The 57,671-nt window shown below is 45.4% G+C and carries 46 protein-coding genes, 1 pseudogene and 1 riboswitch; of the genes and pseudogenes, 21 read left to right on the top strand and 26 right to left on the bottom strand.

The window, feature by feature from the left end:
- Positions 1–45: 45 nt before the first annotated feature.
- Positions 46–1,908 carry a methyl-accepting chemotaxis protein gene (locus L876_RS0113130; protein WP_028764230.1) on the bottom strand — a complete coding sequence of 621 codons (1,863 nt, stop codon included), beginning with the start codon at positions 1,906–1,908 and terminating at the stop codon, positions 46–48.
- A gap of 251 nt (positions 1,909–2,159) precedes the next feature.
- Here L876_RS0113130 and lhpI point away from each other — a divergent pair, with 251 nt between their 5' ends.
- From lhpI to L876_RS0113100, 4 genes are all read left to right on the top strand, one after another.
- Positions 2,160–3,110: a bifunctional Delta(1)-pyrroline-2-carboxylate/Delta(1)-piperideine-2-carboxylate reductase gene (gene lhpI / locus L876_RS0113120; RefSeq protein WP_028764229.1), complete on the top strand. Its 951-nt coding sequence runs from the start codon at positions 2,160–2,162 to the stop codon at positions 3,108–3,110.
- Between the two features lie 319 nt (positions 3,111–3,429).
- Positions 3,430–3,966 (top strand): RNA polymerase sigma factor, encoded by a 537-nt coding sequence (locus L876_RS0113110; RefSeq protein ID WP_028764228.1) that lies wholly within the window; start codon positions 3,430–3,432, stop codon positions 3,964–3,966.
- The gene (locus tag L876_RS0113105; RefSeq protein ID WP_028764227.1) at positions 3,966–4,484 is read left to right on the top strand and encodes a hypothetical protein; all 519 of its coding nucleotides are present in this window, start codon (positions 3,966–3,968) and stop codon (positions 4,482–4,484) included. The genes L876_RS0113110 and L876_RS0113105 overlap by 1 nt, the downstream gene beginning before the upstream one ends.
- Positions 4,481–5,428, top strand: a complete 948-nt coding sequence (locus L876_RS0113100; RefSeq protein WP_028764226.1) for a DUF4097 family beta strand repeat-containing protein — start codon at positions 4,481–4,483, stop codon at positions 5,426–5,428. Before L876_RS0113105 ends, L876_RS0113100 begins: the two co-directional genes overlap by 4 nt.
- Before the next feature lie 3 nt (positions 5,429–5,431).
- Here L876_RS0113100 and L876_RS21750 read toward each other — a convergent pair whose 3' ends face one another.
- Complete coding sequence (locus tag L876_RS21750; protein WP_051413118.1) at positions 5,432–6,385, bottom strand: LysR family transcriptional regulator; 954 nt, start codon at positions 6,383–6,385, stop codon at positions 5,432–5,434.
- A 481-nt stretch (positions 6,386–6,866) separates the two neighbouring features.
- Here L876_RS21750 and L876_RS0113090 point away from each other — a divergent pair, with 481 nt between their 5' ends.
- A complete protein-coding gene (locus L876_RS0113090) occupies positions 6,867–11,873 on the top strand; it encodes a S8 family serine peptidase (RefSeq protein ID WP_248674602.1) in 5,007 nt (1,668 codons plus the stop codon).
- An 80-nt stretch (positions 11,874–11,953) separates the two neighbouring features.
- Here L876_RS0113090 and L876_RS0113085 read toward each other — a convergent pair whose 3' ends face one another.
- Together L876_RS0113085 and L876_RS22520 are read right to left on the bottom strand one after the other, a co-directional pair.
- Positions 11,954–12,694 carry a substrate-binding domain-containing protein gene (locus L876_RS0113085; protein WP_028764224.1) on the bottom strand — a complete coding sequence of 247 codons (741 nt, stop codon included), beginning with the start codon at positions 12,692–12,694 and terminating at the stop codon, positions 11,954–11,956.
- 43 nt (positions 12,695–12,737) lie between these two features.
- A complete protein-coding gene (locus L876_RS22520; protein WP_081730704.1) occupies positions 12,738–12,884 on the bottom strand; it encodes a LysR family transcriptional regulator in 147 nt (48 codons plus the stop codon).
- 414 nt (positions 12,885–13,298) lie between these two features.
- Between L876_RS22520 and L876_RS23190 the strand changes: the two genes are divergently transcribed.
- Positions 13,299–18,329, top strand: coding sequence for a S8 family peptidase (locus L876_RS23190; protein WP_028764223.1), 5,031 nt, complete (start codon positions 13,299–13,301; stop codon positions 18,327–18,329).
- A 241-nt stretch (positions 18,330–18,570) separates the two neighbouring features.
- Here the strand turns inward: L876_RS23190 and L876_RS0113070 are convergent, their stop codons facing one another.
- The 6 genes from L876_RS0113070 to L876_RS0113045 form a co-directional block, all read right to left on the bottom strand.
- Positions 18,571–18,807 carry a cytochrome c3 family protein gene (locus tag L876_RS0113070; protein WP_028764222.1) on the bottom strand — a complete coding sequence of 79 codons (237 nt, stop codon included), beginning with the start codon at positions 18,805–18,807 and terminating at the stop codon, positions 18,571–18,573.
- 339 nt (positions 18,808–19,146) lie between these two features.
- Entirely contained in the window at positions 19,147–20,835 is a 1,689-nt protein-coding gene (locus L876_RS0113065) for an NAD-dependent malic enzyme (protein WP_028764221.1), read from the bottom strand.
- 197 nt (positions 20,836–21,032) lie between these two features.
- On the bottom strand, positions 21,033–21,497 hold the full coding sequence (locus tag L876_RS0113060; RefSeq protein ID WP_028764220.1) for a YehS family protein: 465 nt from the start codon (positions 21,495–21,497) through the stop codon (positions 21,033–21,035).
- 78 nt (positions 21,498–21,575) lie between these two features.
- Positions 21,576–22,682, bottom strand: a complete 1,107-nt coding sequence (locus L876_RS21745) for a serine hydrolase domain-containing protein (protein ID WP_081730703.1) — start codon at positions 22,680–22,682, stop codon at positions 21,576–21,578.
- A gap of 34 nt (positions 22,683–22,716) precedes the next feature.
- Positions 22,717–23,943 (bottom strand): Nramp family divalent metal transporter, encoded by a 1,227-nt coding sequence (locus L876_RS0113050; RefSeq protein ID WP_051413120.1) that lies wholly within the window; start codon positions 23,941–23,943, stop codon positions 22,717–22,719.
- 63 nt (positions 23,944–24,006) lie between these two features.
- Complete coding sequence (locus L876_RS0113045) at positions 24,007–24,534, bottom strand: PH domain-containing protein (RefSeq protein WP_028764218.1); 528 nt, start codon at positions 24,532–24,534, stop codon at positions 24,007–24,009.
- A gap of 221 nt (positions 24,535–24,755) precedes the next feature.
- Here L876_RS0113045 and L876_RS0113040 point away from each other — a divergent pair, with 221 nt between their 5' ends.
- Positions 24,756–27,341: a TonB-dependent receptor gene (locus tag L876_RS0113040; RefSeq protein ID WP_028764217.1), complete on the top strand. Its 2,586-nt coding sequence runs from the start codon at positions 24,756–24,758 to the stop codon at positions 27,339–27,341.
- A gap of 116 nt (positions 27,342–27,457) precedes the next feature.
- Complete coding sequence (locus L876_RS0113035; RefSeq protein ID WP_028764216.1) at positions 27,458–28,093, top strand: glutathione S-transferase family protein; 636 nt, start codon at positions 27,458–27,460, stop codon at positions 28,091–28,093.
- Here L876_RS0113035 and L876_RS0113030 read toward each other — a convergent pair whose 3' ends face one another.
- The 6 genes from L876_RS0113030 to L876_RS0113005 all read right to left on the bottom strand — a co-directional run bounded on the left by L876_RS0113030 (position 28,094) and on the right by L876_RS0113005 (position 33,720).
- Positions 28,094–28,687 carry a hypothetical protein gene (locus L876_RS0113030; RefSeq protein ID WP_028764215.1) on the bottom strand — a complete coding sequence of 198 codons (594 nt, stop codon included), beginning with the start codon at positions 28,685–28,687 and terminating at the stop codon, positions 28,094–28,096. It lies immediately after the preceding gene.
- 205 nt (positions 28,688–28,892) lie between these two features.
- Positions 28,893–29,393, bottom strand: coding sequence for a DUF4447 family protein (locus tag L876_RS0113025; RefSeq protein ID WP_028764214.1), 501 nt, complete (start codon positions 29,391–29,393; stop codon positions 28,893–28,895).
- Positions 29,394–29,427: 34 nt separating this feature from the next.
- Positions 29,428–29,829 carry an SMI1/KNR4 family protein gene (locus tag L876_RS0113020; protein ID WP_028764213.1) on the bottom strand — a complete coding sequence of 134 codons (402 nt, stop codon included), beginning with the start codon at positions 29,827–29,829 and terminating at the stop codon, positions 29,428–29,430.
- A 68-nt stretch (positions 29,830–29,897) separates the two neighbouring features.
- The gene (locus tag L876_RS0113015) at positions 29,898–30,680 is read right to left on the bottom strand and encodes a RelA/SpoT domain-containing protein (RefSeq protein WP_028764212.1); all 783 of its coding nucleotides are present in this window, start codon (positions 30,678–30,680) and stop codon (positions 29,898–29,900) included.
- Positions 30,681–30,861: 181 nt separating this feature from the next.
- On the bottom strand, positions 30,862–32,946 hold the full coding sequence (locus L876_RS0113010; RefSeq protein WP_028764211.1) for a M13 family metallopeptidase: 2,085 nt from the start codon (positions 32,944–32,946) through the stop codon (positions 30,862–30,864).
- A gap of 219 nt (positions 32,947–33,165) precedes the next feature.
- A complete protein-coding gene (locus L876_RS0113005; protein WP_051413116.1) occupies positions 33,166–33,720 on the bottom strand; it encodes a sugar O-acetyltransferase in 555 nt (184 codons plus the stop codon).
- Between the two features lie 122 nt (positions 33,721–33,842).
- Here L876_RS0113005 and rsuA point away from each other — a divergent pair, with 122 nt between their 5' ends.
- The gene (gene rsuA / locus L876_RS0113000) at positions 33,843–34,532 is read left to right on the top strand and encodes a 16S rRNA pseudouridine(516) synthase RsuA (RefSeq protein ID WP_028764209.1); all 690 of its coding nucleotides are present in this window, start codon (positions 33,843–33,845) and stop codon (positions 34,530–34,532) included.
- Between the two features lie 48 nt (positions 34,533–34,580).
- On the opposite strand, the pseudogene L876_RS21740 reads toward rsuA, so the two are convergent.
- Positions 34,581–35,007 (bottom strand): annotated as a pseudogene (locus L876_RS21740) (DUF3069 domain-containing protein).
- Between the two features lie 323 nt (positions 35,008–35,330).
- Here L876_RS21740 and L876_RS0112990 point away from each other — a divergent pair.
- Positions 35,331–37,250: a tetratricopeptide repeat-containing diguanylate cyclase gene (locus tag L876_RS0112990; protein WP_028764208.1), complete on the top strand. Its 1,920-nt coding sequence runs from the start codon at positions 35,331–35,333 to the stop codon at positions 37,248–37,250.
- On the opposite strand, the gene L876_RS21735 is transcribed toward L876_RS0112990, so the two are convergent.
- A complete protein-coding gene (locus tag L876_RS21735; protein WP_248674600.1) occupies positions 37,247–38,020 on the bottom strand; it encodes a substrate-binding periplasmic protein in 774 nt (257 codons plus the stop codon). The genes L876_RS0112990 and L876_RS21735 overlap by 4 nt on opposite strands.
- Positions 38,021–38,222: 202 nt before the next feature.
- On the opposite strand from L876_RS21735, the gene queG reads away from it, so the two are divergent.
- Complete coding sequence (gene queG / locus L876_RS0112980; protein ID WP_051413115.1) at positions 38,223–39,398, top strand: tRNA epoxyqueuosine(34) reductase QueG; 1,176 nt, start codon at positions 38,223–38,225, stop codon at positions 39,396–39,398.
- Positions 39,399–39,442: 44 nt separating this feature from the next.
- Here the strand turns inward: queG and L876_RS0112975 are convergent, their stop codons facing one another.
- The 3 genes from L876_RS0112975 to L876_RS21730 all read right to left on the bottom strand — a co-directional run bounded on the left by L876_RS0112975 (position 39,443) and on the right by L876_RS21730 (position 42,777).
- Positions 39,443–39,655: a dodecin gene (locus L876_RS0112975; RefSeq protein WP_028764206.1), complete on the bottom strand. Its 213-nt coding sequence runs from the start codon at positions 39,653–39,655 to the stop codon at positions 39,443–39,445.
- Positions 39,656–39,797: 142 nt separating this feature from the next.
- A complete protein-coding gene (locus L876_RS0112970) occupies positions 39,798–41,735 on the bottom strand; it encodes a TonB-dependent receptor (protein WP_028764205.1) in 1,938 nt (645 codons plus the stop codon).
- Positions 41,736–41,834: 99 nt separating this feature from the next.
- Positions 41,835–42,051, bottom strand: a riboswitch (cobalamin riboswitch).
- Between the two features lie 165 nt (positions 42,052–42,216).
- Entirely contained in the window at positions 42,217–42,777 is a 561-nt protein-coding gene (locus tag L876_RS21730; protein WP_156029425.1) for a hypothetical protein, read from the bottom strand.
- A 298-nt stretch (positions 42,778–43,075) separates the two neighbouring features.
- Between L876_RS21730 and L876_RS0112960 the strand changes: the two genes are divergently transcribed.
- The 3 genes from L876_RS0112960 to L876_RS0112950 all read left to right on the top strand — a co-directional run bounded on the left by L876_RS0112960 (position 43,076) and on the right by L876_RS0112950 (position 47,091).
- Positions 43,076–43,447 carry a BlaI/MecI/CopY family transcriptional regulator gene (locus L876_RS0112960; protein ID WP_028764204.1) on the top strand — a complete coding sequence of 124 codons (372 nt, stop codon included), beginning with the start codon at positions 43,076–43,078 and terminating at the stop codon, positions 43,445–43,447.
- Between the two features lie 2 nt (positions 43,448–43,449).
- Positions 43,450–44,667 carry a M56 family metallopeptidase gene (locus L876_RS0112955; protein WP_028764203.1) on the top strand — a complete coding sequence of 406 codons (1,218 nt, stop codon included), beginning with the start codon at positions 43,450–43,452 and terminating at the stop codon, positions 44,665–44,667.
- A 255-nt stretch (positions 44,668–44,922) separates the two neighbouring features.
- Positions 44,923–47,091 carry a cation:dicarboxylate symporter family transporter gene (locus L876_RS0112950; RefSeq protein WP_028764202.1) on the top strand — a complete coding sequence of 723 codons (2,169 nt, stop codon included), beginning with the start codon at positions 44,923–44,925 and terminating at the stop codon, positions 47,089–47,091.
- 48 nt (positions 47,092–47,139) lie between these two features.
- Here L876_RS0112950 and L876_RS0112945 read toward each other — a convergent pair whose 3' ends face one another.
- Positions 47,140–47,916, bottom strand: a complete 777-nt coding sequence (locus L876_RS0112945; protein WP_028764201.1) for a CLCA_X family protein — start codon at positions 47,914–47,916, stop codon at positions 47,140–47,142.
- Between the two features lie 195 nt (positions 47,917–48,111).
- Here L876_RS0112945 and L876_RS0112940 point away from each other — a divergent pair, with 195 nt between their 5' ends.
- Positions 48,112–48,297, top strand: a complete 186-nt coding sequence (locus L876_RS0112940) for a hypothetical protein (RefSeq protein ID WP_028764200.1) — start codon at positions 48,112–48,114, stop codon at positions 48,295–48,297.
- A gap of 95 nt (positions 48,298–48,392) precedes the next feature.
- Here L876_RS0112940 and L876_RS0112935 read toward each other — a convergent pair whose 3' ends face one another.
- The gene (locus L876_RS0112935; protein ID WP_028764199.1) at positions 48,393–50,630 is read right to left on the bottom strand and encodes an acyl-CoA dehydrogenase; all 2,238 of its coding nucleotides are present in this window, start codon (positions 50,628–50,630) and stop codon (positions 48,393–48,395) included.
- Positions 50,631–51,087: 457 nt separating this feature from the next.
- Here L876_RS0112935 and L876_RS0112930 point away from each other — a divergent pair, with 457 nt between their 5' ends.
- From L876_RS0112930 to L876_RS0112920, 3 genes are read left to right on the top strand one after another with little or no spacing between them, the layout of a single operon-like run.
- Positions 51,088–51,831: a (Fe-S)-binding protein gene (locus L876_RS0112930; protein ID WP_028764198.1), complete on the top strand. Its 744-nt coding sequence runs from the start codon at positions 51,088–51,090 to the stop codon at positions 51,829–51,831.
- A 9-nt stretch (positions 51,832–51,840) separates the two neighbouring features.
- Positions 51,841–53,232, top strand: coding sequence for a lactate utilization protein B (locus L876_RS0112925; protein WP_028764197.1), 1,392 nt, complete (start codon positions 51,841–51,843; stop codon positions 53,230–53,232).
- A 1-nt stretch (position 53,233) separates the two neighbouring features.
- Positions 53,234–53,803, top strand: a complete 570-nt coding sequence (locus L876_RS0112920) for a LutC/YkgG family protein (protein WP_028764196.1) — start codon at positions 53,234–53,236, stop codon at positions 53,801–53,803.
- Between the two features lie 72 nt (positions 53,804–53,875).
- On the opposite strand, the gene L876_RS0112915 is transcribed toward L876_RS0112920, so the two are convergent.
- Complete coding sequence (locus tag L876_RS0112915) at positions 53,876–54,772, bottom strand: LysR family transcriptional regulator (protein WP_028764195.1); 897 nt, start codon at positions 54,770–54,772, stop codon at positions 53,876–53,878.
- Between the two features lie 112 nt (positions 54,773–54,884).
- Entirely contained in the window at positions 54,885–55,010 is a 126-nt protein-coding gene (locus L876_RS23185) for a hypothetical protein (protein ID WP_259655950.1), read from the bottom strand.
- Positions 55,011–55,140: 130 nt separating this feature from the next.
- On the opposite strand from L876_RS23185, the gene L876_RS0112905 reads away from it, so the two are divergent.
- Complete coding sequence (locus L876_RS0112905; protein ID WP_028764194.1) at positions 55,141–55,446, top strand: hypothetical protein; 306 nt, start codon at positions 55,141–55,143, stop codon at positions 55,444–55,446.
- A gap of 57 nt (positions 55,447–55,503) precedes the next feature.
- Here the strand turns inward: L876_RS0112905 and L876_RS0112900 are convergent, their stop codons facing one another.
- Positions 55,504–56,421: a permease gene (locus tag L876_RS0112900; RefSeq protein ID WP_028764193.1), complete on the bottom strand. Its 918-nt coding sequence runs from the start codon at positions 56,419–56,421 to the stop codon at positions 55,504–55,506.
- A 121-nt stretch (positions 56,422–56,542) separates the two neighbouring features.
- Here L876_RS0112900 and L876_RS0112895 point away from each other — a divergent pair, with 121 nt between their 5' ends.
- Both L876_RS0112895 and ppiC read left to right on the top strand, forming a co-directional pair.
- Positions 56,543–56,827: an ArsR/SmtB family transcription factor gene (locus L876_RS0112895; protein WP_028764192.1), complete on the top strand. Its 285-nt coding sequence runs from the start codon at positions 56,543–56,545 to the stop codon at positions 56,825–56,827.
- A 111-nt stretch (positions 56,828–56,938) separates the two neighbouring features.
- Positions 56,939–57,217: a peptidylprolyl isomerase PpiC gene (gene ppiC / locus L876_RS0112890; protein WP_028764191.1), complete on the top strand. Its 279-nt coding sequence runs from the start codon at positions 56,939–56,941 to the stop codon at positions 57,215–57,217.
- The last annotated feature ends 454 nt before the right edge of the window (positions 57,218–57,671 follow it).

Raw genomic sequence — 57,671 nt, 5'->3', positions numbered from 1 at the left:
TTTTCTGTCACTTAAAAGCTTAGACGACTGGGCTAATTTTATGGACTAGATCTTAAAAACACTCACTGATTGATAAAGTGATTCTGTTCTGGCGCGCACTTCATCTGACGCCGATGCATTCTCATCCGCCGCCGTCGCAGATTCGGCTGCAATGTCACGAATGATCACCACATTTTTGTTAACCTCTGACGCCACCATACTTTGCTCTTCAATCGCCGCCGCAATTTGAGTACTCATATCCATAATATTGGTCACATCAGCATTAATCTGCTCTAGCAATGCACCAGCACTAGCGGCTTGCTCTGCACTTTCACTGCCTTGTTTTTGTGTGGACTCCATCAACTGCACAATAGAGCGGGTGCGCGATTGTAACGTCTGAATTATGCCAGCAATCTCTTCTGTCGACTCTTGTGTGCGCATAGCGAGGCTGCGCACTTCATCTGCGACCACGGCGAACCCTCGCCCTTGTTCACCCGCTCGCGCCGCCTCAATTGCAGCATTCAAAGCAAGCAAGTTGGTCTGTTCGGCAATACCTCGAATAACATCAAGTACACTGCCAATAGTTTCACTGTCTTTTTCAAGATCTGACACCACTTGCGCAGAACTGTTAAGTTGCTCCGCCAGTGCCTGAATTTTCTCAATGGTATGCTCCACACCAACTTGCCCTTGCTGGGCATTATCATGAGTGTTGCTGGCGCGCTCTGCCGCCAATTCGGTATTATTGGCAATCTCATCAATGGTTGCGCCCATTTCTGTTATCGCAGTGGCTACCATGTCAGTCTCATTTAATTGACGGCCAACCCCCTCTGATGCACGTATCGAATTTTCAGACAACTCCTGGCAAGAACGATTAACCACCTCGACAGACTCAAGCACCTCTTTTATCAAGTGCTGGAACGAGTCAACCATACTATTAAAGTGATTTGCAATTTGGCCTATCTCATCATCAACTTTGGTATCACAGCGTAGAGTGAGATCTTTGGTCGCTTCAATGTTAGCAATCGCATCACTAATCTTTTTAACCGGCTCCATAATGCTGCGAATGATCGCAATGGTAAAACCGATCAAGACTATTGTAATTAACACAAATATCGAGATACTAATGGTTACCGCGCTATTTTCTGCATCGTTAATGGCATTAAACGATTGCTCCTTCAATGTTGCCAACCCCTGCTCAGCCCTAGCAATACTGTCGCGTAAATTAGCCATCTTACCGTCATCTTTTGTCAGCCCTAGCGCCTGCTCTTTGCTAATAAGCACCTTAAAATCTTTCTCATAAGCAGCAAGTGAACGGTTTAGTTCACTCTTAACGCTGCTACTTAAAAAAGATTCATCAAACTGCTGCCTTAAAACAGCCAAATTGCCATTAAATTTATCGAGATAACTCAAGCTGCGCCTTAACATAAAATCTTTTTCATTACGCCTTAGCTGCAACATAGTCACCATCATCTCTGGCTGATCATTCTCTTTAACTAAAGTTTCAACATTGTGCACCACCCCTCTCAAGGTACCATAAAGTCCATCTTTGGCATGTAGGCCAATCTCTCTTTGTAGGTTAACTATCTCAACAAAAATGTTTTGATATTCATGCAGACTGCTGTCAAAACTATCCAACGCATTGGTAGGAATGTTGTAATCGTTAAACGTCGACTTAAGCCCATCCATTAGGTTGTATACGTCCTCGGCATTAGTCTTGTGAGTGTCGAGGTAACTCAAATCAAGACGTGAAAAAAAGTCTTTCTCTTCTTTACGTAAGCTTAAAACTTCCTTTTCAAGCTCTATGACGCTCTGCGCTGCGTGAGACAGATCATCCAAGGTACTGGCCGAATACTGCTGCAGCGCAAACATCGCAATCACAGAAGAGATGGAGATGGCTGCACTTGCGAGTAATTTATGACGGATGAGCATAAAAAGATCCTTAGATTTGTTCAGGTGCATTTACCCGCTTTAAGGCAAATAGCAAAATATTTTTGAGGTGCCAATAATCATTATAGTAACTATCGGCCAAACCATTAGTTGTATTAACTATTTTTATTGTAATAACTGAGATGATCCAGACGATATCAACCACTAAGCCAGCCTTGTACGAGAGAATATAAATTCAATTTTCAATTGCACTTACCATTGTATACAATATCCCGCAAAAACAAGGAGCATACATGCACACGATTCACGCCAAAGATGTCAATACAGCGTTAGATTTCCCAAGCTTGATAGACGCCCTACAAGAGGCGTTTGCTAAACCAGCCGGAACGCCACAACGGCAGGTATTTCCACTAGACCAGAATGGCATGCACAGTGACGCCTTTGCCGTGTTGCCAGCATGGAATGACAAAACCATTGCCGTAAAAGCCTTTACGTATTTTCCTGACAACCCCAAAAAATCACCACAATTGGCAAGTTTATACTCAAAAATTCTTATTTTTAATCGCCTAACAGGTGAACCACAAGCCTTAGTTGACGGTACCAGTGTGACCTATTGGCGTACTGCTGCGGTTTCGGCGCTCGGTGCAAAATACCTTGCCCGCGAAAACGCTCAACATCTACTGGTTTTCGGCACGGGTAACTTGGCCACCTATATGGCACTTGCTCATGCCACGGTACGTCCTATCACTACTATCACCGTCTGGGGACGTGACCCCTATAAGGCCCAGAACACGGTCAATGCGATTAAAAAGGTTCGCCCTGAGTTGGAAATAAATGTGTGTGACAACATTGAGCAGTGCGTACGCAGTGCAGATATCATAAGTTGCGCAACTGGCTCACCGACACCGCTATTTCCTGCTGAATGGGTCAAAAGTGGCACCCATGTCGACCTAATCGGTAACCATAATCACGACCGACGTGAATGCGATACAGCACTCATTACTGATAATGAGGTTTACGTTGACTCAAAGCTCAATGTCTTTGCCGAAGCAGGCGAACTGCTGATACCAGTAGATGAAGGGGTGTACAGCCTAGATCGTGTAAAAGGTGAGCTCTCGCAACTGTGTAGTAGCACGGTTCATGGCAGACAAACGGATAGCCAAATCACCGTTTTTAAGACAGTAGGCACAGCCCTTGCCGATCTTGTCGGTGCACAGCTAGTATTTGAAAAACATAATAGTTAATCGACTAACCAAACGATGAGAGAAGGAAGTATCAACCACGGCTCCTTCTCTGCTTCTCTGCTTCTCTGCTTCTCTGCTTCTCTGCTTCTCTGCTTCTCCGCTTCTCCGCTTCTCCGCTTCTCTGCTTCTCTGCTTCTCCGCTTCTCCGCTTCTCCGCTTCTCCGCTTCTCCGCTTCTCCGCTTCCCGCCTCAAGCTAACGAAAATTGCCTAGTTAGCACCAACTGTTATACCTTTGAGAAACTTTTTTAATACCGCTTTAAACCAATTCGATACTTGCCTATGTCTAATAGGTATCTCATCGCTGACAGGGAATATGAGTTGAGCGCATCAATACCATTATCATCAACGCAGAAAAAACTTGATGCGACCTTGGTTGAGCTAGCGAAACAGGGCGACAAAATCGCCTTTCGCGAACTCTATCAACAACATCATCAACGTGTATATGCCCTCTGTTTCCGGCTTGCTGGTCAAAAAGAGTTAGCCGAAGAGGCCACCCAAGATACGTTTGTACGTGTATGGCAAAAGTTACCCCAGTTTAAAGGAGAGAGTCAGTTCACTACTTGGCTTCATAGCTTAACGGTCAACCAAGCCCTGAACTGCATCAACAAACATAAGCGTTTTTGGGATCGCTTTTTACCAGAGCAGCTTGATGCAGACAGTGCAGCTAGCGTTATAGACTATGACGGGTTAGATAAGTTGATCATTAGGCTCCCTGAGCGGGCACGCATAATCTTTGTGCTTTATGCGCTAGAGGGGTACCAACACGATGAGATAGCTAAACGTCTTAATATTGCACCGGGTACCAGCAAGGCGCAGTACCACAGAGCAAAAAAATTGCTACAGGAGATGATCTAATGGCCAACAACAGCAATCAACTGGCGCAGTTAATAGACGATGCGCCCAAAGAGATGACGCCAGCAGAAGACTTGTGGCCCGAGATCGCACGACGACTCGATGCCCCCACAACCGCTCAACCTAACCAACTATGGCGACCTTTTGCATTAGTGAGTCTTTTGCTACTTGCCTTACTCATAGGTAAACCCTTTTTAACACCAGAAATAGCAGCCCAAAATCACGACGCGCTATTAGCAACTTTAGCGGTAATTAACACACAACATCAGCAGCAAGTCACCGAGCTTGCACAGCAAGCAACTCATGTCGACTGGCAAATAAGCCCTTATGGGCAACCGGTAGAAAATGGCATCAAACAACTGAAAGATGCAGCTAAGCAGATCTACCAAAACTTACAACTAAATCCGACAGATAAGCAACTATGGCAGCTATGGCTATGGACACAGCAAAGAGAAATAGAACTAATTAAACAGGGGCAAAACCTCCCTGTCATTCAACAAAAAGCAGGAGAGATAATATGAACCTAACCCTTAAGAAATCCCTATTGGTTACCACATTTGTGGCGCTCAGTCCTATTGCCATGGCCGCACAATCGGTTGACAAGCGCATCGACGTTGACGATACGCTCAAATTGAATCTTCAAGTGCATCGCGGTGAAGTCACCATTAAACCTTGGGATAATGCTGAAATTCAGATCACTGGCACTTTAGACGAACTCAGCGAAGGCTTACTGCTGGAAAAGCAGGGAAACTCGGTCACCATCGAGGACAAAATGCCTCGTCAATACTCGGGAAACAACAAAGATGGATCTAAATTGACCATCATGGTGCCAAAAAGCCTTAAGCTTAACGCCGACAGTATATCGGCAAGTTATACGGTGAATGGACTCAATGGAGATATCAGCATTCAATCCGTTAGCGGTGATATTAAAGCGACTCAGCTTCAGCAAGATATCGCTTTAATCACCGTATCGGGTGACATTGTGACCGCCCTACTAGATGGAAAAACACGTCTTGAAACTGTCTCAGGCAATATCAATGATAAACAGAGTCTGGGAAAGGTAAGCTACAAATTGGTTAGCGGCGATCTTACGGCCAATAGCCAAGCGAGTGAAGCCTCTATAGAGACAGTGTCAGGCTCAGCCAGCGTGCAGTTTGTCGATGTAAACCGTTTCAATGGTCAAAGTGTGAGTGGTGACTTAGTCTTGTCTTTTAACCGCTTATCATCAAAAGCCAACATTGATAGTGTCAGTGGAGATATTAGCCTCACCTTGCCAAGTAATATGGACGCTAGATTCACAGTCAATGGCGGCCCAGGTGGAGATATCGACAACTCGTTAACCCTAGATAAACCACAAAAATCAAAATATACCGCAAGTCGTTCACTCGACTTCCAAATGGGTAATGGTAGTGCCGATATAGCCCTAGGTACCATCAGCGGTAACATCAGCTTAAAGCAGAATTAGCATTTAAGTTAACGCCAAATTAGCCCTATCAGACTGAGAGCTCTGTGCCTCTCTCTGATGGGCACTATCGACTAAAAACTCCACAAACCCTGCGGCAACTGGGGTCAAACTAATGCCTTTTAAATAAACCACGCTAAAATTGGCTGTCAGTTTTGCCATATCATCGACCAATAAACTCACCAAGCTACCATCATCTAACTGCTGGCGAACCGCAAGTTCTGGTGTAATGGCCACCATGTCGCAACTCAGCATCGACGTCTTAATTGGTTGAAACTGATCAAACTTGACCAAGCCAGCAAAGTCATGGCGGTCCTTGTCAAACAGGTCTCCAAACTGTCGCTGAATGCTTGGCGGCATGGATCGCGGCATCGCCAACGGATACTGGCGTAATGACTGCAAGGTAATACCTGCCATCTCGGTCAACGGATGATTGGCTCTCACAAAAAACTGCACTTCAAATTCAGGCAGTGGTATTACCGATAGTTCATCACGCTTATCGAAATCAGTGGCTCGGGTCTCAGCGACAAACATTGATAGAGCACCATTGACCAAACGGTCATACAACATACTTGGAGACTTGACGATGAGGTCAATATTAATGTGAGGATAGAGGCGGATAAAATTGCCCACCGCAGGGCCTAATAATGCATTAGATGGAATTGGGCTGGCACCAATGATGATATCTCCCGCATCTAGGCCATTGAGCGAGCGAATATCTTTATTGAGCAAGTCGACATCATCGATTATTTTTTGCCCATGACGCACCACCAGCTCACCAAAAGGCGTCAGTGATACAGACTTAGAGTTTCGCTCTAGCAATTTAACCCCCAGGCGTTCCTCCATCTTTTGAATACTACGAGAGAGCGATGGCTGCGCCAAATTTAACTGGCTCGCGGCGCGATGAAAATGCTTCAGTTTGGCCAACACTAGAAAATGCCTTAAATGCCTTAACTCCACAGAATCCCCCTCTACAAATTGTTTGCTAATTAATGGTTAGCTTATAAGAACCAACTCAATGAACACCAATGACCTTTCTGTATTTAAGAAATGTAAAAATCGAATATCACTCAGGTGATAGCTGGCCCTTAAGTAATATCACCCGCCCAAAAGTTAACAATTTGTATCCATGCAACATGCATCAACAACTAATAAACGAAGAACATAATTTCCTAAACTGAATCGTTGCCCAACAGTGCCACCTTTAAGGCAAGTAAATAATACAATTCCTTATCAGAGACTTATAAATAAACCCTTGTGTTCATCGCTTTAAAAAACGGATGGTAATCGGTCAGGGGTCACTTTACTAATGCAAAAAACGCATCAAACAATGACCAATTTCGCATTGGCTTAATGTTGCACAAATGTTTAAAAATCATACCCGACAGGAATACAAGCTGAGTTCGCCTGCACAAGAACAATAATTATCAGGAGATTGACTGTGAAATTTAATACGATTTCGATAGCCATCACGAGTGCCCTCTACGGTGCGTTAGCGATGTCGAGCGCACATGCCATCGACGAAGCACGCATAAAAAGCATTAACATCATGGAGCTTTATCAAGCTCAACAAGAAGCGAAAGCTAAGGTTGGCCCCCTTACATCCACCCCACTTAGACGCGGAGAGATGCGCAACATTCATTTCTCCCCAAAGCAGGCGAAAGATAAGTTTGAAGTAGAAAAAGATCTTGTCGGCACACATACCTACATTATCAGATTACACGGTAACTCAGTGGCGACCTACGAGGGCGATATCCCAGGGTTACAAGCGACTAAAGCAACCAGTAATAACAAAAACAGTAAACTCTTCACTGCCGGAAAACCCACAGGAGCAAGTCGTAGTGCGATTAATGCCTACACCAACCACCTGTTATCGACGCAGCAAAATCTGATTCAAAAAGCAGGCTTACAACCTAAGCAACAATTTACCCTAGCGGCTAATGCCATCACAGTGGAGATGACCCAAGCAGAGGCGATACAGGTTGCGGCAATGTCTGAAGTTGCCTACGTACAACGCTCAAAAATGTATCAATTGCATACCGATGTTGGACCAGAGCACGTGGGTGCCATGGGCGTATGGGCTGGTACTAAAACCGCTGACGGCAATGCTTACTTAGGTGAAGGTATGGTCGTGGGGATCATAGATACTGGGGTAAACACAGATCACCCCTCATTCGCCGCCTTAGGTGGCGACGGGTTTGCACATACTAACCCATTAGGCAAAGGCAACTACTTAGGTGATTGCGCTTTAGAGGAGTTTGCCAATCGTTGTAATGACAAACTAATCGGTGTCTACACTCACAAGGATATTACCGCTGAGTATGTGGATGAGTGGGGCAATCCTCTGGCACCGGAGTTTGGCGAAGACTTCCAGGGCCATGGCAGCCATGTAGCCAGTACCGTTGCGGGGAACATTGTGCATGATGTTGATGTAGTAGGGTCACAACTGGGCGGTGGGGCTGGTAACCCAATTGGCGTCAAAATGCCTACCATCTCAGGCGTTGCACCACACGCTAACATCATCTCCTATCAGGTCTGCATGGTCAGTGGGGGCTGCTCTGGGGCTGCCATGCTATTTGCTATCGAACAAGCCATTAAAGATGGTGTCGATGTCATCAACATGTCAATCGGCGGCAGCGAAAGCTTCCCTTGGGACGATGCCTTTGAAATGGCCTTTTTGTCTGCACGTGAAGCAGGGGTTGCGGTTGCATTATCAGCGGGTAACTCTGGTGAGGCATATGGCACTGACTCGCTCTATACGGTTGATCACACCTCTCCTTGGGTACTAAACGTCGCTGCGACGACCCATGCCCGCACAATCGTTATCGAAGATAAAGCGCTTGATGAGTTTATTGGTGGCGACGATGCTCTACGTCCAGACAGACTTGATGCTGCGGGCATCTCAGAAGCCTTTAGTGGCGTATTTGTTCTTGCAGCGGATCACGGTGATGCGCGCTGTAATAGCCCATTCCCAGACGGAGCATTTGATGCGACCCATATTGTCGTTTGTGAACGTGGTGATATTGCGCGAGTTGAAAAAGCAGCCAATGTCGCAGCAGGGGGGGCAGGCGGTTTCGTACTTTATAATACGTGGAGTGAAGGTGATCAAGTCTCAAACGATACCTACGCGATTCCTGGTGTACACATCACTGCTACTCAGTGGTACGGTAATTGGCAGACTAAGGGCTTACAACCATGGCTAGCTTCAGGCAGCGCTCTTGAAGGCACTATCACCGCCTCCAATGCTAAGCGCGTCATTAATCCTGACGATGCTGACTGGCTAGCCAACTTCTCATCTCGCGGGCCATCTAGCACTGTCGAGGAGATTTTCTCTCCGGGTATCGCAGCACCTGGTGTCGACATTTTTGCGGCATGGAATGATGAGAACCCACTTAATCCACAGGCAGATACCCGTAACTACAATGCCATTAGTGGCACATCAATGGCGAGCCCACACGTTGCAGGTATAATGGCTCTTGTTCGCCAAGCCAATCCCATGTGGAGTGCATCTGAGGTGCAGTCGGCACTGCAGATGACCGCTGACAGCAAGGCGATTAAAGCAACTCATCCCTATGATAAAAAAGTTGAGGTGGCAGGCCCTTATCGAGCAGGACATGGTCTGGCCAATGTAGAGCGCGCCATTAATAGTGGTTTAGTGATGAATGAAACGGCTGATAACTTCCGCCGTGCTAACCCACAAAATGGGGGGCAAGTTCGAGAGCTAAACTTGCCTCAGTTGATCAACAAAGATTGCGGCTTGAGCTGCAGCTGGATCCGTACCGTCAAAGCAACGCGCGATGGCACCTGGACGGTTAACGCTAACTACAGTGACCGTGATCCACTTTATTGGAACTTCACCTTAGACCCAACCGCCAAGGTCACGGTAACGCCAGCTAACTTTACCCTAAAAGCAGGAGAAAGCATTGACCTAACCGTTACAAGCCTGTTCAAAGAATCTGACATGGCTTGGTATGACGGCACAGTGCATACGACTGCGGGGGAAATTCAATTCACCTCACAAGATCAGTCTATCCCAACAGCTCACTGGCCATTCCTAGCCACCTATCAAGGTAAAACACTACCAAGTACCATCAACATTACTGCCCATGATGACCAATCAAAGCATGTGATTACTAACGTTCCCTTTGGTGCACCTGGGTCAAGCCTGAACGGTATTGCGTATACACCAGTAGAAGCTACAACCACTGCTATCACCTTACCGCGTATGCAATTTGGTGTATCCATGGTGGATGAGGATTTTTATTGGGATCTGACTCAACCAAACATCAAAACCGTAAAGGTCGATGTGCCTGATAATACCGCGGTATTTCGCGCCGAGCTGCTTGGCAGAATCTCTTCTGAAATTGATCACCCTTTGAATCAATACCTTGATACAAGTATTTATATATTCAAGGATTTCAATAACGACGGGCGTTTACATCAATCAGAAGCCATTTGTGGCTCAATGCTGGGACAAACCACCAAAGGCGAATATTGTGCCCTAGAAGACCCTGATGCAGGTGAATACACCATCATGGTGATGAGTGCTTACCCGCTGTTTCCATGGGAAAATGTCGATACCGTTGAGATGGCCCATGTGGTGATTCCTAAAGAAGAATCCGCTGCGATTAGTCTTAACTTTGAAGATACAACGGCACTCAATTCAACCTTAACCATCGACTGGGATATGGAGATGGAACAGGGTAAGCGTTACTACTCAGCCGCTGCAATCGCTGCAGGTGATAATGCCGAAGGCTCACTCGCATTAGTGCCTTTACATATCACTCGTGGCGTCAATAGTGTCTCAATTAATAGCTCACAGGATGCCGCGCGGGTTGGCGATATCATAGATGTCGATGTGGTGATTCAACCTAACCTATCAGGCAGTGATCGTAATATTGAACTGAGTGCAAGCCTCTCTGCTGGCTTAAAGTTAGTTCCAGGTTCTCTCTCGCCACTTGATGGACTCATTGAAACGGCTAACGGCTTCACCATCAACAAGTTGCAGCATAATACCGCAGATCTCGATACTAACTACAAGGTCACCACCAACCTTGATGATGCGATGTGTCGTACCCCATTGGATATTGATTACCCTGATGGCACGCCAGTCGATGGCGGTTATCTAGACCTAGCAAAATTCGGTTTTAATGTCTCTTGGGGAAGCTTCTTTGAAGTCAATGAGTGGGGCTGGGGCAACTGGGTACATGATACTGAGATCCCATTGATGACAGGTACGATGGCTCCGTTCGATAACGCCGATTACTTCACCACCGACTCAATTATCTTGAGCTCGAAAGGCTGGTTACAACTCGATGCACAGGGATATAACCCATGGGACTTTGTCCCAATGAACATGTATCTAGAATTGCCAAGCACTTGGTACTTTACGCCGCCCGACTTTATCGTTGCGCCATTCTGGGGTGGGCGTGATGCCATGGATCCAATGGATATGTTTGCTCCTCAGAAGTGGAACCTAGCTAAATACGAGCCAAGCTGGGATATATATCAAGAGAAAGGTGTCACGCTTGCCTTCGCCGATGATTACACCATCATCGAGTGGAACAAAGCCGCCACGCACGATAAGAGCTGGGATGAGAACTGGAATGCACTGATCACACCACGTGAAGACAGCTACGACTTCCAAGTATTCTTGAAAGCCAACACCAGCCATAATCCAGGTGAATTTGAGATAGTCATGGCCTATGACAATATCAATTTTGCCAGTGAAGCAGGTGAAGGCTCAATTGGGGTGCGTGGTTATAATGGTCCCCGTGATACTTATGGCCCACTTAAAGGCCACACAGGTAAAAGTTATGCCTTTAATGACTTAACTGACAAGGTGTCAAACAATTTAGTGGTGTGTTATGACATCTCAGGGCCAAGCGACAGCATGGTTGTCGTCAACATGCAAGCTGAGATCACCCATGATGCGCTCGGTATCAATCAAGCCATCACAGTCACTGGTGATGTGGAGGGTATTGCCAACGCCAATGCCGAACAGATCATTAGTGTTGCCTCAAACATCATTATCTCTGATATCAGCGATAAGATGGTTGACGAAAACATGAAGCTTGAAGGTATCGTGGTCAGCTACGCCGACAATGATGGCGGCCTATCAGCCAACACTATCACTGTCAGCGGCGACAACATTACTGCAATCATCAATGGCCATGAGTCGGGCTCTAGCTTTGATATTACACCAGCAGCTGATTTCTGGGGCGAAACCATGGTGACAGTCACTGTGTCAGATAACTTGTTCCCTAACGACAAAAGCTCAACAAGCTTTATGTTGACGGTCAGCTCTGATGGGGTTGAGCCTACACCACCTGCACCAGAACAACCAATTGAGCCAGTAGTGCCAGAATCAGACTCTGGCGGTAGCTTAGGTTGGTTAGCGCTAGGTCTATTGGGATTACTTGCTGGAGGACGTCGTAAACTGCACTAGTAAAATTAATTAGTTGAGAACGTTTCAACCTTGTCAACGGGCCCTCAATGAGGGCCCTTTTTTATCGAGTCAATAATCACTTATACTAGCTCAGTCTCAAGACTTAGCATATCGACACGTTGCAGCAAGAAACGGGTAAAAGTATTGATCGATTGGCTAACTTGGCAGCCTGCTAGGCTGACCACACTAAATCTAGCTTCAAACTCTGGCATCGACTGCGGTACCAACCGAATCAAAGTTCCCCTTTTTAACTCTTCTCGCACAGCGATTTCTGGTGTTAGGGCGATAAGATCGGAGTCAAACATGGCGCCTTTAATGGCATGAAACTGATCAAAACGCACCAATCCAGCAAAATCATCTCGTGCCAGCATAAACAAATCTTCAAACTGCTCTGCCACTTTACAAGGTAAATGCCTTGGTACTGCTAAAGGATAATCACGAAACGAAGGCAGAAACAGTCGCGGCAATTGCGCTAATGGATGACTCGGGCGTGCACAGAAAATAACTCGAAATGGTGCCATATCAATGGTTGTGAAAAGCTGATTCTGCGCTAAGTCGGTACTTCTGGTCTCTGCAACAAACAGGTCCAACTCGCCCTGGAGCAATTGCTGAGATAGATCTTCCCAATGAGTCACGCGTAAATCGACACTCATAGAAGGAAAGGCGTGTAAAAACTGCCCCATAATTGGCCCAACGATACTGTTTGAAGGGATCGGACTTGCACCGATTTTTATCTCCAATTGATTCACGCCGTGAAATAGATCCAAATCTTTTTGTAGGGCATCGTCCTGTTGTAAGATCTGTTGGCAATGTACCAACACTAATAACCCTAGCTTCGTAATAGCGATGTTTTTGGAATCGCGATCAAATAGCTTCCCCCCCCACTAACTGCTCTAAACGTTGAATGCCTCTAGTTAGAGAAGGTTGTGTAACATTTAGCTTATCTGCTGTGCGACTAAAGTGCTGCAACTCAGCCAACACAACAAAGTACCTCATATAACGAATATTCATTAAAACCTTCAAAATATTAATTAGTGTCAATCGGCAATTTTTAGTATGAGTAATGAGTAATTAGACACTTGATGAATCCATAAACAAGGGTCACCCCACACATTGCCAACACGTAAAAATAACAATCTCACCCCAACAAAAACAACTATGAATCAGTTTGTATCAATCATTACCAATATCAAACCAAATTAAGAACCAAATAAATCCAATTTACTTACAATTAATATCTTTTAAATGTCAAATCATTGTTTATATACAAGTTTATTTTTACGCCCTCAAACAACCCATAACCTAAACGCATTGTTCAATACGGTTAGCTAATTAGATCGCTTCGTCGATAAAAGATAATAATGGCAATGAAGGGTGTCTTTGAACGGAAATAAAATCACAAAGAACATTGAGGAAATAAAAACAATGAAACTAAAAAAAGTACATGTAATGACCCTGGCGGCCATTTATGCCGGTGCTGCAGGAGCAAGTGCTGACAGCACCAATGCAGATACTTTATATTCTTCGAATATTAAGCCAATCGTGATCACCGATGCGATAAAAAAATATAACGACAATAAGTATAAAGATCGTGTGTCAGCTGAAGTCGTTGCTGAAACCCGAAATAGTAATGGCCGAAATGTGCATCGTGCTATTTCAAGTACGGATCAAAAAATCCCTTTTGTTTATGAAGATAATATTTCTGGTGAACAAACCTATATTATTCAATTAGCAGATAAGCCAGTTTCATTATATCAAGGCGGGGTGGCCGGGTTAAATGCGACGACGCCAAGAGCGAATAAAATTCCAGCGGCTTTAAGCCCGCAACTGCATGATAAAGTTGACATCAACAGTAGTGATGTACGTTCTTATCGTAGCTACCTTGCTGATAAACAGGCTGGTGTCACCTCGCAAATTACTAGCTTAGTGGGTAATGCTAAAACCATTGCTAACTATCAACTTGCCTTTAACGGCATGTCTATGCGTATGACTCAAGACCAAGCGGCCCGTGTGGCTGATTTGGATGGTGTGGTTAGCGTGACCCGTGAAATAATCTATCAATTACAAACCGATGTTGGCCCGCAGCATATTGGCGCGGACAAGTTTTGGACTGGCGAAGTCACTGGTGAAGAATTTACCGGTAAAGGCATTGTTGTTGGTGTACTCGATACAGGGATTAACTCTGACCATGAATCGTTTACAGCACAAGGCGATGATGGCTACGTACATCAGCTGCCAGCACGATATGATGGTTACATCGGTGATTGTGAGCTAGAAGAGTTTGCCAGCATGTGTAATGACAAACTTATTGGTGTGCGCTCTTACCCTGCGATTACCGACTCTTATAGCGATGAAAGTTTTCAACCTGATAAAGGTTGGTGGGAAATCGAAGGCCCACTAAGACCTGCTAATGGTGAAGATTACAACGGCCATGGTTCTCATACTGCTTCTACTGCTGCGGGTAACGTGATTTTAGATAGTACCTATATGGTACCTGATGTTGGTGTAACCAGTGACGGCAAACCAACTGACTTAATGTTACCGCGCATTTCTGGTGTCGCGCCACACGCTAACGTAATTATGTACCAAGTGTGTCACCCAGGTGATGGCAGCTTTAATAATTATACTGGTTGTCCTGGATCTGCATTACTTGCAGGTATTGAAGATGCAGTCGCCGATGGCGTTGATGTCATTAACTACTCAATTGGTACGGCTTATGGCGCATTCCCATGGGAAGATCCTATGGAAATGGCCTTTTTAGCCGCTCGTGAAGCTGGTATTTCGGTTGCGGCCTCGGCTGGTAACTCGTTTGACCCTTCACTTGCTTCAGAGCGTCGCGGCGCAATTGACCATCTTTCACCTTGGTTAACCTCTGTTGCTGCAGCAACCCATAGTCGCGAGTTTAGTGTTGAAGGTAAAATGCTGACTGGCGCCACTGGTGGCGAACAAGAGCTACCAGAACTTGTTGGTGGTGGCATCACTGAAGGTTACACTGGCCCAGTGGTTGAAGCAAAAGCCTACGGTTGGCAGTATGAAAAGTGTAACGAAACCTTCCCAGCAGGCTTTTTTGACAACTCTCCCGAAGGCATTCCATATGACACTGCGCCAATTGTAGTTTGTAAGCGTGGTGATATCGCTCGTGTACAAAAAGCCATTAACGTAGCAGAAGGCGGTGCTGGTGGTTTTATTTTACGTAACGCCAGCTCGAGTGAATCGGTTAATAACGATCCTTATGTAATCCCAGGTATTCACTTGCCTTATAGTGGCTATTATGGTGATGCTTCAACTAACTGGTTTGGTTTATCAAGTTGGTTATCTAAAGGCAGTGATCATCAGTTAACCATCACGGCTTCAAATGTCGTGACCAGTGAGCGTATCCCTAATGCGTTAGCGGATTTCTCATCTCGTGGTCATAACTTTGATAACCCTGAAGTCATGTCACCAAACCTTGCAGCTCCTGGTGTCGATATTTATGCGGCATGGGCTGATGAAATGCCGTTTTCTGGTGTAGGTGTACCAGGTGACTACAACACCATTAGTGGTACTTCAATGGCAGCACCTCATGTTGCAGGTGCAATGGCATTATTAAAGCAAGCGCAACCAAGTTGGACTCCAGCACAAATTCAGTCAGCATTAATGATGACGGCGAATTTAGATGACGTGACTCGCACGGTTGAAACCTACCCCTTTGTTGATTTAGAGCCAGCAGGCTTTAGCGATGCAGGTAGTGGTGTGATTAACGTTGCTCGCGCATTTAAAGCGGGTTTAATCATGGATGAAACCGGTGACAATTACCGCGCTGCTAACCCTAAAAATGGCGGCACAGTTAACACCCTAAACGTGCCATATTTTTACAATGAAAGCTGTAGCGGCACTTGTACCATGATGCGTACATTTACAGCGACCGCAGATGGCAGCTGGACGGTTGATGCAGAGACATTAGCAATGGACGGCGCTGACATGTTGTCACTTGAAGTGTCACCTAAGACATTTAGTCTTAGCAAGGGTGAAACACAAGCCATCATGCTGACCGCAACAGTGTTAGAAGTTCAAGCACCGGGTGCAGATTCATCATCTCTACGCTTACTAGGTGATGTGACTATTACCCCTGCAAGCACGGATATGCCACTGCAACATTTACCGGTTAGCATTCGCTACAGTGGTACCAGTATGCCTGAAAATGTGGTGGGCAATATCCACCGTCAACAAGGGCATATTTTAACCCCTGAAATTAACACTGAAGAAATTCAAACCTTTAATAGCCGTGTAAATGGTTTAGTTAAAGCGGAACTTTTTGATGTGCAAATGCAGCGCAGTGATGTGCGCGACTTAGACAATACCGCGCAATCACGTATTGATGATGGTCAAGTGGTTAACTTCTTTGAAGTGCCAGAAGGCACTAAGCGTATCGTGTGGGAAGTAGTAAAAGCCGACTATAACGCTTACGCATCGCTAGATATTGGTATGGATGTCAATAACGATGGTGAAATCCAGTGGAATGAAGAAGCCATTTGTTACTCACGCATTGATAACAACGATTACTGTGCCATCAATAATCCAACCCCAGGAACCTACTGGGCTTATGGTTCTAACTATAAGTATGAGTGGGAAGATGAAGCTAACCTTGCTGACAACATGACCTTCGCTTTAGCTGTTATCGGTGATCAAGATGATGCTAACCTAACCGCTGTTGGTCCAGATTCATCAAATGGCATGGACCCTTACCGCGTACAGTTAAACTACGATTTAGCTGATGCAGTAGAAGGCGATGTTTATTATGGTTATGTGGGAATTGGTAGCGACAGCTATAACGATGATAACTTAGGTTATATCCCGGTACAGCTTATTCATGACGGCAGCGATACCGAAATTGAAGCAAGCCATACTAGCGCCAAAGCTGGCGATATCGTTGACTTTGAAGTCAGTCTTGCGCCTAACTTGTTAGGTGGTGAGCGTCAGTTAACCTTAAGTACTGAACTTGCTTCAGGCTTCCAGTTAATTGAAGACAGCGTTCAGGTTTCTGGCTTACCGCAATACACAGAAGACATGACAATTGATGGCAATACCATTGCATTTAATACTCTGCAACCTTCGTCATTAGATACCCCACGTCACTATGTGTATAGCACTAGCTTAGAAGATGCGACGTGTCGTATTCCTGCACAAATGCAGGGCGCGAGTGACACCTTTGTGGATGTACCAAGTGAGTTTGGTTTCTCTGATTTAGGCATTACTGGCTATTCTAATCAGTATTTGAGTATTCCAATGTCGGCTAATGGCTTACCTCATGTACCTTTATATGGTGCAGAGCAAGAGATGCTGCATGACTTACTTGAAATCTCACCATTTGGTTATGTGAAATTTGACGAAATGCCAGATTTCTATAACTTCCATTATGAGTTCAACAATGCATTCCAAAGCTTCCCAGACACTATGGTTGCCCCATTGTGGCGTGGTGATGTGATGATGCCAGAAGTGGCATTCCGTGAAGACATCGGCGTGGTAACTAACTTAGTGTATGGTGCTGTAGTTGATGACTACTATGTGTTCCAGTGGAAAGGTGGTGCAGAAATTAATAACCGCTTTACCGGTAACCGTAACCCAGATGCATCTGCTTACTTTGATGTTGAAACCATTATTTCAACTAAGTTAGATTTTGCCCCTGGTGCCCATGAAATCATGTTTGGTTATCAAGCGCTACAAACGGCTAACGGTCATTTTGGTTCAATTGGTCTACATGGTTACTATGGTGAGCGTGGTACTTATGGTCCTGTGGACGGTTGGTACAATGACGGCTTTGCTTATAATGATGTCGATGACAAAGTGGCAGAAGGCATACTGGTTTGTGCTGACTATCAAGGCCCTGAAAGCTCAGCCTTAACAGTTAGTTTCTCAGCTCGAGTATCGGCAACTGCAGTCGGAATGGATAATGCGGTAACGGTTAGCAGTCAATACGCTGATTCAGAGTTAGTAACGGTATCCCATACGGTTTCATCACCAAGTAATATTCAAGTTGCAGGTTTTGCAGACCAAGTGATTGAAGAGAATAGCTCTCTTACAATGGATGTGGTTTATGCGGACCAAAAAGGCACTGTGAATGGCATTATGGTGGCAGGTGATAACATCACTGCGGTAGTTGAAGGCAATAGTATTACGATTACCCCAGATACCGATTGGTTTGGTGAAACTATGGTATCGGTAACGGTACATGATATGGCCTACCCATCGGATGCAGCCTCTACCAGCTTCATGCTAACAGTAAGCTCTGATGGGATTGAAAATGGTTGTACCGATTCAAGTGCAACTAACTATGATGCCGACGCTAATACTGATGATGGTTCATGTACTTACCCTGTAGTGGAAGAAGCTAAATCAAAATCAAGCGGTGGTAGTTTAGGCTTCTTAGCCTTAGGTTTATTAGGGTTGTTTGCTGGAGGACGTCGTAAACTGCACTAGTAAAATTAATTAGTTGAGAACGTTTCAACCTTGTCAACGGGCCCTCAATGAGGGCCCTTTTTTATCTAACCATCGCTTCAACGTCAATACTTTTACGATTAAGTTCAGGTCAAAGCACTCAGTAGTCATCTCGCGGTGATGTCCTTCTGTTTACGCAGTAATACAATACTGAAACAGACAACAAAAAGCCTTCATAAAGAAGGCTTTTAATAACTAACAGTAAATAGTTTCAATTAAGAAATTACTTTTCCATCGCGTGGCAATCAGCACACTCAGTAATGGTTAGCTCTGGAGTATGCATCTCCATATCGATGGTGTGCGCTTCGTCAATACCATGGCAATCAGCACAGGTCGCAAGCGTCGCTTCAGACTCAGTATGCATAGTTAAGTCGATAGTCTCATGACAATCGGTACAATCAAATGCCGCGGCAGAACCAGCAAAAAGTAAAGTGGTTGCTAACGTCGCTAAATACTTCATAAAAAACTCCTGAGTCAGCAATGTCATCTCACTGACGAAATAGTAAAAGTGAATGTGGCGACTTCATGCCTGCTCACAATAAGAGTGTAGTCTCTCATTGCTTGCGTAAAAACTAAAGCCAACTACAAATCTATGGGATTAGATTTGACCACAGAGATTAATTGAAACTTAAAAGCGCGAAATAGTGAGTGAAATTGCTGCCAGCATCAAACTTTATATCTGCGGTTTGTGACAAACCTCATAACATGGCGTCAGGACGAAGCGAACCATTTGAGCTAAATCGCACTCAATAAAAAAGCTGCCTGAAGGCAGCTTTTTTATTTGGCTTACTCTAATAGCTTAGAATGATGTCCGCTTATAACGACGATACTCAGCGGTCCAGAAATTATCTTCAATCGCTTGGCGCAACAACTCATCACTACATGGCAATGCATGGCCTTGCTCAACAGCCACTTTAGCTACCGCAAACGCGATATGCTTACTCACCTCATGAATATCTTCAAGTGATGGCAGTAACGAGCCCTCGCCCTCTTTTGCCAAAGGCGAACACTCTGCTAAGGCTCGACTTGACGCCATTAACATCTCGTCACTGACACGGTTAGCACCTGAGGCAAGCACACCGAGGCCGATACCAGGGAAGATATAACTGTTATTGCACTGAGCAATTTCAAAGGTTTGCTCTTCTATCACCACAGGCTCAAACGGGCTCCCCGTGGCAACTAATGCCTCACCTTTGGTCCAATGCAGAATATCTTTGGGTGTTGCTTCAACGCGGCTGGTCGGGTTTGACAGTGGGAAGATAATTGGACGCGCGCAATGAGTATGCATCGCCTTAATGATCTCTTCACTAAATAAACCAGGGGCGCCTGATACACCGATTAATACTGTCGGTTTACCATTATTCATGACATCTAATAGGGAGATGTTTTCATTGTCAGTATGCCAAGCATTTACTTCTGCCGCTTTCTGAGCCAAATTCTGCTGGAATGGCAATAGATTAGGCATATTGTCTTGTAACAATCCCCAACGATCAACCATAAACACTTGCTGGCGCGCTTGTGCATCACTGATCCCTTCTGACACCATCTGTGCCACAATCGCTTCAGCAATACCGCACCCAGCACTCCCTGCACCTAAAAACGCAATACGTTGCTGGCAAAGTTGCGTGTTAGCAGCTTTACAGGCAGCAAGCAGTGAACCGACAGTGACTGCAGCAGTACCTTGAATGTCGTCATTAAAACAGCAATATTGATCTTTATACCGTTCAAGGAGTGGCATCGCATTCTTTTGCGCAAAGTCTTCAAACTGAATCAAGGCATCAGGCCAACGACGATGTACCGCTTGCATAAAGGCTTCGACAAATTCGGCATACTCTTCACCACCTACACGCTGATTACGCCAACCCATATACATAGGATCTTCTAGCAGATGTGGATTATCGGTGCCCACATCCAAGGTAATAGGCAATGTGTACGCGGGGCTAATACCACCACAACTGGTGTAAAGTGAAAGCTTACCAATGGGGATCCCCATGCCACCAATCCCCTGATCGCCCAGTCCCAAAATACGTTCGCCGTCGGTAACCACAATAATCTTCACCTTTTGACGGGTTGAGTTATTTAAGATGTCATCGATACGGTCTTTATTCGGGTATGAGATAAACAGCCCGCGATTACGGCGGTAGTTCTTCGAGAAACGCTCACAAGCCAAGCCCACGGTTGGCGTGTAGATAATAGGCATCATCTCGGTAATGTGGTTCTGCACCAAACGATAGTAAAGCGTTTCGTTAGTGTCTTGAATATTTCTAAGATAGATGTGCCTATCGAGATCATTACCAAAATTTTTGTATTGGTCATAGGCCCGTGAAGCCTGCTCCTCAATGGTTTCAATCACATGAGGCAGTAGACCTTCAAGGTTAAAAAAGATCCGCTCCTCTTCCGTAAAGGCACTGCCTTTATTAATCAAGGGAGCCTCTAGAATGGCTGGACCGGCAAAAGGAAGATATAGCGGGCGTTTATTATCGTCCATTGGTAACCTTTTCTCTGTTTTTGTAATGGTTGAAGTGGCTGTCGCTTTAATTTGGCAAGATTACCACAAAGTGTGATCTTTGTTGTCTTTTCGGCGATCATTTTTTGATTAACTTCACGCGCCAGCTGTTTTAAACAACGTAAAAAACACCAAAAAAAAGCACAGCCTAAGCTGTGCTTTCAATCGCTATTTGGGGCTTACTTTCCACGATGTTGAATCGACAACCCTGTTAAGAAGTTGCGTAAAACTTGGTCACCACACTCTTTAAAGTGCTTATGGCCAGGCTTTCTAAACAAAGCACCCAGCTCAGATTTACTCATATTGAAATCGGCCAACGCCAAGGCGCTTAAGATATCGTCTTCACGTAGCTCGAGTGCGACTCTCAGCTTTTTGAAGATCAAGTTATTGTTTAATTGTGATACTGGCTCAGGGATCTCTGCGCCCTCTTTCAAACCACGCTTCTCTATGATTAATCCATCAAGAAAAAGACATAATGTCTTATCATTACAAGGCTTATAGCCCTCTTCAGCCTCTTTCTTTAGCAGATCAAGTAGAGTGTCTAGCTCCATCTCATGCTTTACTTTAGCAAAAATCTTAATCATCTTTGCGTTTTTGTAATCAAATACAAAACGGATGCGGCGTAATATATCGTTGTTAATCATAACTTAATTTCTTCACTTAACGGATCCCGCGGCGGCGTGATCATCTTTGGCCGACATTATAGCTGAGTTTTCTCTCAACTAAGGGTTTATTTTCTCAGCGATGTGAGACGAAATAAGATGCTCACGCAAAGTGTTGCGCAACTTATCATGCAGGCCAAACACCCTATCCATGTCATCAAGTGGCCAGGAGACATTTTCCATCACCACTAAGTAAGTCTGGCTTTCTGGGTAACTCAGGCTGAGGGACTGATATCCCGGCAAATAACCAGAATGGCTATATTCAGCAATAGATTGTTCACTGATTTGCACCCCGTAACCATAATAGAGATCCTCCCAGCGGTGCCCGCGCTTTATACCTGGCGTAATCATCTGTTGATAACTCCTTGCAGAAAGCAACTTGCCATCATGAAGAGCTTGCAAATACTCCACTAATCCTGCAGCGGAGCCAAGCATTCCACCACCGGGCAGTAAGGCATTACTGATCTCGTATTTTATCGGCTCCAAGACACCATCCCCTTGCATAGCAAACCCAGGGGCTAACATTGCCGCGTTGCCGGACAACTTCACACGCCCTATTGCGCCTAAACTTGCCCTAATTCCAGTGAGGCTATGTGTGTCAAGATACTGATTGACCCGCTGTGCAAAGGGTTGCTGGTATTGATAAGCAAGTACTTGAGCCAACACCTCATATCCTAAGTTTGAATATTGAAACTGGCTACCTGGCGTAAAGCGATTATTTTGGCCAATTGGCGCTATGCCGGAACTGTGATTAAGCAGCTGGCGGATAGTGATATCTGGGTGGTAGAGCGACTGCTTAGCCTGTGCTAAGTAATCATTTAGCGGCTTATTTAGCGCCAATGCCCCCTCATCAACGGCGTTAAGCACCACTGCAGCGGTGATCATTTTCGACTGTGACGCAAGCAAAAACGGACTAGCGCTGCTCAGCGCTTTTTGCCCTTCAGTTGTCTGTTGATATTCATAAATGGGTTTGCCACCTTGTACCAGCAATATCACCCCATAAAAAGGCCGGTCGTTGGTCACGATGAGCTTATCGAAAGCGCGCGTCAGCACCTCCACATTGATAGAGGATTGAGTAACCCTCGAATTTTCATTGGCACTAGCAAACAGCGGTAAGGCGCACACCAACATACAGGTGAATCGCCACCGTTTATCTAAGAACAACATCTATTTATATCCCTATATTTACCACCAAAAGCGACTAATTACCCATTTTCCAGTAAACAAATACCAGTGCAAAACCTAATAAATACGCCATACCGAACCAAGACAGAGCCCGCATTTTTACCCCATAACGGTCGGCTGATGGCAATGTCTCTGCCGTCATTAAACGGTAATTAAGCCAGGCAAAAATGATGGTGGTCATAAAGGCGAGCGTCATGACAAACTGCAGCAAAGGTAACAAGGCCCCCTTGAAAAACAGAATAATCGCCAACCCTAATAGACACACCAGCAGCATAATGCCACTGAGCAATCGGCTTTGAGCCGTGTTTGTATCATGACGCAATAACTGCCAACCCAAGGCTAATGTCCGGCTGTAGCCATCAATCACTGTGACCGTGGTACTGAAGATGCATAATAGTGCGACGGTACCAATCAGGTAGCGGCTCTGCTCACCAAGCACTTGGCTATAAAGCGTGATCAACTGATCAGCAAACTTAGCGCCAGAGGGAGAAAAGTGTTCGCCACTACCATGCATCACTAATGCACCGAGTGACAGAAACACCACTGCTAAAATAGCAGTCGTGACATAACCTAAATTAAAATCAAATAGTGCTTGTGCTTTGGTGACGGTTTGCTGCTTTTGTTTTTCAAGTAGCCACAATGAGTTCCAACAACTGACCTCAATCGGCGCTGGCATCCACCCCATCATCGCCACCAAAAAGCCAACATGCGCCCATTGCCACGGTGACGGTGACACAAACCCTGGCGGTAAAATAGCTGGTGCATTAAACGCTAGCGCCGCGGCAATCAGGGTTGAAATGGTGAGTAGTAACATAATCACCTTGGTCACCTTATCCAACAGACGATAGTGACCTAATATCAGCAATAACAAACTAGACAACAATACAATCAGTGCTAACAATTCAATAGGTAAAGGAACGAATAAGGTTAACATCGCTGCCGTTAACATGGCGACACCCGCAGTGCTGGCGACAGCAGCAATACTGTTTAGCAGGGTAAACAACACTAAATAGCCACGGCCTTGCTTAAGGTAACCATGCAATAGACTCTCACCTGTCGCGGCGGTGTAACGGGCGCCGGCAGCAAAAAACGGATACTTAAGTAAATTAACCGCCAAAATAACCCACGCTAGCTGCCAACCAAATTCAGCCCCAGCGCGCGTTGATGCAACCAAATGTGAAGCACCTATCGCCGCAGCGGCCATCAATAAACCAGGACCAGTTGCTTTAAAGATAAGATTCATTTTCAGCCAAACTGTTGGCAAGGATGCTGTATCTTGCAAACCATTACTCACTTTTACAATCCCTTATGATTTTGTTGCTAAGCGGTTTTCTATACGCTTTAATGTTTCACTGATCTCTTTTAAACACATCAATGTTTCATCTGGCATCGGCATACTCTCTTGCACCACCTGCTCTGTTAAGGCACTTTTTTGCGCCAACACCTGCGCACGAAACTGCTCCACGTCCTCTACCCCTTGTAAATTAATCAGTGCCCCTGCACCCGATTGTCCTGCGGTTTCAATGGTCAATTTATGGATATTGAAGAAACGCATCAATGGTCCCTGAATCAGCGCCATGTCGGTAATTTTATCTAGTGGAACGGTATTTTCCGTACGGGTAAAAATCCCTTTTCTTACGATAAGTTTTTTAGTGGTTAGCTCAGCACTCATATTGTCGATGTATCGCTTGGTTGCCCACAAACCAACGGGAAACCATATCAACAGTAAGGGGATGCCCACTATGGTGATACACAAGAGTATTGCTCCAGATACCAACCAGTAGAGTCCGAGATTTGTCTTAAACTCTGCTTGCAACAGCTGCTTATCTTCCATAATTATCGCTCCTAAATACTGACCAAATTCTCTACTTCAAACTCATCACTATACAGATTAATCAACCAAAATCATGAGTTTGTTGTTCATAACATGTAGTTATAAAAGGTGTTGACTTTGTTATATAAGAGATTACTTTAGTAACGTTGTGATAACAACGGGTGGCAGTAGTTTGCGGTAGTCACTGAACTAAAATTATAAATAATACATTAGGGACAATCATGAAAAGACCTCAATACTGGCGTAGCGCATGCGCTATCGCTGTGACTATCGCGTTAACCCCTCATGCCTATGCCGCCGACACCGATGATGAACAGAAAGTTGAGCGCATTGAAGTAACAGGCTCACGTATCAAGCGTACCGATATCGAAGGACCTTCACCGATCCAGTCGATCAGTAAAGATGATATCGCCAACATGGGTTTCGATAACCTACAACAATTACTTGAAAAGATGCCCGCCAACGGAGCTGGCGCATTTTCAACTCGAGGTAACAGTCAAGACTCTACCGCCAATGGTGGTGCATCCATCAGTCTTCGAGGTCTAGGCCCTGACGCGACGCTGGTGTTAATCAATGGACGACGCGTCGGTACCAGTGCATTTGCCGAAGGCATTACCAACTCGTTTGTCGATATTAATAATATTCCCGTCTCAGCTATTGAGCGTATCGATATTCTAAAAGACGGTGCGTCAGCCATCTATGGTTCGGATGCGATTGCAGGCGTGGTGAATATCGTTCTCAAGAAAGATATCGAAGGTATCGAAGTTAATTTAGGCTATGGCGATGCGTCAGGCTCTGGTTATGATGAAACTACTGCTAGCTTAGTCTGGGGCGTAAAATCAGATAAAGGCAGCGCCTCAATTATTCTTGATTACTTTAAAAACAACACATTGGCAGCCAGTGAAATGGGCCGCTTCGGTACCGCCAATCAATCACCTTATGGTGGCGAAGACTTCCGTTCATCACGGGGGTTCCCTGGCTACTTCTATGTGGACGGCGTTAAGACCATCGACCCAGATTGCCCACCAGAAAATGCCACGGCAAGCGGTAGTTGCCTGTTTGATTACGGCCCCTATAACTTAACAATTCCAGCCGCTGAGCGAGTTGGCGCTATTGGTCAGTTTGACTATCACTTTAATGATGAACTAAGTGCTTTCCTTGAAGTGTCTGTGCAGCACAACACCTCGGAAGCGGGCGGTGCACCAACGCCATTAGATGAAGATGCAGGGCTGACCGTTCCGGGTTCTCATCCAAATAATCCTTGGGGTAAAGATATTGAAATAGGTCGTTACCGTACCGTGGATGCGGGGGCACGTCGCTGGGATATTGAATCAGATTCCATGCGCCTAGTTGCAGGTCTTCGCGGTGCCATCAACGAATGGGACTGGGAAGTCTCGGCACAAAAAGGTCGAAGTGAGTCCACCCAGTCAGGCGATCGCACGCAAGGTTGGGTAAGAACAGATTACATGCAGGCAGAAATCGACGCCGGTAACTACAACCCATTTGGTGGTACGACTAACCCGCAGGATGTGATCGACCGCATTACCACCAGCCTGGTAAGGCAAGGTGTCTCCAACATCACCTCCTATGATGCCAGCATCACAGGTCAAGCTTTCACCATTGGCGATCGTGATATCATGATGGCAGCGGGCGCTGAGTACCGGGAAGAGGATGTTAGCGATATACCAGATGAGCAGTTCCAACGCGGTCTAATCTTTGGTACCGAAGCCGTTTCAGCCGCAGCAGCCCGAGACCAATATGCAGCCTATGTCGAATTTTCAATTCCGATGACTGATAATTTCGAGTTACAACTTGCAGGCCGTTATGACCACTACAGTGATTTTGGCTCTACCACTAACCCAAAAATCGCTTTCCTTTGGGGCATGACCGATGCGCTAACAGCTCGAGGTTCATGGTCTACAGGTTTTAGAGCTCCCTCTTTGGCACAAATAGGCCTAGGCCCATCGAGAGAAAGCACGTTCTTTATTGACACTTATCGTTGTGCTGCTGACGGCGTAGATTGTACCGCATTGGATTACAACACTGAGTTTGCCGGCAACGCAGGCCTTGACGCTGAAGAGTCAGAAACGTGGAACCTGGGTATGATCTGGGCACCAAGCCAACAGTTTGATATCGGCTTTGATGTCTACAGCATTACCCAAGACAACAAAATTGATAAGCAACCACTTGGTGATATCTATACTGCCAATTGTGACAATCAAAACAGCACTGTCTGTGAACGTTTAGCGCCGCAAACAGGCCAAGCATTAGGGCCTATCAGTGTTATTCACTCAAGCTTTATTAACCTGAGCTCACAAGAGGTTCAAGGTGTTGATCTCTCAGCCCATTATGGCTTGGAACTCGACAGCTTTGGTGACATTAAGTTTGGATTGGAATACAGCTATTTGCATAGTTTTGAAAAAGACAACATGGATTACACTGGCGAATACAAGTTCCCGCAGCATCGTTGGTTAGCAACAACTAACTGGCAGAAAGACAACTTCGCAGCCAATGTCAATTTCAGCTATATCGGTGAATTTGAAGACACGCCTGATATCGATTTTGATGGTGTACTCGACTTTGAAGATAATCAGTCTCGCATGGTCGAGTCACAACTGCTCGTCGACATGTCTGGATCATACCGTTTCAACGACACCTTTAAACTTACTTTAGGGGTTAATAACGTGTTTGATACCGACCCATCATTCGCTATCGGCGATGGCGACTCGGACCTCTACGGTTATGTGATTTCTGTTCATAACCCTATGGGCCGCTATATCTACACTAAGCTCTCGATGAACTTCTAATTTTTATGCTTTGTTAAGCAACACCTAGTAACAAAAATGGCATCCTATGGATGCCATTTTTTCGACTACAATCAATCATCCGTTGTGTAGCGGACGTTGTTTTAAGGGAATAATAGATGATCACTTTATATGGAACACCAAGAAGTCGCGCGCTGCGTGTGTCTTGGCTGTTAGAAGAGCTAGGCATTGATTGGACCTTTTCATTTATCAACTTTTCGAAGGGGGATAATCGCAGCGACAGTTTCTTAGCACTCAACCCAAGCGGTAAAATTCCGGTGATATCGGATGATGACTTAGTGCTCACAGAATCTGCAGCCATCTGCCAATACCTTGCAGAGAAATATGGTGAAGGACGCTTTTTACCCTCAGCTGGTACAACCAACGCTGGTCATTATCATCAGTGGGTAAGTTTTATTATTTGCGAATTAGAACAACCGTTATGGACCATGGGCAAGCACAAGTTTGCCCTGCCGGATGAGCAACGTCAGCCCTGTATTTTACCGGTAGCTAAATGGGAGTTTGATAAAGCTGCCGCCCTCGCTGAAGCCATGATGCCCAACACGCCCTACTTACTCGGTGACGAACTCTCTGTCGCCGATATTCTATTAGCACATACACTCATGTGGGCTACGGTATTTGAACAAACCCTACCACCAAAACTGACCGCTTTTAGAGACAGACTACAAACCCGCCCAGCACTCGCAAAAGCACTGGCCAAAACTGAAGCTATCGCTGCTCAAGATACTCCATAATCAACAAGATAAGTTCATTGCAGTGGCAGTAGATTTTTGATTGCCACTGCCATTCTTCAAATAGATCAATAAGGTATTGCCCTTAAGGTCAAAATCAACGTCGCCAACCCAATCAAGCTTCTCTATCAGTTTCAGCTCATAACGTCCCATTGACATAGGGTATTGCAGATAGAAATAGTGATAGGCTTTGCCAAAGGCACCAGGGTCCGCTGTTGTCATATAGAGTGTATGTTCACCAAATGTTTTGACCCTCTGTTCTTGGTCACCACTCTTTGCAAACGTCAATGACATAAACACCCCCATAGCAAGCAGCACAACTTGAGCCATCGCCAACAGGTACCCAAGGGCTGCAGCGACGCTAACTGCCCAGCGCTGTGTCATGGGCAAAGACCAAATGCCGTATCTCTTATCCAGCAGATAGAGGCCAGCAACCACTGCAATTAATTTTAGTAATAATAATGGTATTGTCAGCGCATTCATTAAAGCGGGGCTATAAAAGTCCCCCCCGAAAAAACCCGGTAGCACACTGTGCAACAGCGGTAGAATGATGAGTAATGCTATGGTGACTAACAACTTAACATCCTGTTTTATCATAGATTCGCCCTGTATATCCTTATGCTCCCCATTAAATTTCCCCCTCGCTAATCGTCACTGCGAGACAATGCAGCCATCAAGGTGCTATGAGAATAAACGTACCACAATCGCCATTTAAGCTTAACGCTCTGCTCATAAAAGATAATTAAACAAAAAAGGAAGCCACTGGCTTCCTTTTTTCTCAATATATTCATTTACTCAGCCATTAAATCTGAGTGGCCGCCCATTTCGCGCGACTTTCGCGGCTCTCTTTTAGGCCTGCTGTTTCACGGTAAGCTTTATAGGCTTCAACATCTAATGCGACTAAGGTGACATCCACCTCAAGCACTAATTTGCACTCTTTCTTAATGCGCCATGCTGCTGTGTTGTACAATTCGGTCAAAGGCAACGCACTTAAGAATTCAGGATTGTAAGCGGTATAGATAGCTTGAGTCGGGTAAACAACAAAGCTTAGGGTGCGCTTAGGTTCTTTACTGAATAGCTCTTCAATACCATCACAGGTATTGAGTACCTGCATCTCAATGGTTTCATCAAGCTCAAGTAGTTTTTTTGCCGCCAATCCTGAGACATCTGCCTCCCCAGCTTCCCACGCCAGTACTTGCTCTTCCGTTGACTTTGATAGGTCTGCAACCTGCGCCGCACTTAACCCAAGTGAGTGTCTTAGGTACTTTATTTCAATTGCATTTAATTCTGCTTTCTTTGACATTGTCTTTTCCAATTCGATAATAATTCTTATGAGCCTAGGCGTTGATCCAAACTTCTTCAGCCCACTGCCAGAATGACTCCCAGCACTCTTCATCCAGTTCGCCGTCACGCCATAGCATCACTTGCCCTTCTTGGTCAATGCAGTAAAAGTCGTCGCCCATCTGACAGATAGCGATATACTCCCGCGGCAGGCCGATAGACCAGGCATAAGAGGTCACTTCAGAGAGATAAGTGTGCGAGTGTGGATCACTGGCGGTCACCGGCTCTAAACTGCCATGAATTACATCACTGGCAAATAACAGATACTCTTTCAACTCTGATGGCAGAGGGATCAGGATCTCCTCCTCCACTTCCACAAGCTGCTCGAACGTTGGCAGCTCTAATGGTACAGGAACGGTTTCGCTTAATTCCTGTAGTTGCTCGATGAGGTCATGCATGGTGTGTTCACTGCTAAAATGGCTATTGGGCGCAAGTATATCGCCTTTACTTTAATTTTGTTAGCGTGCTATGCCGCTGCCTCGATAAGATTAGCGCCATCAATACGCTTATAATACAACCACGCTTTGTGATACAACTTATGTGAAGATTGACGTAGCTGAGTTATTTTAGCCAACTCAATGTCATTCAGTGCTCGATTTTGCTGCTTAGCTGCCGTTTCGATAGCTTGCACCGCCTCATATACCAGATGCTCATCGCCACTCTTAATCTCGGCAATCGCTTTAAGATGAAGCTGTACCTCGGCAATCATGTCTGTTTTAGGCAGCTGAACCAACAGATTTAGGTCACGATAACCAGAGGCCTTAGGTGCCGCGAAACGGTTTTTAACCTGCACTATTTTGGCTTGCTCTGACAGTGATTCAAAGGCCATCATCACACTATGAATATCATCCGCAACTATGGTGGCTCTGGCGAGGTCGGTGATGCGGCTAGCATCGCCATCAAATTTGGTCGCCACTTTTTGCGCGGCGCGCTCATAACTTTTAATGCCAGGAAGCTGCAGCTCATATTGCTGCTGAGCGTTTAGCTGACTCAACATATTTCCTAACTCTTCCTGGGCGTTGTGAGCATTGGCATAAAGCTGGTCGAAATCTGCAATGGGTTGGCGAATAGCTTGGTTGGGAGTGCTACTTAATGCCTGTAAACCTGCAAGGTTTTTATTGAACGCACGACGCTCGGCAAAATGACTACTGTCTTTAATTTCATTAGGGGAATCAAAGGTGGTCGCAAATCCACTGCGGGTTGACAGTAACAACAAAAATATAAAAAAGGTGCGAAACAATCTATTCATAACCATCCTCGGTAATTCATCAGCCTTGAATTTTGTACCTATCGATAGTTAATCTAGCCTGCCATCACTTAACCAATGCTGAATGGCATATGAACAATTATTCATCAAAGATGATCGTTAATCTATACCCATAAAAAAAGAGCGCTTTGCGCTCTTTTTAATATGACTATCAGTGGTTAGATTACCAAATTTTTACACGTTTCTCAGGTGCAATGTACATAGCATCGCCCTCTTTCACGTCAAATGTCGTGTAGAACTCAGGCATGTTTGACAGTGCACCGAGTGAACGGAACTTAGCAGGTGAATGCGGGTCTGTGGCTACACGGTTACGCATAGATTCTTCTTTAATCTTAGCGCGCCAGATCTGGGTGAAGCCAATAAAGAAGCGCTCATCGCCAGTTAGACCGTCGATAACAGGGGCTTCTTGACCATTCAATGACATTTTGTAAGCTTTGTAGGCAATTGTTACACCAGAAAGATCACCAATGTTTTCACCAAGAGTTAGCTCACCATTGACGTTTAGATCGTCAAATACCGCATAACCATTGTACTGGTCAACCAAGGCTTTACCACGAGCAGCAAACTCTTTTAGGTCTTGTTCAGTCCACCAGTCACGCATGTTGCCTTCACCGTCAAACTTCGCACCTTGGTCGTCAAAACCATGGCCCATTTCATGACCGATCACCGCACCAATACCGCCGTAGTTAACCGCATCATCCGCTTCCATATTAAAGAAAGGAGGCTGCAAGATTGCCGCTGGAAATACAATTTCATTCATGGTTGGATTGTAGTAAGCGTTCACGGTTTGTGGCGTCATGTGCCACTCCCACTTACGGATTGGTGAACCTAACTTCTCAAGCTCTTTTGCATGAGATAGTTCGCTTGCACGCATGCCGTTGCCCACTAAGTCATCGCCCTTAATTACCAACTTATCGTAATCTTCCCAGCGATCTGGGTAACCGATTTTAGGATCAAACTTAGCCAGCTTATCTTTAGCAGCCACTTTAGTGTCAGGGCTCATCCAAGATAGGCTTTCGATGCTTACACCATAAGCGCCACGCAGGTTCTCAACAAGTCCTTGCATACGCTGCTTAGCTTCTGGCGTGAAATGACGCTTCACATACACCTTACCAACAACTTCGCCTAGTAAACTGTTCACCGCACCAACACCACGCTTCCAACGAGGCTCTTGTTCAGCTTGACCATTAAGGGTCTTTGAGAAGAACTCAAAGTTCTCTGCATCCAACTCTGAACTTAAGTTACCCGCGAAGTGAGTTAGCGTATTCCACTTCATGTAGGTTTTCCACGTCGCTAAATCATTAGCTTTAAGCACTTCATTGAAACCTTCAATAAAGCTCGGCTGGTTGATAATGATATCAGTTTGCTTATCGGCGCCTAATGTCTTTAGGTAGCCCGCCCAGTTAACATCTGGTGCAAGCTTAGCAAGATCTGCAACTTGGTATAGATTATAGGTTTTAGTGCTATCGCGGCTTTCAACCACATCCCAATGACGGCTAGCAATCGCAGTTTCTAATGCGAGCACTTGCTCTGCACTCGCCTTAGCATTCTCAAAACCCGCTAAGGTAAACATCTTCTCAATATGAGCAACGAAAGCTTTACGGATGTTAACGAAGCGCTCATCTTCATTAAAGTAATAATCTTTTTCTGGCAGGCTTAAACCATACTGCCAGATATGCGTCGCGTAACGACTAGAGTCTTTCGCATCGACATTGATATAAAACGCTAACGGCGTACCGCCACCAATAATTTGACTATGGGCGAAGTATTCAACCAACTCATCTTTATTTTGTAGTGCAGCAATCTTATCTAATTCGCCCTGAATAGGCTTAAGACCAAGTTTGTTTAACGTTTCGGTATCCATGAATGAGCGATAAAGATCGGCAACTTTTTGCTCGTCACTGCCAGGCGTTAAGTTTGGCGTGGCAGCCACTTCTTCGATGATCGCTTTAACATCATCACGAGACTTTTCACGTAAATCATAAAAAGCACCAGTGCTGGTGCGATCACTTGGGATTTCGGTGTTCTTAATCCAAGTGCCGTTTACGTAGTCATAGAAATCGTCTTGCGGACGAACTGACTTATCAAAATTAGCAAAGTCGATACCTGAACTAAGCGCTTTTTCTACAGCAACAGCTGCTTCAGTTTTAGCGGTTTCTGGTGCTTTAACTTCTGCTTGATCACTATTACAAGCGCTAAGGCCGACGATTAGGGAGGCGCATAAACCTCCAACAAGAACTTTCTTCATGTGAATTCCTTTTAAAATGCTTAGTTAATTTATTGTTTTATTTAGCAATGCTACTGTCATGGTGAAACCAAAGTGGTGCAATATATGCCTTAGGATACGTATGTTAATGTTTTTAGGCCAATGTAAACAAGCCTATCGCCGTCAGAAGCAGGAATTATCGATACTTGATATGTAAGTAAAGGTTTCCTAACCTCCAATCCCTTAGCCTACATAACTCCTTTAAATAGCCTTAATCATCTTCGCCGGATTCCCCACAACTAGGGTTCTTGCAGCCACATCTTTAGTTACCACTGCGCCTGCACCAACTACAGCTTCATCACCTATGCTCACTCCTGGTAAAATGATAGCACCACCTCCAATCCATACTCGTTCGCCAACATGGATTGCCAGCGCAGTTTCAATTCCCTGGCAACGCTGAGCGGCATTATGTGGGTGACTCGCTGTATAAAACTGCACATTCGGTCCGATCATGGTTTGTGCCCCAACGGTTATCGGCGCATTATCTTGCAAGGTCACGTTGGCATTAATAAACACCCCTTTGGCAAGATAAAGGTTAATACCATAGCTGATAAAAAATGGGCTTTTAATTATCGCATTGTCGGAAACATTAGGTAGAAGCAATGAGTCAGTATTGCCAGCAATGTTCAGGTGGTGATTGTAAGCCTGCTGCTGTTGCCAAAAATGCAGTAGCTCACTGTCGAGGCAGTTATACTGCTCACCACTGATCATCTTAATGAAATTTTTATTGTGACGAACGGGTTCCGTTATTGACATACTATTCTCCTTATCTAACAGGATAATCGCTGAATAAGTAGGATTTTACTACGCAAATACTTTCCCTTTGTGAACGCTGGCTTCATAATGACCGCCTTGAAAGTCAATAACTGAGTTAACCTGTGCGTTTAGACAAATTTATCTGTGAATCAACCACGCTTACCCGATCTCTAGCCAAAAAAGCACTGCATCGAGGTGACATTACCTGTGATGGTGAAGTGATCAAAAACTCGAGTTTTAAAGTCACGGATAAACATACCATTTGTCTCGATGGCCAACAGCTATCCGTGATAGGTCCACGTTTCATTATGCTTAATAAGCCAGTCGACACCATCTGCTCGACTATTGATGAACAGTACCCATCGGTTTTAGGCCTGCTTGATGTCCCTAAAACTGACGAGTTACACATCGCAGGGCGTCTCGACGTAGACACCACAGGATTAGTACTTATCACTAGTGATGGCCAGTGGTCACATAAAATAACCTCACCTAAAAAAGAGTGTGGTAAGCGCTATCTTGTGCAGCTTGCCGATCCAATCGACAATGCGCTCATTGATACTTTCGCTCAGGGCGTGGCATTGAGAAGTGAAGAGGGGTTAACCAAACCGGCAGTGCTGGAAATCATCGACTCACACCAAGCACGACTGACTATCACCGAAGGTAAGTATCATCAGGTCAAACGTATGTTTGCTGCGGTAGGTAATAAGGTCGTGGGACTGCATCGTGAATCTATTGGCGAGATAGAATTAGATAATGACTTAACCCCAGGGCAATGGCGCTATCTCACCACCAAAGAGATTAAGTCAATATAAGGCTTATTTAAGCCAGTTAGAAAAAGAGCCATAGGACTGGCTCTTTTTTTATCCCTCAATCACACTCTTGATACTATTGAGCAAAGCTCTATCTGTGCGTGCTTTTTTTCAGCTTCTTTGCGCTCTCTTTTAGCGATGCATCAGACAAACGCGTGAAGATATTATTGTACTCGTTTTCATCTATCGCCTCATCGCTATCAGCAAGCTCTGCAATATCTTGGGCGACGCGGCTAAGCTGCAACCAAGCATTGGCAATATAGAAACCATGAAAATCCGCTTGAGGTAACAAAGCCATGGCACTGGCAGGCAGAGCCTCCCACGCGGTGATAAATTTCTCATCACTATCTTCTAAAAGTTCATTGCACAGATTTGCATAGGCCTCAAGCAGGTTAGCAGGCACTTTATCCATTGGGATTACACTGTTACAAACATTTAGCGCCACCAGCTCTGCACGTTGTTTATAGTCAGAATTCATCTAAGTCTTACTCCACATAAATTGATCAACCGCAGTATACGGCATTAGTGTCTAGCGGCTAATACTGCCCCTAACGGCTGTACTTATTGTAACGTCCAGCGCCATAAGGGTTGCCTTTATACTCGCCCCGAATACAAATTGCAAAAATGGGCACTGTAGATTCAGCTGCCTACCTTAAAACCAACGATAGAACAACAATTAACCATCAAGGCTAAAAAATGCACTTTTTACTGTCAAATTACTGACATCTGTATAAAATAGTTACAAATTAAAACAATATGCTATGGTTAAGTGGTCAGTTAGCTGGGTCTTGAACGTCAAAAATGATAATAAAAACAAATAAGAACTCACTACTTTTCAGCCTTAGGCTATTGGGCCTTTACTTGCTGCTGCTTGTTCCATACAGCCATGCTGAAACCGTCTCAGATGATGCATTAAGCAACGAGCAGATATTCAGCGCGCTAGACAGCGGTGCCATAGGCGACATAGCAACTATTGATCAATATTTAGCTCAACTCAAAAATAGTATCACTATCGATAACCTTCAGGACTACCTGAGATTACAGCGCGCCATCTGTTGGAATAGCTTCGACATAGAGAAGCGAGAAAAGATAAGTGAGGCGATTGAGTTCGCAAACTTAAAGCTCACCTCTGATATTGTTGCCAGCTCTCCTATTACCGTCACTGACCTCAAGTTGTGCCGGGCATTTATGTACCAGATGGCGGGTGACGTCGACCTCGCCATTAAAGAATACGATCAGGTCATTGCAGAAAGCTATCTATTAGAATCACCTCGATTAATTGCTGACTCACGTTCTTTACGCGGCGCGCTCTACTCTTTTCAAGGTAACTTTGCGCAAGCGTTAGAAGATCTCATTACCGCGCAAAACCTTTATGAATCGCTGAATCTCGAACACTGGGCACTCTATAATTTATCTGACTTAGCCACCAGTTACCGCCGCTTTGGCGATCCACAGACTGCTATCAAGTATTACAAGAAACTTATCGATAAGTTTATGAGTACAAACGATACAGATAGCGCCAATGGCATGAAAACTGAGATAGGCTTCGCCCTTGAAGAGCTCGGAGAGGATGAAGCTGCGCTAGCGATGCATTTAGAAAGTTACCTTTATTGGAAAAAAAGTATCGGCATCAAAGGTAGTGCTCATACTGCTATAAATGTCGCTGGAGCCTTGATTAAACTAGGGCGCATTAAAGAAGCGGGTCAATACCTCAAAGATGCCGAGCAGTTTATCGACCCCTCGTTAGGAGCATCCTACAGCTTCATGCGCCTCTATCAAGCTCAAGTCGCTGTTGAACAGGGCCAGTTCGATACTTCACTTGCCTTTCTCGATGCAGCCAAACAAGCCTTTATACACATAAAAAACGCCCGTGGATTAGAGTTGCTGTATCAAATAGAAAGCGATATTTACGCAAACCAACAAGATTGGCAACAGGCTTTCAACGCGCTAAAAAGTTATATTGCTAACCATAAGCAGCTCGATAACACTCAGCAAACGACTCGCACCACCGAGATGCGGACTCGTTTTAATACTGAGCAGATTGAGCGAGAAAACCAGCAACTTATTGAACTGCAAAAAATAAAAGAGAATGAACTCTACATTTTAAAACAAAACAAATACTTACAGATGTTAGTGATTATTCTTGGTTGTATTATTATGGTGATTCTCTCTATCTTCACGTATAAGCAATCACAAAAGTCGAAACTCCTGTCGATACTGGCATTGACGGATCATCTCACTCAGCTACCTAATCGTCGCTATACCTATAGCAAAGGTGACGGCTACTTTAAATCCAAAGACAGTAACGAGCAGCCATTGTCATTGATCCTCTTTGATGCCGATCACTTCAAGAAGGTGAATGATCAATACGGTCATGATATTGGTGATAAAGTGCTTATCGCCTTGGCAAACATCAGTAATGGTTTAATGAGAAAACAAGATTTAGTGGGCCGCGTCGGTGGTGAAGAGTTTTTGGTTATCTTGCCCGGCACGACGGCAGAACAAGCCCTCAATATTGCACAACGCCTAGTAACAACCATTGAAAGTGGCGGTTTTGAAGATATTTATCCTAACTTTAAATTGACCATCAGTGCGGGAGTAGCGACCTACATAGCTGATAAAGACTTTAATATGCTGCTTAAACGTGCCGACAAGGCGCTTTATCAAGCAAAATCGGCTGGACGTAACTGCGCCATATTAAGCACTGAAAATGCACGCTAATCTATGCTAGTTAGCGTGACAATTTCTCTATTCATTTCAAGCTCGGCAAACCATTTATGGTAAAGCTTACCGAGCTTACCGCTTTTTTTATAAGCCGCTAGCCCTTGATGCCACTGCTCGATAGTAGCTTTAGGTGTTCCCACCGAAAACGCGAAATAGAGATCAATCTCCGCCAACTCTAATACGGGCCTAACACTATCAAAACTCATATCTACTTCATCTAATAGGGTCGCCACAGCCAAGTCCGCCTGACACCAAAAGCGCACACGATTGTGACTGAGCTGTTTCGCTGATTGTTGTGGAAAACTGGCCACCAGCATCTGCTTAATCCCCGCCTTCTTTAAAATTGATTCGCTCAACGAGTTACGATAGACGCCAACAACACCGTGTTCATCGATCTGTTTAATATTAGCGAGCTTGATATCGTCATCGGCTTTGGTATATAAAAAAATACGACTCGTTGCAATTGGGCCGACAAAGTCGAACAGGTGCCTACGTTCTGGGGTTGGAGAGGTCGCAAACAGCATGACATTGGGCTCAGATGATGCCACCGAGTAAGCTCTTGCCCACGGCAACACTTCAATCTGCCCACCTAAGCTAAATTCATCAGCAAGAGCTTGCACCAACTCCACGGCATAGCCTTTGGCAATACCGTCCTCTTGATAACTCATGGGCGCCCAATCTTCAGTCAGCAAACGTAGTTCCGTCGTCGCATTAGCGACAAAAGAACAAAGAAGCAAAAGGAGCGCTGAGAAAACACGATGTTTCAAAAAATTCCCTGACCTATAAATGCGAGTAATTTGATAATGAGTGCTTTGGCTACTTTTCACAACTTTATCCCACCACTAGACTAAAAAAACAGAGTTTGCCGATACCAAAGTGCTCAAACAATTCAAACCGTATAGGCACCTCTATTTGTCTCACGACACTAAACTGCTATCATAAATGGGTTAATTACCTTGTCTGAATACTATGTCTATACCGTCGCCAATGCACCAAATGCTCAGTCAGCAACAACTCGCTAAGCTAGCCCAACAAATTAAAACATGGGGGAAAGCCTTGGGCTTTGCACAAATTGGCATTTGCGATACCGACCTATCAACGGAAGAGGGGAAATTACAAACTTGGTTAGATAATGGCTACCATGGTGAAATGAACTACATGGCAGCCCACGGCATGATGCGCGCTCGCCCCAATGAGCTTCACCCTGGGACAACTCGGGTAATTTCTGCCCGCATGGATTACCTCCCACCTGAAGCCGGTTTTGCCACCAATTTAAGCGACCCTAACCTGGCCTACATCTCACGTTACGCAGGCGGACGTGACTACCATAAGATGATCCGTAATCGTCTAAAAAAATTGGGACAACAGATAGAAGCTGAGCTTATCGAACTGGGCTTCGCCTCCCCCAACTTTCGCCCATTTGTCGATTCAGCACCGATACTTGAGCGCCCATTGGCCGATAAAGCAGGTTTAGGATGGACGGGTAAACATAGCCTTTTACTCAATCAAGACGCTGGTAGTTGGTTTTTCTTAGGCGAGCTGCTTATCGACGTACCACTCCCCGTCGATATACCGATACAAGAAGAGTGTAATACCTGCGTCGCGTGCATAAAGTCTTGTCCAACCAATGCGATTGTCGAACCTTATGTTGTCGACGGTAGACGCTGCATCTCATACCTAACCATTGAACTTCAAGGCGCTATCCCTGATGAGTTTAGGGCCTTAATAGGCAACCGTATTTACGGCTGTGATGACTGCCAGCTCGTTTGTCCGGTTAATAGTCAAGCACCGATAACCCAAGAAAACGATTTTCATACACGCGATATCTTAAAACAGCCACAGCTCACCACACTGTTTGCATGGTCTGAAGCCGAATTTTTAAGCTATACAGAAGGCAGCGCCATTCGACGTATTGGCCATAAAAGATGGTTACGTAACATAGCTGTGGCCTTAGGTAATGCACCCCATTCGCCAGCCATCATTGACGCGCTACTCAAGCGTCGCAGCAGTGAAGAGGTCGATGAGATGGTCGTCGAACATATTGATTGGGCGTTAACCCAGCAGCAAAGCTCTTGCGCCGCGATTAGTCGTAAAACGGCGCGAGTGATCCGCGCCGTTGAAAAAGGTCTTCCTAGGGATGCATAGGAGCCGCTCACTTTTCGAGCATGTTTTGTACGAATTCAGTGGTTTTAGTCAGGGCTATCTAAGGTAAAGCCCACTTTAACCGTCACCTGCCAATGAGCAATAAGCCCTTCTTCTAAATGGCCGCGTGTTTCTACCACTTGAAACCAGCGTAAATGGTGCAAGGATTGACTGGCTGACGCGATGGCATTCTTTATCGCTTCATCTGAGCTAATGGGCGAAGAACCAACGAGTTCGATGATCTTATAGGTGTGACTCATAGCAATGACCTCTTATACCAATACTTTCATTTGAGTATAGAAAGGAAACCTAACTTTGCCCTATTTGTTCATAGCTCATAGCAAAGGATAGAGAGTCAAAAGCCAGTGCTTGGCACTGGCTTTTCCCTCTTAAATGCGGCGGCTAGAAACGGTAACTGGCCGTCAAACATACCGCACGGCCAGTGCCTGAATAGTAACCACCGTAATAGACCGCACTTGCGTATTGCTCATCAAACAGATTATCTACCCGCAGGCTAGCCAACCATGCATCACGGGTATAATTAAGTGCTAGGTTAGCTAACAGATATGACTCAACTTTTGGATTGTAGTTTCCGTTATCACCACCTTCATAGCGCGAGCCAGTATACAGACCTTCGGCAAATAACTGCCAATGCTGAACAAAATCAACGCTCAGGTAACCGCGCCCTGTATGCTCTGCAACCCAAGGTAACACCTTACCGTCATTAGCGCCTTCGGTGTACTTAGCATCGATGTAGTGATACTCAAGGCCGACCTGTGTTGAGGTGGTGATCTGCCAGTCCCAATCGGCACTCGCCCCATAACGACGAGATGCATCGGCATTCATGTTAGCTCCACCTTCTGGTGACCACACATAGACAATCTCATCTTCAAGATCTAAGCGATAGGCACTAATGCGCAATGTCTGGCGACTCAGCGTCCAATCCCATCCCGCTTCATAGGAGCGACCTGTCTGTGGATTAAGTCCTTTAACCTCAGGTAAGGTATAAGCTTGTTCATCCACTTTGGCAAAGCGGAAATTATCATCCGCCCGCAGATAGAACCGCTGTGACTTGCTCGGACGATAGTTGATGCCTAACTCAAAGGCACTAGCACTGTTATCGAGTTTATCGCCTTCGGGATAAAGCACTACATCAGTGAGATCATCTTGCACATCACTATAACGCCCACCCACCACATAACTCAGGCTTTGCGTCAGTGGCACATCAGCCTGTACATAAGCACTGAGCAAACGCTGGGTGTTATTGCGCGTGATATAAGCAAGATCATAATCCGCTTTACCCTGGCTAAAATCAGCCCCTGCAACAAGGTTGATGTCACCATTTTCCGTGGAAAACGTTGCCACTGCCTTAGGGTTAAATTCTAATAATGATCGTGTTATCTTGCCCTCATTGCCCCAGCTAATAGAGTTCACATCGGTATCAGCGTAATTAAGATCCGCTGACAGTAACCATTGGCGATTAAGCTGATGTTGGTACCCCGCTCTTACGGCGCTGGTCATCTCATGTTGAATGTCATCAGGATAAAATAAGTTAGCTTGGCGCGGGTTATCGTCAAACTGCTCTTTGGTTAAGGCACCCGCTAACTCACGCTCATTATCATAATAGCTCGTCTCAACGAAGAAACGATCGCCACCATCTTGATACTGCAGGCGCCCTAAAATGGATGCGGTTTGATTGGCATTATGATCGCGGTAGTTGTCACCTTGGTTATAACTGGCTGCTGCATACAGTCGCCATTTGTCATTGATAGCGACAGAAACATCACCCTGACCTTCATAGGTGTCAAAACTCCCGGCAGACACTTGCACACTGCCACCTGTGCTATTAGGCGCCTTAGTGATAATATTAATCACGCCACCGACAGCCTGATCGCCATACAATACACCGGCACTGCCCGACAAAATCTCAACGCGTTCAATTTGATTAAGTGGAATCGAATTAATGCTAGGCGCCGCAATATCGATATTGTTCAGTCGGCGACCATCAATCAAAATCAAGGTGTTATTTGCCGCTTGATCGGCGCTAAAGCCCCGCATAGCAAACACAGCACCAGAGTTTGAATCAGAGAACTGAATCCCGCTTTGACCGCGCAATACATCTGTTAACGTCGTGGCACCACTCATCTCAATCGCAGCAGCATCAATAACATTAACATTGGCAGCAATATTCAGTGGGGTTGATTCATTTCGACCGATAACCGTGATGGTTTCATCAATCTCAATCGCATTGTGGAGGGTTTGTTCAGCCGCATGAAGTGGGGCTGATACCGATAAGATTGCACCGAGTAATACGGCGATTTTTGTAGGTTGTGTACCCATTTACCTTTAACTCCTAAAAGGAAAACGGGGCAAAAGGTCACGACAACATTAAGGCTATCAAAGCCTTGCACTGTCGCATTTCGAGATCTGCCCGCCGAAATCTCAAAATCATCTAATGGGCCGGTCTCCGGACTGAGGATAGGCATAGCGGCAAGAGCCTTATGCGACAAGATTGGATTTTTTTAACGCTTAAACTCAAGCGCACCCAACTTTCACCTTTCACCGTTGCGGGGGCAGTGCCAGATTTTCACAGGCTTCCCGATTATCCCAAATTAGGTCATTAACACCTAAGGGCACCACAAAAGATTGACTAGAATTTGTTGAACCTTACATCAGGGTTATTCAAGTTATTCAAACTTACATTAACATCAGCGCAAAGAACGCGGGCATTATAGACGTCTACACGTATAAATGTCTAACACCAATATACGGAGCAATAGATAGTTGCGAATATCAGTCAGCTCAATCTATAACACACAGGCTAACGTAGGGTCTTGATATCCGATACCATTTTTACTGGCGGCTCAATTGACAATGACAACTGGGTGGTCGGCGACAGTAACGCTTCACCGCGGGCCGACTGATGCAGTAAAAACAGGTCTTCACTGCCTGATATCACGGTATAGTGACCAATTTCACCCATACCGACTCCTTGACCACTCTTGCCTTTGTGGGTATGCGGCATTTTAGAGCAGGTCAGCATGGCGCTAAAACTCTCTTTGCCCTCAATTTGCGTCGCACCGAGCTTGTTGTACTGCATCTCCCCTTCGCAAACTTGTTGATAGTTGGCGGCGAAAGTATCTAAAAACTCTTCAGGTTCAATTCCATCAGCCATTCCCTTAAAGCCTTGAATGCAATAGAGCGATGACCAACTGGTTAGCATTTCTTGCTGAGGGACAAACTCGGCAGAAAACATGTTGCCACTCTGCTCGCTGTAGGCCAGCCGCCAATCAGTTGGAAAGTGCAAACCAAGTTGTTGCTTAAAGATAGTCAGTTGGTGAGCCGTTGAGGAGGCCGGTAGCGGTTCTGATGCATTGCTCATATTCGTCGTACATAATAAGGCACAACCCATACATGCTATGAATCCATGATATCGAAAAAAGTCCATTTCTACATATCCTTATGATGCGTTTGGTGACAACGACAAAACCGACTAAATCACTTTATTTAATTTGGTTGAAACCTGCTACTTCAACCAATCTGCAGCAGATAATACTACAAAGTCGGCGCTGAACATTTATCTATTTTTAAAAAATAATGTTCCAAACAGGTTGCATTATTAAATTACAAATGTAATCTTAAAGTTAAATTACAATTGTAATCATTAGATGGACAGCGGAATGAAAGAGATAAGTAATGCTGAACTTGCGGTGCTAAACGTTCTTTGGAAAACCTCGCCTATTGGGGCAACTGAGGTTATCGCTGAACTTGCTCATCGTCAGCAAATGCACGAGAAAACGGTCAAAACCTTACTTAACCGTCTTGTAAAGAAATCCGCCATTGGCTTTGAAAAACAAGGGCGTGCCTACCTTTACTATCCGCTTATTGCCCAAAGTGACTACCAACTTAAAGAGAGCCAGTCGTTTATCGAGCGCGTTTTTGCTGGCAAGGTGGCACCACTTGTTGCCGGATTTGCCAAAGAAAACAAGCTTAGTGCAGAAGATATTGCCGAGCTCAAGGCCCTAATCGACAATTGGGAAGAGGAGAAGTAGTCATGCTTAGTTATCTGCTAGAACTCGCGCTCCTTCCTAGCCTGCTTTGTGCCATTTTTTTACTTTCACACTCGGTGCTTCTCAACCGCATTGGTGCCCATAATACTTATGCAATGTGGATAGGGATCCCGCTACTCTTACTTGGCTCAGTGCTAGGCAAGCATATCCCACCATTGATCAGTGCAGAGCCCCTTGCGGTACTGCAACACTACAAGGTGATAGCAAGCGATGCTATCGGCCAAACCTCGACTCTACTCTCAAGCGAAATACTTGTAACGATATGGGGCTTAGGCTCAGCGGCATTAATATCACTGTTATTTTCTCAAGCGACTAGCCTAAGGCGTCTAGTGGCCAATAGCCATATCATCGCGTTACCAGACGTTGAGGCCAGCATCCGAGTTAAAACCCATATCGATATCCACTCACCTATGTTGGTGGGTCTAATTAATCCCGTTATTTTAGTACCACACAGTTTTAAACAGTTGCAGCCCGCTCAACAGCAAGCGATCGTCGATCATGAGCAGTTTCATCATCGCCGTTATGACATCTTAGCCAATCTGTTTGCTTACCTGCTGGTCACTTTGTTTTGGTTTAATCCGCTTAGCTGGCTAGCTTACCGACGCTTTCGCGATGACCAAGAACTGGCCTGTGATGCCCAAGTCACCCAAACCATGACAACCCCCGAAAAAATTGCTTATAGCCAAACGCTATTAGCTTACTCTCAGCAAGCTCAAATGGGCATGCTACACACACACTATGGAAATAAAACCACCCTCAAGGAGCGGATCATGCAAATGAAAAAGCAACATGGAAAAAGCACATTAGCCATACTCGGACTCACTATGGCGCTGGGTCTCTCAGGCGCACTCATTAACCAAACTGCCAACGCGGGTGATAAACACACGCTTGCACAGCAAAAAGATGGCGTTCATCCAGTAATGCGTATCGAACCCCGTTATCCAATTAAAGCAGCTCAAGATGGGGTTGAGGGCTATGTTCAGCTGCAATTTGATATCAGCAAAAAGGGAAAGGTGAGCAAGGTCTCTGTCATTAAGTCCTCACCCACAGGTGTGTTTGATGCAGAAGCCATAAAGGCGTTAGAACAGTGGACCTACAAACCATCGGCGAAAGGCATGCAAGACGCACAAGTGCAGCTAGATTTTATGCTAGCGCCACCCAAAGCAGAGATAGAGCGCGTAATGGTTACCGCAGAAAAATAGTAAACTAGAATAGTTTGCACCATATTGAAAAGGGGCCGCGATGCTCTTTTTCTGTTACTCGCATACCACGAGCTTCCCTTGCCAGCGCCACTTCCCTACAAGCTGCAACGCCCCGCAGAACGCTTGTCTCATCTGTGAAAAGATTCTCTTAATGTTTACTGCGTAAGAACCTATAATAAACAACCAGTAAGCAACACTGTTGCAACAGGCTGTGTCACATTAAGCCGCTTCATCAAATTTCAAACGGAATGACCTGTGTTTAAAAAATTGCTCAAGATGCAAAGCTCCACACAAATGATAGTCGCCATGTTCATCGGATTTGGGGTCGGGATATTTTTCGGTGAGTCCGTCGGTTGGCTAAGTGGCATTGGGACCAGCGTCATCCTGTTGATGCAGATGACCGTACTCCCCTATATTTTTGTCTCTTTGGTCGGTGGTATAGGCAAACTCAAACGCAGCACAGCTAGTCTTATTTTCAGCCGTGCCGGCGTTATCATGTTACTGCTGTGGCTACTTGCTTTAGTGCTGGTCGCCTTGATGCCACTGTCGTTTCCCTTTGTTGAAACCGCCTCATTTTTTAGTACCAGTATTATCGAACCTACCGCGCCAATTGATTACTTTAAGCTCTACATCCCCTCTAACCCATTCGAGTCGATGGCGTCTGGCTATGTGCCTGCCATGGTGGTGTTTAGTATTGCGATGGGGCTTGCCTTGATTGGTATGGAGGGGGAAAACAAACACCATATTGTCACTGTCATGCACACCTTTGGCGAGATTTTTTCCAAAATAACTCAAGCATTGGTCAAGGTACTGCCTATCGGTATCTTTGCGATGTCAGCCTCTGCGGCAGGCACCATGGGTGTCGATGAATTTGCCAGTATGCAGGTCTACCTCATCAGCTATTTTGCCCTATGTTTGTTACTGGCATTCTGGATTCTGCCTTGGATTATAGCCTCCTTCACGCCCGTGACGTTTGCCCAAGCACTCCGTATTTCAAAATCAAGTGTGGTCACCGCCTTTGCCACAGGCAACATTTTTATCGTGATCCCAGTAATCGTTGAAGAGTGTAAGCAGATAATGCGCGAACATGACAGCCTCAGCGATGACGCCGAAACTCTAATCGAAATTTTGGTCCCTATCGCGTTTACGTTCCCTAATATTGGCAAACTCACGGTGATCTTATTTGTGTTATTTGCTGGATGGTTTAATGGCACCCCCGTTGAGCTAAGCGCAATTCCCTCGCTGTCGGTCAGTGGTTTGCTGTCGTTATTTGGCAGTGTATATGTTGCAATTCCCTTTATGCTCGACCTAGTTCACCTCCCCCAAGACCTGTTCCAACTGTTTGTGATGTCAGGTTTTATCACAGGAAAGTTCAACTCTATTGCCGCCGTAATGAACCTGTTTGCCCTGACTCTGCTAACCGTGGCTTTATTTGAAAAACGCCTTAGCTTACGGCCACCTCAATTGATAAAAATGAGCCTTGGTGTGGCAGGTAGCGTTCTACTAACCATAGTCATCTGCCGTATTGGTATGGGATTATTTATCCATAGCCCTGAGATCACCAGCGGCGTTATTGCTAATATGCAAGTCGCAGACAAAGTGCCAACTCTAGTCAAAAAGCAGTTCCCTGTTGTCGGACAAACCCCTAGCAGCCCTATAGCAACGATTAAGATGATCCGCGAACGTGGCGTGCTTAAGGTCGGTTACATCCCAAGCAATGTGCCTTTTAGTTACTACAATAACGCTGGTCAACTCGTGGGGTTTGACAGTGCAATGGCCAGTAAGCTAGTAGAAGATTTAGGGGTCAAAGTGGAGTTTATTCCCTTCGATAAAGATCAATTATCTGCGGCGCTAAAAGCGGGCTTCTTTGATGTAGCAATGTCGGGGCTTGCCATGGACATAGCACAAATGGATAAGCTTTCTTATACCGAGCCAGTGCTCAAACTCAACCTAGCCATCGCCACCAAGGATCATAACGTCACCAGTTTTAAGAGTGCCCAGTCAATTATGGAGATGCAAAACACCACCATCGCCTATGTTGAGCACAGCGATATCATTAAGGAAGCAAAGGCTTTTTATCCCAATCTCAAGTTTGTCCAAATCGATGGCTATAAAAACTTCTTTAGGCAAAAAGGTGATAAATATGATGCGGTTGTGATCAGCGCAGAAGCGGGATCGGCCTGGAGTTTGTTCTTTCCCGGCTATGGCATCGCTATCTTAGAAAACAAAGTGCAATACCCCGTTGCCTATGCTGTGGCTCAAGATAATCAATCGCTACTTAATTACATCAATAACTGGCAAAAACTGCGCAAAGTCGATGGGCACCAAGACCGACTGTATGACTATTGGATGCTAGGAAAAGGCGCTAGCGAGGTCAAACCTCGCTGGTCTATCATTCGCGATGTACTGCATTGGGTTGAGTAAAGCCGTAACACGATTTAGTGTTATTGAGCGTCTTTCAATAACACTGAACTAACGATTCAACGCGGCGCCTAGCGGAGCAAAATAGTCAATTAAACGGCTAAAAATCTCAACACGATGCCCCTCACTCGGATAACCGCCAGCATGGGCCAACTTGGAGTCCAAGGTTTCATTAACCAAATAGGGGTTGCTTATATCGCTGTAAGACTCAATACAGGCCTCAAATGCACGTGCCATTAGCTCAGTAGGTTTAGAGAAGTATTGCCGTCCAAAGTGTCTGTCTAATGCAACGGCACGCGTCACAAACTCATGGCAATCCTCACCATCCGCGCTCAACAATGTTGTTGCAAATACCTGTGACAAACGCCTGTTTAACGGATGCTCAATAAGTTGACTGTCGCTTAACCAAGCACTGCTGGCAAACGCCGCGCCCCCTGGTTTAATATGAAAAGCTTTCGGGGCAATGTAATGGTCAAACGCATGCCAAAACTCATGCGCAAGCGCGCCCGCTCCCGCATTTTTCGCAAGTGCCAACTCCCGATGTGCGGGGATATAGTGGGCTTGTACCCCCTGCTGTCCCCCAGTGCCAAAGGCCAAATTTAAGGTTTGTCTCAACCCTAGAGCATGAGGGGGGCACTGTAAAATACAGGCAAGATCGGCCAGAGCATCGAAAATTAGATTGGCAGCTTTGTGTTTTTCCACCTCTTCGACCCAACCGCCAATGCGAATTTGATTGATGCCAAAAGTATGTTTGATATCGGCAAAGCTGACCTGTTCACCAAGGCGGTAGTCTGGTCCACTGCGTTTATAGTCTCGTCGTTTTAACACGTCACGCCCACCTCCTTATCCATACTCATCTGGGTAGCAAACACTTTGCGCAGCTAGCCCTTTATTAAACTTGTGGCATCAGTCGTTGTCACCGTTTTACGCATTATCCATGATTTTACCTTTTCGGTTCAATTGTCGTTCAGCTTTGCTGACGTATACTTGTCAGCAATTCGAAGCATAGATGGGAGCAACACAATGAGACTTTTTACCTTATGGACCGTTATCGTCATGATGAGCACCCTAGTTGTCGCGTTATCGGGAACCATTCATTGGCCGATGCTAGCCACTATTTTTGCAGCCATGAGTTTAGGGTTTTTAATCATGGTAAATATTGGCAAAATAGCCGATCAGCATTTTGTCGATTTTTGCTCTCCCCATTAATCGCCCCTAGCCCACAGAGCTCAACGAATCACAAGTATAAAAAAGCCGTCAAAAAGACGGCTTTTTATCATTTAATCGTTATCAATCACCCGTGTTTAGTTAGCGATTTTCAGCTCGGCTCTCTCATCAACAAGGTTCATATCAAAATCAAACTCATCGACACGAATCGCACGTTCACGCTTAAGGTTGTAGTCCAACAACTGCTTGTGCTCACCATTAGAGATAACCTTAGCTGCAAATGCATTATCAAGGGTTAGTGCGAACTTCACACCCGCCTTAAACTCGCGTGCTTTAAGGCCTTTCTTCACTTTTGCGAGTAATGGCAAACAAGCGATTTTAGCCAAATACGCTTGCTCATTAATATAGTTACCATCACCCGCTACCGGCTTAACTAAATGGGTTAACTGACGTTTAAACTCTGTATTGAGCTGCGCTTGGTGGGCAAGCTCTCTAACCAGATCATCATTCACCTTCTTCATCTTAGGTGAATAAGTCACAGTGATCAGTTTCATAAACTGACGAGTCGGTGCCGACGGGAAGTTGTCGAGAAAATCCAGCAAGGCTTTTTCTGCATTACACAAAGCCCAGCGGGTTGCATAGTGGAAATAAGGCGTCGCTTGGCTACGCTGCTCGGCAGAGACTTTTTGCTCATAGTAGCGAATCGATGCCATTGCGGCATACAGGTAACTCATCACGTCACCCAAACGGGCAGATAACATCTCTGCCTGCTTGAGCTTGCCACCCAAAACTAATAAAGAGAAATCAGCATAAACGGCCAGTTTAGAGGCTAGCTTATGCACTGACTTTTCGTAATCAACCACTTCTGATAGGGTCGACTTAGCGCCCGCAGTAAAAGGTAACAAGCCTAAACGGAAAGCACGCAAGCTGTTGCCAACGCTGTAACCCACGGTTTGTCTAAAGATACGATTAAAGGTCTTATCCGCATCTTTCTCATCGCTATGAATCGACTCCACCATATTTTGCAGGTACGGATGGCAACGCATCACACCTTGACCAAAAATCATTAAGTTACGGGTCAGAATGTTAGCCCCTTCAACCGTAATCGCAATAGGCTGTGCCACATAGCCAGAGGCTAAGGTGTTTTGTGGACCACGCTGAATCGCCTTGCCCGCTTGAATATCCATCGCAGAATTGAGTACATCACGTCCAATTTCTGTCATGTGATACTTGGCGATAGCCGTAACAACAGAAGGCTTTAATCCTAGGCCTAGCCCTTCGGTCGTTAACACGCGCATCGCTTCTTGCAGGTAGGTTTTACCCGCAATATCGGCTAACTTTTCTTGAATACCTTCAAATTTACCAATCGATAAACCAAACTGCTCACGCACGGCAGCATATTCAGCAGATGACTTAAAAGAGGCTTGGCTTACAGATACGCCTAACGCGGGCAGTGAGATACCGCGGCCCGCACCTAGACACGCAACCAACATCTGCCAACCGCGACCAATGTTTTTCTGACCACCAATGATAAAGTCCATCGGAATAAACACGTTTTCACCACGAGTCGTTCCGTTATAGAAACGGCATCCCATTGGATCATGGCGATTACCCAGTTGCACACCTGAATGAGCCTTAGGGATCAATGCACAGGTAATACCTAACTGCTCTTTACCGCCTAGCAAGCCTTGTGGGTCTTCTACTTTAAACGCTAAGCCCAATACCGACGCGATAGGCGCAAGCGTAATATAGCGCTTGTCCCATGTGACAGATAAACCAAGCACTTGTTCACCTTGGTACTCTCCCATGGTCACAGTGCCGATATCTGGAATACCGCCCGCATCTGAACCCGCTTCAGGGCTAGTTAGTGCAAAGCAAGGGATCTCTAAACCGTTAGCCAGACGTGGCAGCCAGAAGTCACGCTGCTCATCAGTACCGTAATGCATTAACAGTTCGCCAGGGCCTAATGAGTTAGGCACCATCACAGTCACGGCCACAGCAGAACTTTTAGCAGCAATCGTGGCAACAATCGTTGAATTAGCATACGGGCTAAATTCTAGGCCGCCGTATGATTTAGGGATAATCAACGAAAAGAATTTATTCTCTTTTAAGAAAGTCAGAATATTCTCTGGCAGGTGCAGCGCATTTTGCAGCTCAAAATCATCAACCATTTCAATCAAGGTTTGTACAGGACCATCAAGGAAGGCTTGCTCTTCTGCAGATAAGGTCGCCCCCGGCACTGCACGCAATGCATCAAAGTCAGGAATACCTTGGTAAATGGAACCTTCTAGCCAAACATCACCGGCATCGAGTGCTTCTTGTTCTGTGGTAGAAATACTCGGTAGTACTTTTTTAAATGTTGTTCTAATACTCATCTTTCAGACTCATCCGACCAGGAAACTTATGTGCATTACGTCACAAAAAATGAATTAGATCAAACATTCTAAGCATAAAAAAACGCGTTATTTTACAGTTACAAACCAATTTCAAAATTATCTATATGCTTTTCATAAAGTTACACGTGTACGCTCAAATAAAAAATTTAAACAAGCGTTTCATATTATTGTTTGAAAAAAGGCGTTATCTCATTTTTCTAGCGAAGAAATGTGGCCTGCAAAATGACAAATATTGAGTATTGGCACTATTTCATTATTGGAAAAATGCGTTTCTATATTTGCTAAATTAGCACTACTTATTATGTGGATATACGCTTAAATTATCAGCACGAATATACCCTGCAAAATGGGATGATTTCTCCCTTATGAGTGGGCACCAAGACCCAAAGGACCCGATCATAAGATCCCATGCAGCTAGCTAATAAGAGAACGCTACATGAAGATTGCATTGTTCATCCCTTGCCTAGTTAATCAAATGATGCCTCACGTCGGCATCGCTACTGTTGAGCTACTCGAAAAGCTTGGTCACCAAGTCATTTTGCCAAAAGGACAAACTTGCTGTGGTCAGCCAATGACTAACTCAGGTTGTTTTGATGAAGCTAAAAAAACTACTCTGAAACTACTCAACGCATTTAAAGGTGTTGAGTGTGATGCCATCGTCTGTCCAGCGGCCTCATGCCTAGTTGCTGCCAAAGAAAATTTCCATGAGTTTGATGCAAGCCCTGAAGCTCAGGCGGTTATCGATAAGCTGTATGAACTGACCGAATTTCTCCATGATGTGGCGCCAATTGCTGCATTCAACAAACCGTTTAATCACAAAATCAGCCTACAACTAAGCTGCCATGGCATTCGTATGCTCGACCTAGCCACACCGAGCGAGCAGATGGGACCGCGTACCAACAAAGTGGAAGCCGTACTTAAAGCTATCCCGAGTATTGAAATCGTCTACCCAGGTCGTTACGACGAGTGCTGTGGATTCGGTGGCACCTTTGCCGTCGATGAAGGTGCGGTGTCAGCCAAAATGGGCAAAGACAAGGCTCAAGCACATGCGGAAACCGGCGCAAAATATGCGGTGGGCTTTGATCCCTCATGCTTGCTTCACTTAGACGGCATGATGAGACGCCAGAAGCTGCCGATCGAAACCTTACACATTGCCCAAGTCATCAACGCTGCACTCTAGGAGAAACATATGTCTACGAATCATTCATCAGCCATAGGCTCAGCAGTGCATGCAAAAAAAGCAGAAATATTTTGCCGCGACGAAGCACGCGTAGATTGGCATTCCAAAGCACTTTGGATGCTACGTGAAAAGCGTGATCGCGCCGCAGCGAGCCTACCAGAATGGGAACAACTGCGTCAGTTAGGTTCAGAGCTAAAACTGCATACCCTGACTAATTTAGGCCACTATCTAGAAGAGTTTGAAAAGAACTGCCTCGACAATGGCATTTTGGTGCATTGGGCTAAAGATGGCGTTGAGCATAACCAGATCGTCCACAAAATCTTAGCGGCTAAACAAGTGAAAAAGCTGGTTAAGTCAAAATCGATGTTGACCGAAGAGTGTCACCTCAACCCATACCTTGAGAGCCAAGGTATTGAGGTGATCGATACCGATTTAGGCGAACGCATTATCCAGCTCGCTGGCATGCCGCCATCGCACATTGTAGTGCCCGCTATCCACATGAAGAAAGAGGAAGTGGGCGACCTATTCCATGAGCAACTCGGCACAGAAAAAGGCGCGTCCGATCCGCTCTACCTGACCCGCGCCGCCCGCGCTCACCTGCGCGAGCAGTTCCTCTCTGCAGATGCTGCTATGACAGGTGTGAATATGGCCATTGCCAACAAAGGCGCAGTGGTGGTGTGTACCAACGAAGGTAATGCAGATATGGGGGCTAACTTACCTAAACTGCAACTGCACTCCATGGGGATAGACAAAATTGTCCCTGACTTAGACAGTGCCGCGGTATTATTGAGAACCTTAGCACGTAACGCTACTGGCCAGCCAATCACCACCTATAGCTCGTTCTATCGTGGTCCTCAGACCGATGGTGAAATGCACATTATCATCGTTGATAATGGTCGTACCGAGATGCTGCAAGACAAGATTTTAGCCGAATCACTCAAGTGTATCCGCTGCGGTGGGTGTCTCAATACCTGCCCAGTCTATCGACGTTCGGGTGGTTACAGCTACAACTACACCATCCCAGGCCCTATCGGTATTGCTGTCGGTGCACAAAATGATGACACCAATTCAATTCCATGGGCCTGTACACTCTGCGGCAGCTGTTCATACGTTTGCCCAACTAAAGTCCCGCTGGATAAGATCATCCATCACCACCGTCGTCTCAAGGCACAAGCCGGTAAACTGCCGTATGGCAAACGCAGTTACATGCCACTTGTGGGTAACTTCATGGCCAGCGAAACCATGCTCAACTGCTCCATGAGTGTCGCGCGCACAGCACTAAGAGTATTACCAGGTTCGATACTTAAGCCTTTCTCTGGAGCGTGGGGCAAATACCGCGAGTTACCAGTAGCCCCCAGCTCCAGTTTCGAAACTTGGTTCAACAAAAATAGAGGTAAATAAGATGTCGAGTAAACAATCTATCTTAAACGCGCTTAAAAAAGTGGCTGTTGAACCCCAGGCGCTTCCCACATTTGATGTTGCTCCGCGCATTGATGATGTCATTGCTCAGTTTGAAACTAATCTAAATACGGTTGCTGGCACATTGCACAAAACCGGAGGCGTCGAGGCTCTGCAAGCCCATATTGATGAGTTAACTGCTCAGGGCAAACAAGTGATCTCGACAACCGATGGCATAAAGGGTAATCGTGCAGTCCCCGGTACTGCTCATCAACTGCGCGATATCGATTACGCAGTCATTCCTGGTGATTTAGCCGTAGCTGAAAATGGCGCGATATGGGTTAACAATAAAAATTTGGGCCATCGGGTCACGCCTTTTATCTGTGAGAACCTATTTTTAGTGATTAAGGCTGACACTGTGGTAGCTAACCTCCATGAGGCAATTAATCAAATCGGTTTGGAACAAGGGGAGTTTGGTGTATTCATCGCAGGCCCTTCAAAAACCGCCGACATTGAGCAGGCCCTAGTCGTGGGTGCTCATGGTGCTTGTAGCTTAAACGTTTACTTAATCTAGTCCGGTCAAATTCAACCCTTTTAGCAGCCTCTATCTGCCTGATGCCACCGTCTATGCGGTGGCTTTTTTTTGCTAGTCGTCCAATAAACCCGATGCGTATTCACACATAAAATCAATAAACAGTTTCACCTTCAAGGGTTGTTGACTGCGTTGATGGTAGAGCAGAGAGATCCTGCGTTGCTCTCCGTGCCATTGAGGCAAAACTTTGACCAGTTGGCCTGTAGCTAGTTGTGGCCGAGCAAACAGTTCTGGCCCATACAAAATACCGCCATCATCCACTGTCGCCTTAATCGCGCCATACAGATCGCCCAGTGTCAGCTTAGCTGGCCCCTCGTAATAGAAACTCTCGCCGCTAGTATGCTTCATTGACCAATTAAACAGTGGCCAAACCTTAATCAGCGCGTGCTGATTAAGCTGATCTGGGTGAGACAAATCGCCCGCTGCGCCTAAATAGCCAGGCGATGCAAACAGGCCATAATGGAGTACACCCAGTGATTTTGACACCCAAGATGAGTCGGGTTGAGCGCCGCCAACAATTGCGACATCGACACCTTCGTCAATCAGATCTATGGTGCTATTGTTTTGCGTTATATGTATTTGAATGTCTGGGTATTTCTTAGAGAAAGCGTTAATCACCTCCATGAAAATCATCGAAATAATGGACACGGGAGCCGCAATTCTTAACGTTCCCTCAGGCTTTTCAATGCGCGTATCACAGCAGCTATCAAAATGCGCCACCGCATCCTGATAACGACCAAACAACTCACTGCCTTCCTCGGTTAGCCGCAGCTTCCGCGTACTACGCATGATGAGCTGGGTATCTAAAATCCCCTCAAGCTTAGTCAATTTGCGACTCACGGTTGCAATAGGGATCCCTAGCTCTTTAGCAACTTGAGAAAAACCACCAGTATTTACAAGATGAACAAACAGATGGATAAGCTCCAGTTCAGTGCCTAGACCACGCGCCATTTAAGCTAACCCCATACCAGTGATAAAAAAGAGAGTGAAATTATAGCAAAGCCGTCCGTCTCAAACAGGTCCACCTCACCATTAAGCCTGCGCTCAATCAATAAATCGCTAATTAACTTATGTAGTCCATAGACAAGGCTAACTTTTCACTATCGGCATAACAGGCCCAGCGACCATTATTGCCAGTAACGACACAGTCTCCCCAACAGTTATTAGCAATGGTAATAATCACAACCAACCTTACCCCCTTAATTTAGCAATGGTTAACGCGCGAGTTTTTTAGCTAAAACTGGACATGGTTAAATTTACATCGCAATATAAATGTGACGCAGATCACATCAGATTATAAGAAAGGAAGAAGGCAAATAATGAATAAAATAATCCCTACGGCGACCCTACTACTCTCATCAATACTTTCCAGTGCAGCTTACGCCCACTTCACCACCGTCGAATGTAACGACTGCTCTGTGGCAGCCGCGCATCAGCAAGCAACTCAAACCATCGTTGAGCAAGATAAAGATGTTATCTATGTTGTTGACTTTGTGAACAATAGCGTTAATAAGTTCCAGCAAAATGGCGATACAGTCATGGCAACAGCCATGACACTGTCAGAAAAGATTCGCATCAATAATCACTATGAACATAAACGCGCATATCTGCGGTCAGCCAACTAAAAGAGAAGGGTCTTCGCGATGAAGACCCTTTGCGATTAAACATAGCTTGTTGCCTGCTCAGCTGAACACAAAGTAATAGAGGTAGCCCGCACCGATAGCCATACCTAGTATTACCGTTAAAAAGGCCACTATCATCTGGTGCTTAAATATCGATTTCAATAAGATCACTTCGGTTAGGCTCGCGCCAGCACTGCCAATAATCAAGGCCATCACAGCACCTAAGCCCATCCCTTTGGCTGCAAGTGCAGCGCTTAATGGAATGACAGCTTCAGCTCGAATATAAAGAGGAATACCTATGACTGCAGCAATTGGGACAGCAAAAGGATTACTATCACTCGCCACTCGGGCAATAAATTCCGTTGGCATAAAGCCATAGATTATTGAACCTAGCGCGATGCCCACCAGTAAATAAGGCAACACCTTTTTAAAGTCTTGCCAAGTTGATAACCAAATTTTCATCCATTTATTCGGTTTGGCTTTCCTGCCACCACACTGGCTGCCACATCTTGATGACTGAGTTGTCATATAAGCGTCAGCTTTTACATAACGCTCAAAACCGAACTTATCCAGCAAATATCCGGCCAACACAGACACCCCCATCGCAACAGCAAAGTAAAACAGCGTCACTTTTAGACCAAAGGTTACCGCAAAAAGCCCGATAATAACCGGATTAAGTAGCGGGCTGGCAAACAGAAATACCATCATAGTGCCAAAACCCGCTTTTGCTCTAAGCAAGCCTTTTAAGAAGGGGATCGTCGAGCAGGAACAAAATGGCGTTATCGCCCCTAAGAACCCCGCAATCAAGTAGCCACGCCCCTTTTTCGAGCTTAGTATCTGCTCTATTTTGCTCGGTGGAATATAATACTGCAACACGCCTACCAGATAGCTAATGGCCAAAAATAACAACGTGAGCTCCACAGCTAAAAATAGGAACATGTTTAACGTGTCCTGTAACATCTCGGCAGTTATGTCCATCTTTCACCCTTAAAACTATATTTCCAGAATATTCGAAATATAAATCTAGCAACTATTCATGTCAACATATTTCTGTTATTCTCGAAATATAGAAATTAAGCACTAAAATGCAAAGGCAGTCATGGAACTTGAATTCGCAGCAAAAGCATTAAAAGAACTGGGCCACCCAACACGCTTGATGATATTTAAGCATTTAGTTAAACATCGCTATCAAGGATTACCTGTTGGAGAGATACAAGAAGCGTTATCCATTCCTGGCTCAACCCTGTCACACCATATCTCCAGCCTTGTCGCTGCGGGCTTAGTCACGCAGCGGCGCGATGGACGAACGCTCTTTTGCGTGCCGCAATTTGAAACACTTCAAGGTGTGATCGATTTTCTTCAAGATGAGTGCTGTACCCAATAGCCAAATGTTCTCTTTCTGCCCTATCAACTAAAATCCGATTGGGCGAGAGCCAAGTGGCACAGTATAATGACCGCATTAAGGTCCAACATATTAGCCAAGAGGCATTATCAGATGGCAAGAACCGCAGCAGCGCTTCATATCCTCGTCAAGCATAAAGAGCAGGCAGAAGAGATCATTAAGCAACTTAATAAAGGGGCTAAATTCGACCTACTTGCTAAGAAACATTCGACCTGCCCGTCAGGCAAGAAAGGTGGTAGCTTAGGCGAGTTCAAAAAAGGGCAAATGGTACCGCCCTTCGATAAGGTCTGTTTTAGTGGTGAGCTAATCACGCCGCATCTGGTTAAAACCAAGTTCGGCTGGCACGTGGTTAAAGTGTTGTACCGAACATAAATCAACCAGCCCAATTGCTGACAATGGTTACGTGACGTGAATGGATTCACAAATGCCACGATGACATGGACGTCAAAGAGCGGCCATGCCATCAACGCCCGCAGCCGCATCTGTACCGAGTTATCACGCTCTTCGATTTGGCCTTTCGGGATAAATCGGCCAATTAAAAGTTAAATCGTTTGTGGACAAAAATAAGCTGGCCTTCGAATGAAGGTGTTGGCATTTTTTTGTGGTTTAACATTTGGCAGTCTTGGAATTGGGATTTGTGTTTAAAGTCGAATCTTCATTGTAGTTAAAAGCCTGCGGCTCGCTTAAGTGCAGATACTGCTTCGGGACGCTATACGTCATCCCTGACCGCTTAACGAAAACATCCATGTTTTCGATACCCTCAGCCGCATCTACACAGGGTTATTTTATCTCTCCGATTTAGCCTTTCGGGTATCAATCTAACAAT

Source organism: Shewanella colwelliana ATCC 39565, assembly GCF_000518705.1.
Lineage (GTDB): Bacteria > Pseudomonadota > Gammaproteobacteria > Enterobacterales > Shewanellaceae > Shewanella > Shewanella colwelliana.
Note: the sequence above shows the minus strand (reverse complement) of the source record. Positions and strands in the feature narration are given on the sequence as shown.

What these genes read in the sequence shown, in the direction of transcription:
- L876_RS0113045 (WP_028764218.1), bottom strand. Translation starts at nt 24,534, where the DNA reads ATGGAAGATAAGCAGCTGTTGCAAGCAGAGTTTAAGACAAATCTCGGA.
- L876_RS0112895 (WP_028764192.1), top strand. Translation starts at nt 56,543, where the DNA reads ATGGAACTTGAATTCGCAGCAAAAGCATTAAAAGAACTGGGCCACCCA.
- L876_RS0113030 (WP_028764215.1), bottom strand. Translation starts at nt 28,687, where the DNA reads ATGATAAAACAGGATGTTAAGTTGTTAGTCACCATAGCATTACTCATC.
- L876_RS0113010 (WP_028764211.1), bottom strand. Translation starts at nt 32,946, where the DNA reads ATGAAGAAAGTTCTTGTTGGAGGTTTATGCGCCTCCCTAATCGTCGGC.
- L876_RS0112915 (WP_028764195.1), bottom strand. Translation starts at nt 54,772, where the DNA reads ATGGCGCGTGGTCTAGGCACTGAACTGGAGCTTATCCATCTGTTTGTT.
- lhpI (WP_028764229.1), top strand. Translation starts at nt 2,160, where the DNA reads ATGCACACGATTCACGCCAAAGATGTCAATACAGCGTTAGATTTCCCA.
- L876_RS0112960 (WP_028764204.1), top strand. Translation starts at nt 43,076, where the DNA reads ATGAAAGAGATAAGTAATGCTGAACTTGCGGTGCTAAACGTTCTTTGG.
- L876_RS0112955 (WP_028764203.1), top strand. Translation starts at nt 43,450, where the DNA reads ATGCTTAGTTATCTGCTAGAACTCGCGCTCCTTCCTAGCCTGCTTTGT.
- L876_RS0113070 (WP_028764222.1), bottom strand. Translation starts at nt 18,807, where the DNA reads ATGAAGTATTTAGCGACGTTAGCAACCACTTTACTTTTTGCTGGTTCT.
- L876_RS0113130 (WP_028764230.1), bottom strand. Translation starts at nt 1,908, where the DNA reads ATGCTCATCCGTCATAAATTACTCGCAAGTGCAGCCATCTCCATCTCT.
- L876_RS0113100 (WP_028764226.1), top strand. Translation starts at nt 4,481, where the DNA reads ATGAACCTAACCCTTAAGAAATCCCTATTGGTTACCACATTTGTGGCG.
- L876_RS0112930 (WP_028764198.1), top strand. Translation starts at nt 51,088, where the DNA reads ATGAAGATTGCATTGTTCATCCCTTGCCTAGTTAATCAAATGATGCCT.
- L876_RS23190 (WP_028764223.1), top strand. Translation starts at nt 13,299, where the DNA reads ATGAAACTAAAAAAAGTACATGTAATGACCCTGGCGGCCATTTATGCC.
- L876_RS0112990 (WP_028764208.1), top strand. Translation starts at nt 35,331, where the DNA reads ATGATAATAAAAACAAATAAGAACTCACTACTTTTCAGCCTTAGGCTA.
- L876_RS0112905 (WP_028764194.1), top strand. Translation starts at nt 55,141, where the DNA reads ATGAATAAAATAATCCCTACGGCGACCCTACTACTCTCATCAATACTT.
- L876_RS0112920 (WP_028764196.1), top strand. Translation starts at nt 53,234, where the DNA reads ATGTCGAGTAAACAATCTATCTTAAACGCGCTTAAAAAAGTGGCTGTT.
- L876_RS0113050 (WP_051413120.1), bottom strand. Translation starts at nt 23,943, where the DNA reads ATGAATCTTATCTTTAAAGCAACTGGTCCTGGTTTATTGATGGCCGCT.
- L876_RS21730 (WP_156029425.1), bottom strand. Translation starts at nt 42,777, where the DNA reads ATGAGCAATGCATCAGAACCGCTACCGGCCTCCTCAACGGCTCACCAA.
- L876_RS0113015 (WP_028764212.1), bottom strand. Translation starts at nt 30,680, where the DNA reads ATGAATAGATTGTTTCGCACCTTTTTTATATTTTTGTTGTTACTGTCA.
- L876_RS0113020 (WP_028764213.1), bottom strand. Translation starts at nt 29,829, where the DNA reads ATGCATGACCTCATCGAGCAACTACAGGAATTAAGCGAAACCGTTCCT.
- queG (WP_051413115.1), top strand. Translation starts at nt 38,223, where the DNA reads ATGTCTATACCGTCGCCAATGCACCAAATGCTCAGTCAGCAACAACTC.
- L876_RS0112900 (WP_028764193.1), bottom strand. Translation starts at nt 56,421, where the DNA reads ATGGACATAACTGCCGAGATGTTACAGGACACGTTAAACATGTTCCTA.
- L876_RS0113025 (WP_028764214.1), bottom strand. Translation starts at nt 29,393, where the DNA reads ATGTCAAAGAAAGCAGAATTAAATGCAATTGAAATAAAGTACCTAAGA.
- L876_RS0113065 (WP_028764221.1), bottom strand. Translation starts at nt 20,835, where the DNA reads ATGGACGATAATAAACGCCCGCTATATCTTCCTTTTGCCGGTCCAGCC.
- L876_RS0112940 (WP_028764200.1), top strand. Translation starts at nt 48,112, where the DNA reads ATGAGACTTTTTACCTTATGGACCGTTATCGTCATGATGAGCACCCTA.
- L876_RS0112935 (WP_028764199.1), bottom strand. Translation starts at nt 50,630, where the DNA reads ATGAGTATTAGAACAACATTTAAAAAAGTACTACCGAGTATTTCTACC.
- L876_RS0113105 (WP_028764227.1), top strand. Translation starts at nt 3,966, where the DNA reads ATGGCCAACAACAGCAATCAACTGGCGCAGTTAATAGACGATGCGCCC.
- L876_RS21745 (WP_081730703.1), bottom strand. Translation starts at nt 22,682, where the DNA reads ATGTTGTTCTTAGATAAACGGTGGCGATTCACCTGTATGTTGGTGTGC.
- L876_RS0113005 (WP_051413116.1), bottom strand. Translation starts at nt 33,720, where the DNA reads ATGTCAATAACGGAACCCGTTCGTCACAATAAAAATTTCATTAAGATG.
- L876_RS0112975 (WP_028764206.1), bottom strand. Translation starts at nt 39,655, where the DNA reads ATGAGTCACACCTATAAGATCATCGAACTCGTTGGTTCTTCGCCCATT.
- L876_RS0113060 (WP_028764220.1), bottom strand. Translation starts at nt 21,497, where the DNA reads ATGATTAACAACGATATATTACGCCGCATCCGTTTTGTATTTGATTAC.
- L876_RS0113035 (WP_028764216.1), top strand. Translation starts at nt 27,458, where the DNA reads ATGATCACTTTATATGGAACACCAAGAAGTCGCGCGCTGCGTGTGTCT.
- L876_RS0112925 (WP_028764197.1), top strand. Translation starts at nt 51,841, where the DNA reads ATGTCTACGAATCATTCATCAGCCATAGGCTCAGCAGTGCATGCAAAA.
- L876_RS0113040 (WP_028764217.1), top strand. Translation starts at nt 24,756, where the DNA reads ATGAAAAGACCTCAATACTGGCGTAGCGCATGCGCTATCGCTGTGACT.
- L876_RS0112970 (WP_028764205.1), bottom strand. Translation starts at nt 41,735, where the DNA reads ATGGGTACACAACCTACAAAAATCGCCGTATTACTCGGTGCAATCTTA.
- ppiC (WP_028764191.1), top strand. Translation starts at nt 56,939, where the DNA reads ATGGCAAGAACCGCAGCAGCGCTTCATATCCTCGTCAAGCATAAAGAG.
- L876_RS22520 (WP_081730704.1), bottom strand. Translation starts at nt 12,884, where the DNA reads ATGAATATTCGTTATATGAGGTACTTTGTTGTGTTGGCTGAGTTGCAG.